The organism is Martinezella miluonensis (genome assembly GCF_900094545.1).
GTDB classification, from domain to species: Bacteria; Pseudomonadota; Alphaproteobacteria; order Rhizobiales; family Rhizobiaceae; genus Rhizobium; species Rhizobium miluonense.
Genome location: NZ_FMAH01000001.1, coordinates 391143 through 447065 on the forward strand (window position 1 = coordinate 391143; position 55923 = coordinate 447065).

Here is a 55923-nt window from a genome sequence, read left to right on the forward strand (position 1 = left end):
ACCGGAATGATGACGCGAAGGTCGACCTTGAGCTTGGCGTCCATGATCATCAGCGCCAGGCCCATGACATTGGCAGCTCCACCCATGTCCTTCTTCATCAAGAGCATCGAGGATGCCGGCTTGATGTCGAGACCGCCGGTGTCGAAGCACACGCCCTTGCCGACCAGCGTGATGCGGCGATGGCCCTTCTTGCCCCAGCGCATCTCCAGCAAGCGCGGCGCATCGGCACTGGCGCGTCCCACAGTGTGCACGAGCGGGAAGTTCTCCTTCAGGAGATCGTCGCCGATGATGACGGACATTTCCGCCTTGTAGTGTTGAGCAAGCGCCCGAAAGGCGGCTTCCAGCTGCTCCGGCCCCATGTCGTTGGTCGGCGTGTTGATGAGATCGCGGGCAAGAAAGACGCCGGCAAGCTGACGCTTGATATCGGCGGCATCGGCATCGCGCGGGATCATCAACGTCGGTGCTGGCGCCTTTTCGGACTTGTAGCGGTCAAAACGGTAGCTGCCGAGGCCAAAGCCGAGCGCGAGGCGATTGGCTGTCAGCGGCGCCGTCTCGATATGCCAATCGCCCGCCGGCAGGCTGCGTGCGAGCTTGCCCGTGAGGAAAGGCTGCTCGGAGGGATTGGCGCCAAGGCCGAACAGCGCGCCGCCGAGGTGCCCCTCGGCCGTCGGGATCAGAAGCAGGGAGCCGCTTTCCGCCTTGTAGCCTGCCTTGCGGGCCCAATCGAGCGCGATCGGATCGATGGTGCCGGTCTCGATATGCGCCGGCGTGACGGCAAAGATCGGCAGCGTCGAACCACCCTTCGAATTAAAAGGCGTCGCGCGCTCGATGAATTGATAGGGGGCCATGACCATCCTTTGACAATGACTTTGGAGAATCGAGAGTTAACCGTCTGTTAGGGTTAACAGATTATTGCTGGAGCGAACATTGCGCCGAACCTTCCCTGTTCCGATTCTAGGCCTGACGCAAGATTTAAGGATTCAGGGAATAGCGTCATGTCCGCCGGTTCAACCACATCTTTGCTCGGAACCTTCCTTTTTCGAGGCGCTTCGGCCGCACTTTTGGCGCTCGCTCTGGCGAGCTGCTCGACGACGGCAGGCAAGGACAACATCACCACCGGCTCGATCCCCAAGACATCCCGGCCGATGGACACGATGAACAGCGGCGACCTGGCGCAGGCCACCGCTACCTTCGGCAAGGCCTATGACGCCAATCCCAAAGATCGCGACGCCGGCGTCAACTATGCCAATGCGTTGCGCATGAGCGGCCGCAACGATCAGGCGCTCGCCGTCATGCAGCAGGTCGCGATCAACAATCCGAGCGACCGCGGCGTGCTGGCGGCCTATGGCAAGGCACAGGCGGCGGCAGGTCAGCTGGAACAGGCGCTCGCCACGATCGACCGCGCCCAGACCCCCGATCGTCCCGACTGGCGCCTGGTTTCCGCAGAGGGCGCCATTCTCGATCAGCTCGGCCGCTCCACCGATGCGCGTGGCAAATACCGCGACGCGCTGGTGCTGGCGCCCAACGAGCCGACGATCCTTTCCAATCTCGGCATGTCCTATGTGCTGACGGGCGATCTCAAGAATGCGGAAACCTACCTTCGCTCGGCCGCCGCCCAGCCGGCAACCGACAGCCGCGTACGGCAGAATCTGGCGCTCGTCGTCGGCCTGCAGGGCCGGTTTGCCGAAGCAGAGCAGATCGCCCGCCAGGAGCTGACCCCGCAACAGGCAAACGCCAATGTCGCCTATCTGCGCGGCATGCTGGCGCAGCGGAACTCCTGGCAGCGGCTTGCCGCCAGCAGCGACACCAAGAAAGCCGTCCAATAAAAAATTGGCGGTGCCTTCAGTTTAGCTTTGCGTATCGCGCCAAACGCTCAGCGCCAGATATGCCGCGGCAGGCCGTCAGCCACCAGCCGTACGCCGAGCGCGCCGATGACGGCACCGGCTACCCTGTCGATCCATAATTTCGAACCGACATAGAGCGCACGCGGGCGATTGGACGAGAACGCGATGGTGACCACCGTGTACCAGCCCGTCTCGACCAGGAAGACAGCCGGCGGAACCGTGAGCAGCAGCCACGGCGCCGGAGACGCCGGAAGAAGTGCGGCAAAAATACTGCCATAGAAAATGGCCGTCTTCGGATTGCTGAGCTGAGTTCCGAGCGCAAATAAGAAATTACGCCCCATGCCGCCCGCGGCCGGGGTGGCAGCGGCGTCGAGAGGAAGATCAAGCGCCGCGTTGCGCCAAATGCGGATGCCGACATAGATCAGATAGAGCCCGCCGGCGACCTTCAGCGCGAGATACAGCCATTCGACCTTCATCAGCAACGCGCTCAAACCGAAAAGCGCCAATGTCGCGAAGATGACGCTGCCCGTCCCCATACCCAACGCTGCGGCCAGACCCGCCTGGCGGGAGCGCGAGACAGCAATTCTGGAAACGAGGACGAAGCTCGGCCCGGGGCTAACGGCACCGATGAAGACTGCGGCAATGACACTGAAAAACACGGCTATGGATGACATGCGAGGCCTCCCGATCCGGCTGGATATCCGCTTGGTCGCCGAGCCTGGATGCTTCGCGCATTCCGGAAATCATCCGATAGCGTTGCCGGCGACATCGATGGGGAGCTTAATCACCCTCCCGCGCCGCGAGCAAGCCGGAACATTCAAAACTTGTCGAGAGCGCGGATGATCGCCGGCCCGAGAATGACCGCCATCAGCACCGGCAGGAAGAAGACGATCATCGGCACCGTCAACTTCGGCGGCAGCGCTGCGGCCTTCTTTTCCGCTTCGTTCATGCGTTCGTCACGGCCTTCCTGGGCCATGACGCGCAGCGCTTGCGAGAGCGGCGTTCCATAGCGCTCGGCCTGGATGAGCGCCTGCGTTACCGATTTGACGAGCTCGATCTGCGTGCGGGCCGCGAGATTGTCGAAGGCGGTGCGTCGATCCTGCAGGAAGGAAAGCTCGGCCGTGGTCAGGATCATTTCTTCCGCGAGCGCCGGGGATTGCTCCCCCATCTCCTCGGCGACACGACGCATGCCGGCTTCGATCGATATGCCCGACTCCACACAGATCAGCATCAGGTCGAGTGCATCGGGCCACGCCCGCTTGATCGACTTCTGGCGCTTGGTGACCAGATTGGAGATATAGATGTTCGGCGCATAGAAGCCGAGATAGGCCATGCCGATGACGCCGAGCAGACGGATCGGCAACGGCCTGCTGGCGAAATAGCCGAGAACGAAGACCAGCAGGATAGCAACAGCAAGGAACAGGAACGGCAGCAGAAACCGCGCCACCAGAAACATGTTCAACGCATTTTCAGAGCGTAGGCCAGCGGCACGCAGACGATTGACGGTATTGGCGTCGACAAGCGCGTTGCGCAGGTTGAAACGCTCAACGATCTGCCTGACATTGTGATTGTTCTGATTGCGCAATGTTGTCTTGCCGCCGTCGGCATTCAAACGCGCCCGCTCGCGGGCCCGGATCTGCTCGCGCTCCGTCGACACCGCCTTCATGCGCTTGTTGAGGTCGCCACGCTCCAGTATCGGCAAGGCGATCGTATAGAAGGTAGCAAAAACCACGATGGCCACGACAATGGCCAGAATGGTGCCGGGATCGGTCAAGTTGGCAGCCAGATCGGACATAGGCTTGGCGGCTCCCCCCGCTCAGATCTCGAAATTGATCATGTTGCGCATGATGAAAATGCCGATGGACATCCAAACGCCTGCGCACATCAGGATCAGGTGGCCGCGCGGATCGACAAAGAGGACCGTCATATATTGTGGCGACGTCAGAGAGACGAGCGTCATGACGATGAAGGGCAAAGCGCCGATGATGACGGCGGAGGCCTTTGCCTCCATCGACAATGCCTGGACTTTCGCCTTCATCTTCTTGCGATCACGCAGCACCCGCGACAGATTGCCCAGCGCTTCCGACAGGTTGCCACCGGCCTGCGCCTGGACGGCGATGACGATCGAGAAGAAATTCACTTCCTGAAGCGGCATATGGTTCAGCATGCGTGCACAGGCATCCGACATGCTGAGGCCCACCTGCTGCGCCTCAACCACCCGGCGGAATTCCGTTTTGACAGGTTCGCGCGCCTCGCTTGCCACAAGCCGCACGGAATCGTTCAACGGCAGGCCGGAGCGCAGCGAGCGCGTGATGAGATCAAGCGCGTTGGGGAATTCTTCGAGAAACTTGTTCTGCCGGCGCTTAATGAGGAAACTGACGATCCACCGCGGCAGGCCGAACATTGCGGCAAAAGGTAACCCGAGAACGGCGAGACGCGGTGCGCCGACGATGAAAAAGATCAACATCACGAAGAGGCCGAACAGCACGCTGAAGAGATAGAAGCGAGAGGGCGTCAGCGACAAGCCGGCCTGCGCCAAGCGCGCCTTCAACGACTGCTTCCTCTTCGTGCTTTCCGACTGCCGCTTTTCCAGATCCTTGAGCGTTTCCTGAACAGATTTGCGGCGCTTGGACATTTCCTGGACGCGATCGCGCGCGGCCTTGACCTTCACACGGTCGGTCTCGGCCTGCTTCACCCGGTTGACGCGGCTCTCTGCCTTCTTCTGCGACTCGATGCGCGAATAGAGCACGCCATAGCAGATCGCCGCGGCTGAGACGGCCGAGAGCAGGACAATCAAGAGTACGACTGGATCGACACCGAACATGGGAAATCCTATTGACCCTTCTGCTCCATCTCGTCGAGCGCGGCGGCAAGGCGTCTTTCTTCGTTGTAGTAGCGGGCGCGATCCCAGAAATGCGGCTTGCCGATGCCGGCGGAGAGATGCCGGCCGATAATTCGACCGTTTGCGTCCTCACCTTCGATCTCGTAGCGCATCAGATCCTGCGTGATGATCACATCGCCTTCCATGCCGATCACCTCGGTGATCTGCGTGATGCGGCGCGAGCCGTCGCGCAGACGCGCCGCCTGAATGATCACATCGACGGAGCTGGAAACGATCTCACGCACGGTCTTGGCCGGCAGGCTGAATCCGCCCATCGCGATCATCGATTCGATACGGCTCAGGCATTCGCGCGGCGTGTTGGCGTGGATCGTACCCATGGAGCCGTCGTGGCCCGTGTTCATCGCCTGCAGCAGGTCGAAGACCTCTGGACCGCGCACTTCGCCGACGATGATGCGTTCGGGGCGCATACGCAGGCAGTTCTTGACGAGATCGCGCATGGTGATCTCGCCCTCGCCTTCGATATTCGGCGGGCGTGTTTCGAGACGCACGACATGCGGCTGCTGCAATTGCAGTTCGGCGGTGTCTTCGCAGGTGATAACGCGTTCGTCGCGGTCGATGTAGTTGGTCAGGCAATTCAGAAGCGTCGTCTTGCCCGAGCCGGTGCCGCCTGAAATGACGACATTGCAGCGCACGCGGCCGATGATCTGCAGGAGCGTCGCACCTTCGGGCGTGATGGCCCCGAAGCGCACGAGCTGATCGAGCGTCAGCTTGTCCTTCTTGAACTTACGAATGGTCAGCGCCGGCCCGTCGATCGCAAGCGGCGGCGCGATGACGTTGACACGCGAGCCGTCGGGCAGGCGCGCGTCACAGATCGGGCTCGATTCGTCGACACGGCGGCCGACCTGGCTGACGATGCGCTGGCAGATGGAGAGAAGCTGCGAATTGTCCCGGAAGCGGATTTCCGATTCGACTGTCTTGCCGCCGACTTCGATGAAGGTCTGGCCGGCGCCGTTGACCATGATGTCGGCGATGTCGTCGCGGGCGAGCAGCGGCTCCAGCGGACCGTAACCGAGTACGTCGTTGCAGATGTCCTCGAGCAGTTCCTCCTGCTCGGAAATCGACATCGCGAAATTCTTGATCGTGATGATGTCGTTGACGATATCACGGATTTCCTCGCGCGCGGCTTCATTGCCGAGCTTGGAAAGCTGCGACAGGTCGATCGTGTCGATGAGCGCGGAAAAGACCTGCGATTTTGTGTCGTAATATTCCTCGGTGCGCGCCGTCCGGCGGCGACTGGGTGTCTGCATCGGCGGCGGCGTCACCTGCTGACGGGGCTGCGACTGGTCGCGAGACGGCTCGATCAATACTGCCGGTGCGGCAGGCGTGCTGGCTGCGGCAGGCGCACGCGCCGGCTGAGGCGCCACGCTGCCGCTTTTTGCAGGACCATCATTTCCACGCTTGCCAAACATGCTTTCAATCCAATTCTACTGCTGCAGTTACTTCCGTTTCAGGAGGCCAAGCAGACCGCCCTTTCTCGCCTTCTTCAAAGCGACGCGCCCCGTGACGATGTGTGATATCTGCGAGAAGACCTCGGCGACCGGCGACTTCGGATCGGTTTCCGAGATCATCTGGCCGCTGTTGGCAGCATTGCCGAAGAGATTGATGTCGAACGGAATGATGGCGATCGGCTCAAGCTCCAGCGGCGCGCAGAATTCCGACGGGTTGATCTCCGGGCGCTTCGGCATGCCCACCTGGTTGAGGACGAGATGCGGCGCCTTGTCATTGGGCCGCAGCTTGCGCAGCGCGTCGATCAGGTTCTTGGCATTTCGCAGGTTGGCGAGATCGGGTGCTGCACAAATGACGACCTCGTCGACAGCCCCAAGCACCGAGCGCGTCCATTCCGTCCAGAGATGCGGTACGTCGAGCACGGCCACCGGCGCGCTGCGCTGAAGAACATCGAGCACCGGCAGGAATGCATGCGCATCGAAATCATAGGCGCGATCCAGCATGGAGGGCGCCGCCAGCAGCGAGAGATGCTGCGAGCATTTGGTCAGCAATCGATCGAGAAAAACCTCGTCCAGGCGCTCCGGCGCATAGACGGCTTCGGCAATCCCCTGTGCGGGATCCTGATCGAAATCGATATTGGCGGTGCCATAGGGCAGATCGAGATCGGCCAGAATGGTTTCGGTGGAGAACAGGTTCGATATGCCGAAGGCGCAATTATGGGCGATGGTGGACGCGCCCACCCCGCCCTTCGCACCGATGAAGGCAATGCTGCGGCCGAGCGGCTCGGCATCGGGATCGATGAAAATCCCCGCTATCGCCGTCATAAGGTCGGCCATATCCGTGGGCTGAACTACATATTCGGAGATGCCGTTGCGGATGAGCTCGCGGTAGAGGCCGATATCGTTGTGATAGCCGACGATGATCACCTTGGTGCTCGGATCGCAGACTGCGGCGAGCGGCGCAAGTTCCGTCAGCAGATTGCGCGGATTGGCGCGTGTTTCGAGGATGATCAGGTTCGGTGTGGGCGTCGAAGCAAACATGTTTGCAGCCGCCGCCGTGCTGCCGCTGGTGATGCGCAGGCTGACCTTGGACATGCGCCGATCGTTGGCGCATTGGTCCATTACGCGCTGCAACTGATCGCTTTCGCAGAAGGCGTGCACCGAAATGCGCGGCAGCGGCCGCAGGTTCTCGAGGTTGCCGGGGTGCGGGGCGTCCCCGGTGTCTTCGGCAGTCGATTCGATTTCGTAATCGATGGCGTTCATGATTTCATCCTGTTCCGCCGGCGGGCAATTCCTGTGGTCATTGGCCGGAGCTGCCTGACCCGCCGAAGCCGCCGATCGTAGCCGTGCTCGTCGGGACCGAGCCCTTGCGATAGTTGTCGATCACCTTGCTGCGCTGATCGGTATCGATCGGTGATGCGGCACGAGGCGAAATCAAGTCCGTCGGATTGGCGACCTGTGCCGCCAGATTGTGCTGCGTTGCACAGCCAAAATTATAGTAGTTCTGATTGTCGAAGGCATTGTCGGTGAGATCGTCCGGCCATTGGCCGCAAGTGTTGGTAAGTGCCGTCGTGGCGGTGAAGCGCAGACGGATCGGAGCGGCGTCGCCGGGATCGCCCGCAGGGTAATAGCTTTCGACGATGCGGGCCGACGATATGCCATTCCCCACCAGTTCCTTTCGGATTTGCTGACGCAGGACGGATGCCGCCTGCGAATTTACCGATCCCCGTGGCAGCAGGATTTCGACGGTGCCACTCGCACGGCCGCGATAATCCTGCACAAAGCCTCGGATGGTATCGCGCATTCCCGTGGTCAGCCGGCGGTCGCTGGCAGCGACCGGTATGTCGAGATTATGCGCCTTCTCCGTCAATACGATCGGATGACGCTGACGATAATCGTCATTGATGGCGCTGGTCGTCATGCGGTCGCGCGAATCGGCGCAACCGCTGATAGTGGCGGCGGTGAGAAACAGGACCGGTGCGATCAGGGCCAACCTGGGGAAACAGGCATTGCCGGCACGAGGCGTATTGCGTTCGAGGCTGGCCATTTCCTTATCCCTCGTCAGTCCGGTTGAAAGGGTGCGCTTCATGGTCGGTGTCCCCTCACTTGTAGATGAAGCCGACGGTGCCGTGGAAATCGGCGTCGGCGACCGGCGGCCCGTCCTTGCGGCCGTAGATCTTGTTGACACGATTCATGAAGAAGCCGCTGATATCGTTGCTCGGCGAAAAATTGTCGTCGGGCCGGGCAAGCTTATTGCGGGCGACCGGACGCACCAGATAGGGCGTTGCGATGATGACAAGCTCGGTTTCGTCGCGCTGGAAGCTCTTCTGGCGGAACAGCGCGCCAAGGATTGGAATCTTCGAGGCGCCCGGCGTACCGTTGGTGGTCTGCTGGATGGTATCGCTCAAGAGACCGGCCAAAGCGATCGAGCCGCCGGACGGCAACTCCACCGACGTATCAGCGGCACGCTGGTTGTAGGTTGCCGTTCCGGCGTTAGCCGTGCCAACCGGATTGGAAACCTGGGTCTGCACATGCAGAGCGATTCGTCCGGCAGATAGCACGACAGGCGTGAAGGCCAAACTGATGCCATAGGTGAAGGGTGTGACCGTGACACTCCCGTCCTTGTTCGTGACGGCGTATAGCGTCTGACCGCCCGAATTGAAGGTCGCGGCCTGGCCGGAGATCGCCGTCAGCGTTGGCTCAGCCAGCGTACGGACGGCGCCAGCCTGCTCAAGAGCATTGAGATAGGTATTGATATTGTACTTGCCGATGGCTGTTTTGAACAAGCTGGCAAGACCGCCGCCGCCGGTTGAAGCAGTCGCGTCCGCGCCAGGACTGCCGAGCTGGGCAACCAACTGCCCACCGGAGGAGTTGCGGACGAGATTGTCGAAGCCGATCTGCTTCAGCACGCTGCGCTTGATTTCGGCGACGGTCACCTTGAGCGTCACCTGATCCTCACCTTCGATCTGCAGCATGTTGACGATCTGCGAGGTCTGGCGTCCTTCGGCGAAGAGTGCGACCGCGTTGTTGTCGCCGGAGCCTGAGGCCGTTGCAAAGCGTGTCGTCGCTTCGCCGCCCTTGAGGAAAGCCTGTGCAAGCTGCTCTGCGCGCGTCGCATCCTGCGGCGTACGCACCGTTCCGGTCATGACGATGTTGTCGGAAACGATCTCGACGTTGATGTCGGAGTCCGGAATGAAGCGTTTGAGATTGGCCTGCAGGCCGGCAATATCGCGCTCGATCTGCAGGTCGAGGCTGACGATTTCCCTGCCGTCGGCACCGAAAATGAAGATGTTGGTCTGGCCTACGGTCTTGCCGAACAGGTAGATGCGGCGCGAGGTGCGCGTCACCGCGTCTGCCATTTTGGGGTCGGAAACGAGGATGTCATGGGCATCGGCCGGCAAATCGACTACCAGCGCCTTGTTGAGACCAAGCTTCAAAGTGCGTTTCGTGCCGAGACCCGCGATGGTGACGATGCTGTCGGAGCCACCGGCAAGAGCCCTTTGGGTTTGCAGAAAAGACGGAGCATCCGCCAAAGGCAGGCCCGCAAAGGCAACGGAGAAGGAAAGCGTTGCAGCGAGGGAGAGGCTGGCCTTCTTGCTTGTCTTGAACATCATCCCGCCCCTTCTCATTGTGGTTTCGGCCCCGTTGGGCCATCGGTCACGATCGCTCCCGACTTGATGACTTGCACGAGGCCGCCGCCATTATCGCCGGCCAGCAGATAATCGGCTGCCGTCGTATCGGGTTGCTGCGCGTCGGCAACGGAGCGCAACGCCAGCGTCAATCGGTCAGCCATCTGATGCGCGACGGCCAGGACCTTCGCCTGGTCCGGCGTCAGCTCCAGCGTTGCGGTTGCGCCGACCGCGGCCTTGCTTCCATCCTGCTTTTCTTCGATCTGCTGATCGACCGCCAAGACCCGTACGTTGCTGAGGACCGTCTCGGTGATGAGCTGCTGTTGGGAGCTTTTGCGGACCATAATGACGTCAACACGGTCGTTTGGGAGAATGAAGCCGCCGGCGCCGGTCGCGACGGAGATCTCGGTGGCGACAGCGCGCTTACCGGACGGCAACAGCGAGGAAAGGATACGACTGCTGGAATCGGCGACCTTTTCCTCGCGAATCGGTTCGCCCTCGAACATCGGCAAGCGGACGACCGCGCCCTTCAGGTCCTTCACGGCATCGGGACGGTCACTCTGGGTGATGAGACCTTTGACCACACCGCTTTCCGGCCAGGCCAGCCAATGGATCGATTTTTCGTCCAAACGCGATCCGACGGGCAGATTGGCGCCGGCAACGAGCACATTGATCGTCGCTTCCTTTTCCACCACCGCTGCAATCTGCTGCGGCACGATATCGCGCTTGCCGGCGAGACGCATCGCCAGCAGGCCGGCCATACCGGCTGCGACGGCTGCCACCGCGAGTATCATTATGCGAGCGGGTTTCATGGACATTCCTTGGCGAACAGAATTCTTCGCCCCGCAGAATGACCGGCAATTGGTGTAATTATGGTTAATGGTACGTTACATTTATTGTTACTTAACCATGATTACTTGGGCAATATTAGATAGTATTCACGTAAAAATACGTTGCTTTCGCAGATTTCAACCTAGATCGCCCGTTGCGTGGCCGCGATAACGAGAGACGAGCCTGGGAATGCAAGAATTCCCCCGATGGCGATAGCAATGCCGTAAGGGATCTTCTTCGCCGTGATCAATGAATTCGGCAGGGGAAGGCCGATGGCCATGATGGTGCTGGACTGTGACCGGAGCAATACGATCAGAAATGTGACGGCGCCGCCGATAAACGCGACGTAGATCAGGAACACTACAAGAGATGAATCGAAGCCGAACCAAAGCGCGGCTGCCGCCAGTAGTTTCGCGTCGCCACCGCCCATGACATTCAGCGCGAATAGTGCGAAGCAGACAAAAAACACGGCGCTTGCACCGGCCAAGTGCATGCCAATTTCTGTAAAGGACAGCCCGAAAATCGGCGCCAAGACAAGAAACGATACCGCGAGCGCCAGAGATACGCGATTAGGAATCGTCATCGTCAGCAGATCGGAGATCGCCGCAATCGACATGCAGAGCGGAAATATGAGCAACGCTGCTGCTTCGAGCATGCTTTCCCTCTTCCAAACATAAATATCGGAAACCGCTCACCAATGAGCGGTTTCCGGAAAATATTATGCCCTCGAGGCAAATACTTTACTTGGTACCAATGCCGTTGCCGGAATGGTTCATCTGGGTGGCAATGTTGGTGAACGTGTTGTTCAATGCACCACCCAGGGTAGTTGCGCCAGTGATGATGGCGACCGAGATCAGAGCTGCGATCAGGCCGTATTCGATTGCGGTCGCACCCGATTCATCCTTCAGGAAGCGCGAAAAAAGCTTGGACATGAATTTACTCCACACAATTTGTTGACAGCACGTCCGCCAACTGTTGCCGTTGATCGGATGAGCTGCACGGTAGCTGTTCGCCGTTTCCATCGCTTTAAGGAATTGGGTTAATCACCTGTAAATACAGAAGCAAAAAAAGAATAGTTAATGTCGAATGCGTGTCTTCCTGCGCATTTTTAAAGAAAATCTTCAATGAAATAGAAATTATTAGATGTGTGAATATTAGCGTTGCATGTAATTTGTCTTAAACCAAAGCATATCTGCAGCAAAAAGGTGAAGGCAGAAGCCACATATGGGACATTTGCACCATATCCGCACCACCTGAGGTGGCCTTAATCCTTCATTCACCATTCTTTCTCATTCTGTCCGACAATTCTTTTCGCCATACGCATTCCAAGAGGCCAAGCCATGCCCATCGGCGGCAAAACCGCATTCCTCGCCGGCATCCTCGCCATGGCCGGCCTGACACCGCAGCTTTGCCATGCTGCCGGAGAAAATCTGCTGCGCGTTTATATGGATCACGCGCGCGTATTGAAGCTTGATCGCCCCGTCAGCAAGGTCATCGTCGGCAACGCCCAGGTCGCCGATGCGACCGTCGCGGATCCGAAGACCATCGTGCTGACCGGCCGCGCTTTCGGAACGACAAACATCATCCTGCTCGACGCTGACGGCAACGCCATCGTCGACGAACAGATTCTTGTTTCGATCGATGAAGGCAACACGGTTCGCGTGTTTCGCCAGACGGATCGGGCAGTATTGTCATGCACGCCCAATTGCGAGCAGCATGCGCAGCAGAACAATACTACGGCAACCACAACAACCGGCCCGTAGTTTTATTTATTATCGCAAATATTCTAAAGTACTACACAAGAATTGCCTTGACGCTGATAATCACACCTTCCCTTAAATATGAAGAGGGAAGAGAAACGGATTATCAAGAAAGCGTCTTTAGTTTCATCCGCGTGTAAATCGCTGCGGATGTTCAATGATACCGAACGACGATCTTTTCGCGAACAAAGACCCGGCGCAACGGCGTCTCCGGGGAAATTTGCGTGAATTCGTAAGGTCGCGGGACGGGGCGGCGGCAATCGAATTCGCTTTGCTCGCCATTCCCTATTTCCTGATCATCTTCGCGGTCATCGAGACTTTTGTCGCCTTCACGGCAGAGCAGGTCATTTCGAACGCTGTCGATACCCTGTCACGTCAGATCAGGACCGGGCAGATTAGCGGCGATTCCACCAAGTCTTCATATATGACGCAGCAACAGTTCCGGCAGGCATTCTGCAACCAGATTGCCGTGCTGATCACATGTTCTTCGACGGAAGTCGCAACGCCATCCAGCCTTTATCTCGACGTCGAGAGCTATACGAGCTTCGCCTCCATGCCGACGACCATCCCGCGCCAATCATCGACAGACCCCTATTCCGACCTCAGCACAACAGGCTTTGCCTTCGCACCAGGCGGCGCGAAGACCTTGAACATGGTGCGCGCCTATTACCGCTGGCAGATCATTACCGATCTGATGCGCCCGTATCTTTCCAACATCCACCCCTCCGACGGATCGATGCCGACGACCTATCTCATCGTCGCCACCGCCGCCTTCCAGAATGAGAACTATCCGTGAGCGGGCGGCCAGACATGATCAGGAAGGAAGCTCCGTTCCTCGGCATGTTGCGGCGTTTTGCTCGAGACCGGCGCGGCGTCGGCGCAATCGAATTCGCCATTCTTTTCCCTGTACTGCTGCTGCTCTATCTTGGTGCGTTCCAGCTTACCGTCGGCCTCAATGTCTCCAAGCGCGCCAGCCGCTCGGCCGGGTCGATCGCGGATATCATCTCGCAGCAGTCAGGCGTTAACAAATCGATGCTTGCGACCATGCCCTCGGTCGCGGGCGCCATTTTCGCACCCTATGTCACGACCGGCCTGACCTTGAAGATTACGGGAATCGCGGTCGATGCCAGCGGCAAAGCCACCGTGGCATGGTCCTGGGCGCAGGATGGGACAACCCCCTATCCATCAGGCACCGCCGTCACCGTGCCGAGCAATATGAACCAGGCAAGTACCTTTCTTGTGCGCAGCGAGCTTGCCATCCCCTATCAGCTCATGAATTTCGGGACCAACTTCCTGCCGAACGGCACCAGTCAGATTACGATCAGCCGGCAATTTTTCTACCGCCAGCGCGCCGGCACCTCGATCACCTGCAGCGACTGCTGACGATCATCGCGAAGCCGAGGCCCGGTGAGACCCTCCAAAACGGAAAATTGCCAAGTCGATGCCTCCGTTATATGGGTGACAGCCAGAGCACGCGGCCGAACCTGCCGACGCGTGCGATGATTTTTATCGGGTGATCCATGGCGCGCGCCTTTCTCTTCGTTTTGGACTCTTTTGGCGTCGGTGGCGCCCCTGACGCCACAAGCTATGGCGACGAAGGTGCCGATACGCTCGGCCATATCGCCGAATTCTGTGCCGCGGGCGCGGCCGATCGCGACGGCCTGCGCCAGGGACCCTTGGCGCTGCCGAACATGTCCGGCCTCGGCCTACTCGAGATCGCCAAGGCGGCATCGGGCAGCTATCCCGCCGGCATGCCGCAGCCGGAGAGGCTTTACGGCCTTTACGGCTGCGCCAGCGAGGTCTCCCGCGGCAAGGACACGCCATCAGGTCACTGGGAAATTGCCGGAACGCCCGTCATGTTCGATTGGGGCTACTTTCCGGCCGAGGGCGACGCCTTTCCGCCGGAGCTGGTGAACGCCATCTGCGAGGCAGCGGACCTGCCCGGCATTCTCGGCAATTGCCATGCCTCGGGAACGGATATCATTGCCAAGTTCGGAGAAGAGCATATCCGCAGCGGCAAGCCGATCTGCTACACCTCATCCGACTCGGTCTTCCAGATCGCGGCGCATGAGCGGCATTTCGGTCTCGACCGGCTGATCGCCCTCTGCACGATCGTGCGTACCCTGCTCGATCCCTACAATATCGGCCGCGTCATTGCCCGCCCCTTTGTCGGCGAGACCGTGGCGACATTCGAGCGAACCGGCAACCGCCGCGATTTCTCCGTGCTGCCGCCGGAACCGACGCTGCTCGACCGTCTGGTCAAGGCCGAGCGCACCGTGCATGCGGTGGGGAAGATCGGCGATATCTTTGCCCATCAGGGCGTTTCCAAGGTCATCAAGGCCAATGGCAACATGGCGTTGATGGATGCGACGCTGAAGGCCATGGATGAAGCTGCAGACGGCGATCTGGTTTTCACCAATTTCGTCGATTTCGACATGCTCTACGGCCATCGCCGCGACGTGCCGGGCTATGCCGCAGCGCTCGAAGCCTTCGACATGCGACTGCCGGAAGTGCATAAAAAGCTGAAAGCTGGCGATCTCGTCATACTGACGGCCGATCATGGTTGCGACCCCACCTGGCGCGGCACGGATCACACGCGCGAGCGCGTGCCGGTCATGGCTTACGGGCCGGGTATCCGCTCGCGCTCCATCGGCATTCGCCAGACCTATGCCGATATCGGCGAGACGGTCGCACGACATCTGGGTATTGCGGCCGGGCCGCACGGGAGGAGTTTCCTTTGACATCGCATTTGAAGAAAGTGGAGCTGCATTGCCATCTGGAAGGCGCGGCTCCGCCAGCATTGACACTCGCACAGGCGCACAAATACGGCGTCGACACGAACGCCTTCCTGAAGGACGGCACCTACCTCTGGAAGGATTTTGCAGAGTTCCTCGTCTGCTACGACAAGGTCTCCGAGGTCTACCGCACCGAGGAAGACTATGCGCTGCTGACGGAAACTTATCTGGAAGAACTTGCCGGCATCGGCACGATCTATAGCGAACTCATCGTCTCGCCCGACCACGGCGACCGTATCGGTCTCGGCGCCGATGCCTATATGGCGGGCGTTTCCGCCGGCATCCGCGCCGCCAAGGCAAAGACCGGCATCGAGGCGCGGCTGATCGTAACAGGCGAACGCCACTTCGGCCCCGAGCGGGTGGTGAAGGCGGCGGAATATGCCGCCAAAAGCGACAATCCGCTAATCACCGGCTTCAACATGGCCGGCGAAGAGCGCAGGGGCCGCGTCGCCGATTATGCCCGGGCTTTCGACATCGCGCGCGAGGCCGGCCTCGGCATTACCATCCATGCCGGCGAGGTCTGCGGCGCCTTTTCCGTCGCCGATGCCGTCGAGCTGGTGCGCCCGCAGCGTATCGGCCATGGCGTGCGCGCCATCGAAGATATGGATCTCGTCAAGCGCCTTGCCGATTTCGGCACGGTGCTGGAGGTCTGCCCCGGTTCCAACATCGCGCTTAACGTCTTCCCGGATTTCCAGTCGCACCCGCTACGCAAGCTGCGCGATGCCGGCGTGCGGGTCACGATCAATTCCGACGACCCGCCCTTCTTCCACACCTCGCTGAAGCGCGAATACGAGTTGGCATCGTCAGCCTTCGGCTTCCGTGACGACGAGATCGATGTGATGACGCGCACGGCGATCGAAGCGGCCTTTGTGGACGAGACGACACGGGCGGCGTTGCTCGCAAGGCTGTAAAAACAAGGTTTGGGCCGCAGATTGGGGATGAAATCTCGAAAAGCGGCCTATTTTCTTGCACCAGAGTCAATTTCCGTGAAAGAAACATCTCATATCTCGGAATTACTGGAAGGCTGAACCCATGGACGGCGTCACTGTCATCGATCACCCGCTTGTGCAACACAAGCTCACAATCATGCGCAAGAAGGAGACGTCGACAGGGAGCTTCCGCCGGCTGCTGCGCGAGATTTCGACGCTGCTCTGTTACGAAGTGACGCGCGACCTGGAATTGACGATCGAGACGATCGAAACGCCGCTGCAGTCCATGGACGCGCCAATCCTCGAGGGCAAGAAGCTGGTCTTTGCCTCGATCCTGCGTGCCGGCAACGGCCTGCTCGAAGGCATGCTCGATCTCGTGCCTTCGGCGCGCGTCTCACATATCGGCGTCTACCGCGATCACGAGACGCTGCAGCCGGTCGAATATTACTTCAAGGCGCCGGAGGATATTTCCGAGCGCCTGATCATCGTTGTCGATCCGATGCTGGCAACCGGCAATTCCTCGATCGCCGCCATCGACAAGCTGAAGGAGCGCGGCGCCCACAATATCCGCTTCCTGTGCCTGCTGGCTGCCCCGGAAGGCCTCGCCAATTTCCGTGCGGCGCATCCGGATGTGCCGGTCTTCACCGCCGCTATCGACAGCCATCTCAACGAGCTGGGCTACATCGTGCCGGGCCTCGGCGATGCCGGCGACCGCATGTACGGCACGAAGTAAATTACATTACTATACTCAGGTTAAAGCCCGGCAGTATTCAACTGCCGGGCTTTTTATTGATTGCTTTAGCGGCATTTCAGCAAACTTGGCTTAGATATGGCAATGCCCGCAGGAGGGGCCTTGCCAATGCTCGTTCGCGTTGTTGTTTTTGCAGGCATTATTGCAGCGGCAGCCACGCAGGTGCCGATGTTCTTGAACAGCGATATCGTGAACAGGCCGAAGCCTGCGCCCGTAGAAGCCGTATCGCTCCCGCCGCAGAAAGCTGAACCGCCCAGTCTATATGGCAGCGTATCGCTGCGCGCCGACGCCGGTGGCCACTATCAGGGCGACTTCGCGATCAATGGCCGGTCGGTGCATGGGATGATCGATACCGGTGCGACCTATGTCGCCATCAATGAAAGCACGGCGCGCAGCATCGGGTTCAGCAGCGTCGATCTGGATTATCGGTACCCGATCCAGACAGCGAACGGCACGTCCAAGGCCGCACTTGTCAGATTGGATCGCCTTGAGATCGGCGGAATCCGGATCCGCGACATAGATGCGATCGTCGCCAAAGACAGCGCATTGTCGACCACGCTGATCGGCATGAGCTTCCTGAAGAAGCTGAACTCCTATGCTGTTCAAAACGGCACGATGCGCCTGACGCAATAGCGGCCCGTCAGATCCTCGTGACGATGACAGGCGGCAGATCGGGCGCGGTTTCAACGATGCGATAGTTAGCCGACAAATTGGCCGCCGCCCGTTCCCCGCTCGCCTCGTCGGCTGCGTGAACGACAGCGATACGGTCGCCCTTGCTGACCTTAGTGCCGAGCGGCAGGATGTCGCTGAAGCCGACGCGGTGATCGATCTTATCCTGTGGACGGCGGCGCCCACCGCCGAGATCGATCACGCTCACGCCGATCGCACGCGCATCGCAGGCGCCGAGCCAGCCATCTGCGGCCGCGAGAACCGGCGTCTGCACCGGCGCACTCACCAGATAGCGATCGGGGTTTTCGAGCAGATCCACCGGGCCACCGAGACCATATACCATGCGGCCGAAGACCTCCGCCGCTTTGCCGGACGCCAATGCCTCGCGCGCCCTGCCCTCGGCCTCTGCCGTGCTCGCGGCAATGCCAGCCTGAACCAGCATTTCGGATGCAAAGGCGAGGATGATCGTCTCAAGCCTCGTGCCTGCCTTGTTCCCCTTCAGGAAATCCAGGCAATTGCGAAGCTCGACCACATTGCCGGCCGCATCGGCCAGGGGCTGGTTCATATCGGTGATGAGGGCGGAAGTCTTGACCCCCGCGCCGTTCGCCACCTCCACAAGCGAGCGCGCCAGCGTCTCGGCTTCTTCAAGCGAGGTCATGAAGGCGCCGCTGCCGATCTTGACGTCGAGCACCAGCGTTTCCAGCCCGGCCGCCAGCTTCTTCGACAGGATAGACGCAGTGATCAACGGCACGGAATCGACGGTCGCGGTGACGTCACGCACTGCATAGAGCTTGCCGTCGGCGGGCGCCAGAGCGCCGGTCTGGCCGATGATGGCGCAGCCCACCTCATCGACCACCTTGCGGAAACGGGCTGCATCCGGCGTGATGCCATAGCCGGGAATGGATTCCAGCTTGTCGAGCGTGCCGCCGGTGTGACCGAGGCCGCGGCCCGAGATCATCGGCACGGCGAGACCGCAGGCGGCGCCGATGGGGGCGAGCATCAGCGAGACGTTGTCGCCGACGCCGCCGGTCGAATGCTTGTCGGCAACTGGCCTGCCGATGCCTTGCCAGGACAGAGTGTCGCCGGAGCGGGCCATGGCGAGCGTCAGGGCCACGGTCTCGTCGCGCGTCATGCCGCGAAACCACACGGCCATGGCGAAGGCACCGATCTGGCTTTCGGCCAGTTCGCCGCGCCCCAAGGCGCCGATGAAGCCATCGATATCGGCGGCCGAAAGGATCGCGCCGTTACGCTTCTGCCGGATGATTTCCTGCGGGATCATGGATCAATAGCCTGAAGCCGCCGCCTTGGATTCGCCGCCGGCCAGCACGTTCAGAATATCGTCGAGCAGGCTCGACGCGCCGAAGCGGAAGGTCGACGGCATCGCCCAATCGGGCGCCATGATGGTCTCGGCAAGGCTGAGGTACAAAGCCGCGTCGGCGACGGAGCCGATGCCGCCAGCCGGCTTGAAACCGACCTTACGGCCGCTGGCGCGGATTGCCCGCAGCATGATGTCGGCAGCTTCGAGCGTCGCGTTAACAGCAACCTTGCCGGTGGAGGTCTTGATGAAATCGGAGCCCGCCTCGATCGCGAGTTCGGACGCACGCCGGATCAGCGCTGCGTCCTTGAGTTCGCCGGTCTCGAGAATGGTCTTCAGGAGGACCGGCCCCGTGCACTCGGCCCGCAAGGCGGCGACCATATCGGTGACGGCTTGCTCATTGCCGGCCAGAAATGCGCGATAGGGAATGACCAGATCGATCTCGTCGGCGCCATCGGCGATGGCTTCACGGGCTTCGGCTGATACGTCGGCCACTTCCATGTCGCCGGCCGGAAAGTTCACCACTGTCGCGATCTTAACGGCATGATCGGTTCCGAGAATGCTGCGCGCCTGGGCGACGAAGCGCGGCCAAATGCAGATGGCGGCGGCATTGCCATAGGGCGATTGCGCGCGGGCGCACAGCGCCTCGATCTGAGCAGGCGTGCAGTCGTCCTTGAGATTGGTCAGGTCGAGAAGGGAAAGCGCAACGGCCGCCGTTTCTCTCAGGGAATGGCTTGTCATTGTGAATCTCCTTCGTCCGCAATCATCTCTTTCAGAATGGCGGCGAGACGTGTGCCACCGACCGGAGCCATGTCTTTCGTCTCGTCATGCGAGAGTTCGCCACCGGTCATGCCAGCACCATAGTTAGTGATGACGGAGGCGGCGGCAACCCTCAGTCCGAAAAGACGTGCCAGAATGACTTCCGGCACGGTCGACATGCCGACGGCATCGGCGCCGAGGACACGCGCCATGCGGATCTCCGCCGGCGTTTCGAAGCTCGGTCCGGAAAACCACATATAGACGCCGTGCGACAGCTTGATCTCGGCCTTTTCCGCGGCTTTGCGCATGCGCATGATCAGGTCGATGTCATAGGCGCTGGTCATGCCGACGAAGCGCTTGTCGCTCTCCTCGCCGATCAGCGGGTTCATGCCGGAATAGTTGATGTGGTCGGTGATCTGCATCACCGATCCCGGCGGCATCTCCTCGCGCAGCGATCCGGCCGAGTTCGTCAGGATCAACGTATCGACGCCGAGGGCCTTCAGCGTCTCGATCGGCGTGCGCATGGCATTGGCATCGCCCTTTTCGTAGTAGTGCACACGGCCCGACATCATGATGACCGGGACGTCGCCGAGTTTGCCCGCAACCAGCGTGCCGGCATGGCCGGACACGGCACTGACGGGGAAGCCGGGCAGATCGGCATAGGGGATGCGCAGGGCATCCACGACCTGATCGACCAGCGAGCCGAGGCCGGAGCCGAGGATGATGCCGTAGCGCGGCTTCAGATCGGCGAGCTTTTCCTTGAGGATATCGACGGCTTCGCTCATCCGAGTATCTCGGTTTCGAAGCTGAAGGGGAGCATCTCTTCCATGGTCATGGTCTTCTTCACGCCGGTTTCGTCGCAAAGATAGATCCGTGTCTCCTTGCTGGCAAATTCGGCGATCTTCTGCCGGCAGCCGCCGCATGGCGGGCAGAGCGGCAGCTTTTCGGCGATGACGGCCATCTCGACGATCTTCTTGGCGCCGGCCATGATCATATGGCTGATCGCTGTGGGTTCGGCGCACCAGCCCTGCGGAAAGGACAGGTTCTCGATGTTGGCGCCGGCATAGATCTTGCCGTCCTCGGCGCGGATGGCCGCGCCGACGGGAAATTTCGAATAGGGGGCATGAGCGAAGGCCATCGCTCCGCGAGCGGCTTCGAACAGATCATGCGACATGGATTTAGCGCTCCTTCGTATAGGGTACGCCACCGGCCTTCGGAGGTTTGGCGACGCCGATAAAGCCTGCAAGCAGGATGCAGGTTAGGATATAGGGCAGCGCCTGGAAAATCTGTACCGGCACCTCGCCGATGCCCGGAACCGCCTTGCCCTGCATGAAATTTGCGAAGGCATCGAGGAAGCCGAACAGGAGGCAGGTGAACATGACCGGCACCGGCTTCCACTTTGCGAAGATCAACGCGGCCAGAGCGATATAGCCCTTGCCCGCCGACATATTGTTGATGAAGGCGGCCGACTGGGCGATCGAGAGATAGGTGCCGGAGAAGCCGCAGAGAATGCCGGCGACGATCAGCGACCGATAGCGCAGCCATTCGACCGAGATGCCGGCGGTATCGACGGCGCCGGGGTTTTCACCGACAGCGCGCAGCCGCAGACCGAAACGGGTGCGATAGAGAATCCACCAAGAAATCGGTACCGCTATGAAGGCAAGGTACGTCAGGACATTGTTGCCGGAGATGACATTGGCGTAGAGCGGCCCGATGATGGGGACGCTACGGATCGCATCGGCACCCGGCAGGGTGATGGCAGAAAAACGCGCGGTGCCAGGCAGCGTCGGCGTGCGGCCGCCCTGCCCGAACCAGGCCTGACCCAAAACGATGGTCAAACCAGCGGTCAGGAAGTTGATGGCAACGCCCGAGACGATCTGGTTACCGCGATTGGTAATCGACGCGAAGCCATGCAGCAGACCAAGCATGACAGAGACGACGATCCCGGCGCCAAGCCCGGCCCAGGCCGAGCCGCTAATCGAAGCGACGCAGGCTGCGGCGAAGGCCGAGGCCAGCATCTTGCCTTCGAGACCGATGTCGAAAATACCGGCACGCTCGGAAAACAAGCCCGCCAGCGCGGTAAAGATCAGCGGAATCGACAGGCGGATCGTCGAGCCAAGTATGCTGATGAGGAGCTCATAATATTCCATCGTCCGATCCTCACGTCCTGGCGAATGACTGGTAGATGCGCCCAAGCGCGGGTCGGAACATGTATTCCAGCGCCCCGGCAAACAGGATCACAAGGCCCTGGATCACCACGATCATATCGCGAGTGATGTTCGGCATATCGAAGGAGAGCGCATCACCACCCTGATAAAGGATGCCAAACAGGATCGCCGCCAGGATGATGCCGAAGGGATGATTGCGGCCCATCAGCGACACGGCGATGCCGACGAAACCTGCGCCAAGCACGAATTCGACCTGCAGGCGCGCGGAGGCGCCCATGACCGGATTGAGCGACATCATGCCTGCGAGACCGCCTGAGATCAGCATGGCGATGACGACCGTGCGGGCATAGGGAATGCCGGCATAGACTGCAGCCGTCGGGCTGAGGCCGAGGGTGCGCATTTCATAGCCGAGCTTGGTGCGCCAGACGAGCACCCAAACGAGGAAGCACATGACCAGCGCGATCAGGAAAGACACGTTGAGCGGCGCCGCACCTATGGTCGAGCCGAAAATGCTCATCAGCCAATCGAGCTTGGGCAGCTGACCACCCGCCAGGAAGGTGCGGGTTTCAGGCGCCATCTTGCCCGGCACGATCAGCACATGCACCAGCAGGAAGTTCATCATCGCCGATGCGATGAAGTTGAACATGATTGTGGTGATGACGACGTGGCTGCCGCGCTTGGCCTGCAGCCATGCCGGGATGAGGGCCCAGAGCGCACCGAAAATCGCAGCTCCTATGACCGCGAAGGGCATCGTCACGTACCAGGGCACGTATCTGTCCAGCGCCAGCGCCACCAACGCACAGCCCAGACCGCCGACATAGGCCTGACCTTCCGAGCCGATGTTGAACAGACCGGCATGGATGGCGACGGCGACCGAAAGGCCGGTGAAGATGAAGCTCGTGGCATAATAGAGGGTAAAGCCGATGCCCTCGCCGCTGCCGAGAGCGCCCTGCAGCAGCAGGACGAGCGCATCGAGCGGGCTTTCGCCGATGAACCAGACGACGAGGCCGGAGATCAGGAAGGCAACGATCAGATTGAGGATGGGGATCAGACCGTAGTTGATCCAATTGGGGAGCGGTACGGAAGCCGTGCTCATAAACGCCTCACGCGGCAATGCCGGCCATCATCAGGCCGAGTGTTTGTTCACCGGCCTCAGCCGACTTTTCACCGACGATGTGGCCGGCGAACATGACGAGGATACGATCCGAAAGCGCACGAATCTCATCCAGCTCCACCGACACCAGCAGGATGGCCTTGCCGGCGTCGCGCATCTCGATGATGCGGCGATGGATGAATTCGATGGCACCGATATCGACGCCGCGCGTCGGCTGACCGATCAGCAGAGCCTGCGGATCACGCTCGATTTCGCGGGCGACGACGATCTTCTGCTGGTTGCCGCCGGAGAAATTGGCTGTTTTCAACCGCGCATTCGGCGGGCGGATATCGTATTTCTCGATCTTCTCGATGGCATCCTTGCGCATGGCATCGAGATCGAGCATGCCGCCGCGCCCGTATTTGCGGTCGCGGTGATAGCCGAGCATGGAATTCTCATATTCCTCGAACTTGAGGACGAGGCCCATATGGTGGCGATCTTCCGGAATGTGGGCAAGGCCGAGTTCGCGGAGCGCCGCCGGATCGGCATTGCCGATCGGCTTGCCATGCAGAAGGATTTCGCCGGACGCCGGCTTGCGGATGCCGGCGATGGCCTCAAGCAGCTCGGACTGGCCGTTGCCGGCAACGCCGGCAATGCCGACGATTTCGCCGGCGCGGACATCGAAGGAGACGTTGTCGACCATGGTAACGCCACGGCCGTCCTTGACGGTGAGGTTGCGCACCGAGAGCAGGACTTCGCCCGGATTGGGAGCGCCCTTTTCCACGCGCAGCAGCACGCGGCGGCCGACCATCAGTTCAGCCAGTTCCTCGACAGTGGTTTCCGCCGTCTTGCGGGTGGCAACCATCTCGCCGCGGCGCATGACCGATACCGTATCGGTGATCGCCATGATTTCGCGCAGCTTATGGGTGATGAGGATGATCGTCTTGCCCTGGTCGCGCAGCACGCGGAGAATGCGGAAGAGATTGTCGGCTTCGGCCGGCGTCAGAACGCCGGTGGGCTCGTCGAGAATGAGGATCTCGGCGCCGCGATACATCGCCTTCAGAATTTCGACGCGCTGCTGCTGACCGACGGGAAGCTCTTCGATCAACGCGTCCGGATCGACTTCCAAGCCGTAATCCTTCTCCAACCGAGTGAGCTCGGCGCGCGTGGCAGTAACGCCCTTGGCGAGAAGCGCGCCGCCTTCGGCGCCCAGCATCACATTTTCAAGGACGGTGAAATTGTCGACCAGCATGAAGTGCTGGTGCACCATGCCGATACCGGCTGATATCGCCGTCTGGCTGTCACGGATGGCGATGGGGTTGCCATTGATGCGGATCTCGCCGCTGTCGGCATGATAGAAGCCGTAAATGATCGACATCAGGGTCGATTTCCCGGCACCGTTTTCGCCGATGATCCCGTGAATCGAGCCTTTGGCGACGGTCAGGTTGATATCTTTATTGGCGTGGACAGCACCGAACTTCTTGTCGATGCCCACGAGCTCAATGGCAGGGATTTGGCTCACTATGAGAGGCTCCAGAAACCGGATTCCGGATAAGAAAAGGGCGTATGACGGTTTGCTTCGTCATACGCCCTTGTTTCATTATCAGCTCTTCGGGCAGGCGTTGTCGGCCGTATAGTCGTGGACCTTGACGGTGCCAGCGACGATATCAGCCTTTGCCTTGTCGACCGCAGCCTTGATTTCCGGTGTCACGAGCGGCTTGTTGTTGTCATCCATGGCGACGCCGACGCCCTCTTCCTTCAGGCCGAGTTCCTGGGTGCCGGGCGTGAACTTGCCGTTCTTGGCATCGGTGAAGGCATTGTAGACGGCGAGGTCGACGCGCTTGACGACCGAGGTCAGAACGGAACCCGGATGCAGGTAGTTCTGGTTACTATCGACGCCGATCGACAGCTTCTTGTTGTCGGCAGCCGTCTGCAGCACGCCGAGACCGGTAGCACCGGCAGCCGCGTAAACGACGTCGGCACCCTGGTCGATCTGGTTCTTGGTGAGCTCGCCGCCGCGAACCGGGTCGTTCCAGGCAGCGCCGGTCGTGCCGGTCATGTTCTGGAGGACTTCGATCTTCGGATTGGCGGCGCGCGCACCCAGCTCGTAGCCACACTCGAACTTGCGGATCAGCGGGATGTCCATGCCGCCGACGAAGCCGACCTTGCCGGTCTTCGATGCGAGGGCAGCCATGACGCCGGCGAGATAGGAGCCTTCATTTTCCTTGAACTTGACGGAGCGAACGTTCGGCAGATCGAGGCTGTCGTCGATCAGCACGAATTCGGTCTTCGGATATTCAGCGGCAACCTTCTGGAGAGCCGAGGTCCAGGCGAACGAGACGGCGATGACCGGATTGAAGCCCTTGCTGGCGAAGTTGCGCAGCGCCTGCTCGCCCTGGGTGTCGCCCGTCGGCTCGAAGTCGCGGTAAGCGACGCCGGTTTCCTTCTTGAACTTTTCAGCGCCGTTATAGGCTGCTTCATTGAAGGACTTGTCGAACTTGCCACCGGTTCCGTAAACGATTGCCGGCTTGATGTCGGCCGCAAGCGCCGTCGCCGACATGGCAGCCAAGGCAAAAAGGGTCAGAAGGGATTTTTTCATGTGTCGCAGCCCTGTTGTTGCTATCTTGTTGGGTCCTCCCGCAAGCCCGTTGACCGGGCATGTCTGCGGAACCGCTGACCTCCCCCGAGGCCAAGCTGGCGTGCATCCTTGCATGGCTGCACGAAAAATTCACGAGAAATTTTTCAGTTGGTAAAGATTTGTGGGAACTGGTGAAAACCTGCTCAAATGACCCATTTTTTAAACAATTTCGGCCTCAAATTGCAATTTAATCGGCCAATTGGACGGTCATTCGATAGTCTGCAACCGGTGATCAGACCCCTGGTATCGCTCCTGCAAACCCATCGCCATGCAGCTTTATGGGGGGCAGAATTCCCCGAATGACGCAGGACAAAAGGGCTGGTCACAGACCTGTCAGGCGCCTAGCCGACCTGCAAGCTGAGGCCGCTTGTAGGCAATCATCCACAGCAGCAGCGAGATGATCAGGAACACGGCAAAGGCCGGCTGAAACAGCAGCCACTGCATTGCCATGTCATAAAAGCGCGGATGAACATAATAGGAGATCGCCGAGCGAACCGTCGCCAGCGATGACGGGCTGACATCATTCCAGGCATCGCCCATCGGGGTCAGCACCACAGCCGAAGCAGCGACGGACTGGATGGAATCGATGGTTCCGGCAATGACCGCAACCACCAGCGCAACGAGGCTGGCAAAACGCAACAGGAAACGCATGACTCCCTCCGCATACTCATTACAGCCGGCCCAAAAGAGCCGATCCGTCTAACGCCGCCTCATCCATACCCTTAGATATGTTGGGCGCGAAATAAGCGCAATGGGGATGAGAAACAGAGTTTTTTGTCCAGAAGTCAAAAAACTGTCAGATTCGGGTTGATCCTAGAAAATTCATCGGTATATATCGCGCCGTTCCCACAATAGCTCCTTTATCGGACGCGAAAGTGCAGATGGACAGGTGGCCGAGTGGTTTAAGGCGCACGCCTGGAACGCGTGTGTGCGTGAAAGCGTACCGTGGGTTCGAATCCCACCTTGTCCGCCATTTATGCCCTGCCCCGATCACTGCTCTCTTCGAATTCCAATAGCTATGGGCTGTCCCCTCGCTCATTTGCGAGGAAATACCTGCGCACGACCTGAAGCTGTCAAAGACCCGGCCGACGAAGCCGGCCAGGCCTGGAACTAAGCGCTTCAATAAACTCCAATCCGACGGCAGATCAGATCTTCACGGCCAGCATCACGACGAGGAAACCCGAAGCTCGGCGAGATCGTCGAGCAGCTTCGGGCCGGTCGGTTCCCAGCCAAGCTTCTGGCGCGTCTTGGCGCTGGAGGCCGGCATGTCGCGCGTGGCGAACATGGAGAGCCAACCGAAGTATTCCTGAGCCTCTTCCTTGCCGACGGATTTAACCGGCAGGTTCAGGCGGCGGCCGATGACTTCGGCGATATCGCGCATCGGCACGCCTTCCTCGGCAATCGCATGATATCTGGCATTCGGCTCGGCGCGTTCGACGACAAGGCGATAAAGACGTGCGACATCGGAAAAATGCGCAGCCGGCCAGCGATTGAGCCCATCGCCGATATAGGCGCAAACGCCCTTTTGCCTGAATATCTCGATCAAGGGGGTGATAAGCCCCTGGCTGACCGGATCATGCACCTGCGGCAGCCGCACGACCGAGACGTTGACGCCGATCTCACTGGCCAGGATCGCCGCCTCCTCGGAGGCCGCACGCGGATGCGTGTCGGAGCCGACGATGGGATTGTCTTCCCTGGCGGGCTCGCCTGGAACCGTGTTGGCGATGGGCGTGCCTGATGTGACGACCAGCGGGCGGGCCGAGCCGGCGAGAGCCGAGGCGAGCGTTGCGATGACGCGGCGATCGTCCTCGCAATTTTCAACGAATCGCGAGAAGTCGTGGTTGAAGGCAAGATGAATGACGCCGTCGGATTGGGAGGCGCCGCTTTTCAGGATTCCGATATCTTCGATCGTTCCACGAAGGACCTCGGCGCCAGCGGCGGCAAGCGCCACCGCCTTCTCCTTCGAGCGGCAAAGGCCGAGCACCTGATGGCCGGCCGCGATCAATTCCCTCACGACATTCGAGCCGATGTTTCCGGTCGCGCCAGTCACAAAAATACGCATAGGCATAGTCTCCTTATTTCGTCGGAGACAAATCTGTGCCCATCGGTTATTCTGGTAAAGTAGTGACCTTATCCTAGTAAAAGAACTAACAGGATGACCGATCTTCTCGAAACGGAGAACTTGCTCGGGACCTATCTGAGGGACCGGCGTGCCAAACTCGACCCATCCGTCCTCGGCTTTGCCTCGGAACGGCGCCGGACGCCCGGACTGCGACGCGAGGAAGTGGCGCAGCGCGCCAATATCAGCCCGACATGGTACACATGGCTGGAACAGGGGCGCGGCGGCGCACCCTCCGCCGACGTGCTCGACCGGATCGCGCGCGCACTCATGCTGACGGAGGTGGAACGCGAACATCTATTCCTGCTCGGCCTCGGCCGCCCGCCCGAAGCCCGCTACCGCAGGAATGATGGCGTGACGCCGCGGCTGCAGCGCGTGCTCGATGCCCTGGAGCCTTGCCCTGCCCTCATCAGGACCGCCACCTGGGACGTCATCGCGTGGAACCGGGCGGCCCCCGTGATGCTGACAGACTACGGATCGCTGCCGCCGGAAGAGCGCAATATCCTGCGCTACATCTTCCTCGATCCGCGCGCCCGCGCCATGCAATATGACTGGGAAAGCGTGGCTCGTTTCGCCTTGGGTGCATTCCGTGTCGACGCGGCCCGCGCTGGCGCGGCAACCGAAGTAGAGCCTTTCGTGGCGGAACTTTGCCGCGTCAGCCCAGAATTCAGGGCCATGTGGCGCGATAACGACGTTCCCGGCACCCATACTGAAGCCATCAAGCATATACGCCATCCGGTTCTCGGCCCGCTCGCATTCGAATATTCGGCTTTTTCGGTCGACGGCCGCACGGATCTCAGCATGGTCGTCTACAATCCGGCAACATCAGATGATGCCGAGCGGATCAAATCATTGCTCCCGACTTTACCCTCGGATGGCGCCGCTTCCGACGAGCCCCGCACGCCATGAGAAACCGATGATCGTCGAACCCTTGTCGGACGAAGTTATCAAGGAGAGTGTCGACGAGGTTTTCCTGCGGCTGCTCAGGTGGCGGACCTCTTCATATGCGATCAGCGTGACGACGGAAAATTATGCAACGAAGGGCAACGACAACCGCCCCTACATCGTGGCCCGCAAGAGATAGGAGGACAGGCCGGCGTCGCATCTTGATCATCTTTCGATTGACGCTGGCGATGAGTCCGACCTAAATTCCGCTCGTCGAAAATGGCTGGCTTGGTCTCGGTAGGCCCAAGCCCATCTCCACAAACGGAGTGACTCTATTCCACGCCCAGCGTGAGATTCCCCGACAGTCCCGGCGCCTCGAGCGCGTTCTGGGTCTGCCCGGCGGCCATCCGACGATGCTCCTTCGGCAGACCGTATTCGAAGGAGCCATTTCATGTTCATCATCGATAAATCCCAGCCGATCCTCGTTTACCTCGCCGGCGGCGTGCAGGGCGGTGCCGTCGTCCGCGCCGCGCTTCGACACGGCTTCAAGGTCAGGGCGCTTGTCCGTAACCCGAAACGCGTTCCGGCACTGGCGGCGCTCGGCATCGAGCTTGCGGAAAGCGACCTCCGCGATCCGGCATCGCCCATGCCGTGCTGCAGCTCCCGATCGGCTCGCAAGAGGATATGCGTATCCAAGCCGAGAATGCAGTCTCGGCGTCCCCCACCTACGGTCTGAAATCCGTTGTCCTGAAACTCGCCAGCGCCAGCCGTCCGGCACCTTGCGAAGAAGCGAGCTTCGTCGCCAACGCGATGATCGAGGAGGTGGCCCGCCGGTCGGGCCTGCCGTTCACAATTGTCCGGCCCACCATGTATCTTGACAATCTTCTGAAGCCTTCGGCGCGAACGGAAATCGTTCAGCAGCGGGTATTCGCGCCGCCGATTGCCGAATCCCAACGCATTGCATGGACATCGACCGATGACTGCGCCCGCGCGGCAGTAACCCTGCTGGAACGCGGCATCGATGCCGGCGATCACCGTATCGCAGGACCGGAAAGCGTAGGCGGTGGCGAGCTCGCGGCGCGGATTGGCGCGGGCCACGGGGCAGCCGGTGCAGCTTGACATCCGGGCGCAGGACGGCCGGCCCATCGGCCCGGACGAAACGGTTATCGTAAGAATACCGGAAGGAAAATAGGAGGACGCAAACACCCTCCTGAGCCGGCCTTAAAACACCAGCGACCGATGAAGCTGCGCGCCGGCCCAGGCGCCGTCGCCCACAGCCAGCGACACCGAATGCGGTATGCGCGAGACATCGCCACAAGCGAAAGCGCCGGGAACGGTGCTTTCCTTCATGGTGTCTGTCTGGATCTGCGTGCCGAAAGGCGTTTCCTCGAGCGTGCAGCCGAGCCGCTCGGCAATCGGGCTCGAGGGCGCATTGCGCGATGCAGTGAAGAGCCCGGCAAATTGCAGCAGGCGACCATCGGCCAGACGCACGTCGGCCTTCCCCTCCAGCCTTGCGATCGGCGTTTCCTCGATCGTTACGCCACGAGCGGCGAGATCGGCGCGCTGCGCCTCATCCGGGACGAATGCGCCATTGAGAAAGAGCGTCACATCACCCCATTCCGGCAGGAGCTGCGCCTGATGCAGCGACATCGGCCCTGTGGCGATGCAGCCGATGCGGCCCTGATCGAGCTCGTAGCCGTGGCAATAGGGGCAGTGGAAGACGTTTCTACCCCAGCGTTCGCCGAGACCCTCGATGGCCGGCAGCATATCGGATACGCCGGTCGCAAAGAGAAGCCGGCGGCCATCATGACGCGCACCATCGGCAGTCGTGACGACAAAGGCATCCTTTTCGCCCTCCGCTCGCTCGGCATTGCCCTCGACCCAGGTCAGTGTCGGATAGACTAGGAGTTGCTCGCGCGCCTTGCCGGCAATCTCCGCAGGATCGACACTATCCTGCCCGAGAAAGCCGTGGGACTCCGTGGCGAAGCGATTGCGGCGCTTGCCGGCGTCGATGACCAGCACCTTGCGGCGGGCACGGAGAAGCTGGAGGGCGGCCGCCATTCCGGCGTAGCTGCCCCCGATGACGATAACGTCGTGGCTCATGATATGGTCCTTCTTTCACGCCACTCTGCATGGCGCCGCGCGAAGTCGACGGCGAGATCGGCGAGGGTGACGGTTTCAAAACGCTTGAGCAGCAGTGCTTCAGCCTCGGCGAAAGCGTCGTCGAGCACGGAATTGACCGCCTGTTCGACGAGGCATTCGGGCGTTTCATTGCGATTGCCGATGGCAAAAACCGCAGGTTCGCCGAGCGCCTCATGCAACTGGCGCAGGGTCACCGCGCCGAGATCGGCGGCAATCGTCCAGCCGCCGGTATGCCCCTTGGCGGAACTGACGATGCCGACCTCACGCAGAAGCCCCATGGTGCGTCGCACAACGACCGGATTGGTGTTCATGCACTGCGCCAAAGTCTCGGATGTGACGGGACCATCCTGCTCGGCCATATGGAGCAAGGCGTGCAAGACGGAGGAAAGGCGGCTGTCTCTTTTCATGTAACTTCAATTATTACAATTCGAAGCGGCAATCAAGGGGCTTCGCGGACGAGAGAAGCCGCCGAGCTAGATGCGCACTTTGAAACGGACGTCGCGCGCCGAGGCACAAATGCGCACCTCATCACCGAGCGACCATTCCGCGGCTCTGGCCGCCATCACCGCCGGAACGCCCTGCGACCCCGGCCCGGCAGGGACGTCATAGGTGGCATGGGCATCGTGCGGCAGCAGCACACCGTAGCCGCGCTCCAGCACTGCCCGTGCCGTCGCGGCAACGCACATTTCCGAGAGCACACCGCAGATGGCAAGATCACGCACGCCGGAGGCTTTAAGAATGCCGTCAAGATCGGTGCCTTCGAAGCCATCATCCTCGGCCTTTCTGACCACCCTCTCGCCGGGACGAGGCGGAAAATGCAGCTCCCATCCAGGCTGAAACGGCTCGTCCACGGCGCCAGGTTGGCCATCGTTCTGCAGGAATATCACCGGCGCACCGGCGCTGCGGGCTTGAGCCAGCAGCACGGCGATCATCGATAGCAGCTCACCATGACCAGGCACGGCTTCCGTCCCCTGCACGAAAGCGCTCTGGACATCGACGACAAGCAGCCCATCCACCGGGAGATGATGATCGCCGATCTCGTACTGCTCCTTTTTCATGGTCGCTCGATCCGGCATTTGAAGAAAACTTCACATCATATGGAGGCGCACCCGACGAACTGACAAGGTCGATCTCAACTACAAAAATGCCCTGAAGATCATTTCAGCGCCAAGCATAAGAAGGCACACCAGAAACCATCGGCGGAAGGTTGTCGGGCTGACGCGATTGCGGATGATTTGCCCTGCCCACATGCCGGCGAGCGCCGGGATGATAGCAAGGGCCGACATTGCCAGATTGTCCATGCGAAAGGCGCCGTGCCATGCAAGCGCGCCGGCCAGCGCCACCGTCGAAACCGTGAAGGAAAGGCCGAGGGCCTGAACCAAGTCATCCTTCTCGAGGCCGAGCGCCTGAAGATAGGGAACTGCGGGCACGACGAAGACACCCGTGGCTCCGGTCAGAAGGCCGGTCGCCAGGCCAATGGCGGGCGACATCAACGGCTCCAGTTTCGCAGGCACACGAAGCTGGCGGGCGAGCAGCGCATGGGCGGCATAGAGGACGAGTGCGGCGCCCAAGGCACCTGTCGTCAGCAGCGAGTTGCCGCTGGCAAGGAAGGATGAGCCGGCGAAAGTGCCGGCCACGACCAAGGCGGTCAGCAGCCAGAACCGGCGCGCAAGCCTGCCGAAACTCGGACCAGCCAGCAGCTGCCAGGCATTCGTCACGAAGGACGGCGCGATCAGCAGGCCTGCCGCCGCGAGCGGCGAGATCAATGCGCCGAGCACGCCCATCGCCACAGTCGGCAGCCCCATGCCGGTCACGCCCTTGACGATGCCGGCGGCGAAGAAAGTCGCGAAGATCGCGGCAACAAGCCATATCGAATGATCCATCATGCCCCTTCCCTAGCAAGTCCGGACAAGGAGACAATGCGGATGATGCGAAGGCAGGCTTCGGCTATGCCGAAGCCTGGATATGCTGTAGTTTTCGGTCATGCGTTTCGATCTGACTGACCTTCGCCTCTTCCTTGCCGTCGTCGACGCCGGCAGCATTACCCATGGAGCAGCCGACGTCGGACTTTCGCTGCCGGCCGCCAGCGAGCGGCTGCGCGACATGGAGGCCAATGGCGGCGTGCAGCTTCTGGAGCGCGGGCGGCGCGGCATCAGTCCTACGGCGGCCGGGGAAGCGCTGGCGCATCATGCGCGCGTGATCCAACGGCAATTGGCGCAGATGCACGGCGAACTCGGCGAGCACGCCAGCGGTCTGCGGGCGACGATCCGGCTTGTCGCCAATACCGCCTCCATCACCGAGTTCCTGCCCAAGCGCCTTGCCACTTGGATGGCCGGGCATCCGCAGATCGATATCGAGCTCAAGGAACGCCAGAGCATCGAAATCGCAAGAGCCGTTTCGGGGGGATTGGCGGACATCGGCATCCTCTCGGACGCCGTCGATACGTCGGGCCTGATATTGCAACCCTTCGCCATCGACCGGCTCGTGGTGGTCCTGCCTCGCGATCATGCACTTGCGGCAGCGAAACGGATCGCTTTTGCCGATATCCTGCATGAGCATTTCATCGGACTTGCAGGCGGGGCACTACAGGACCACATCGACGCGCAGGCCGCCAGGCTCGGCACAAGGCTGAAGATGCGTGTACGGCTGCGGACCCTCGAGGCCATCTGCGAGATGGCCGCCTGCGGCATCGGTCTCGGAATCGTACCGGTATCAGCCGCGCGGCGCTGCAGCCGCTCGATGGGGATAGCCGCCTTGCGCCTTACCGACAGCTGGGCGACGCGCAAGCTTTCGGTCTGCATACGTTCACTGGAAGATCTGCCGCCGCAGGCCCGCGATCTTTTCGAGCATCTGGCGGCGACGAAACCGTAAGCTGTGTTGGAAAAACCATCGCGGATCGAATAGGTTCGCTCGCATTGCTGTCTGGAGAAGGCGGCCTGTTGGGAGGTCAGCATGGAACTTCGGGATGATAATCTCGATCGATTCGAGGCAGAAGGGGCAGCACCCTTGCCGGACACGGAAACACGCGGCCATGTCGATCACGACGGCGCCCGCATATGGTATGCATCCTACGGCAGCGGCACTCCGGTGATCCTCCTTCATGGCGGGCTCGGAAACAGCGGCAACTGGGGCTATCAGGTGCCGGCACTGATCGAAGCCGGCCATCGTGCCATCGTCATCGACAGCCGCGGTCACGGCCGCAGCACGCGCAACGAGCGGCCCTATACCTACGAGCTGATGGCCTCCGACGTTTTGGCCGTCATGGACAGGCTGAAGATCGGGAAAGCAGCCGTTGCCGGATGGAGCGACGGTGCCTGCGTCGGCATGATCCTTGGACGAACCCATCCGGAGCGGATTTCCGGAGTGTTCTTCTTCGCCTGCAACATGGACCCCAGCGGCACGAAGGAATTCGTGGCAACGCCGATCATCGAACGCTGTTTTTCCCGGCACACGAAGGATTATGCCGCCCTATCGGCCGCGCCTGATGAGTTCGATGCCTTCGTCGAGGCCGTCGGCCTGATGCAGCGGACGGAGCCGAATTACACCATCGCCGATCTCGCCGACATCCACGTGCCCGTCGTCATCGTGCACAGCGAGCATGACGAGTTCATCAAGCGCGAACATGCCGATTATCTCGTGCGGCACATTCCGGGCGCGGAAATGATCCTTCTGCCCGGCGTCAGTCACTTCGCACCCTTGCAGCGACCGGCTCAGTTCAACGCCGCCCTGCTCGCGTTCCTCGCTCGGATTCCGGCCTGACATTAGATTCAGTTGCGCACGTCCGATTGTTGGAATAAATGATGACCATCATCTTATTCGAACTCCCGAGACCGAATCGCCACTGACAGGCCCTTCCGCCCCGGGGAGCAATTTTGGCTCCAGGCAGGAGAATTTCATGACAGTTAATTTATTTTCGCCGCTTGCTATCGGCCCCTATGAGCTGGCGCATCGCGTCGTCATGGCGCCGCTGACGCGCATGCGCGCAAGCCAGCCGGGCAATGTCCCCACCGCGCTGAATGCCGAATATTATGGACAGCGCGCGACCAAGGGCGGCCTGATCATTTCCGAGGGCTCGCAGGTTTCTCTCGTCGGGCAAGGCATGCCGGCAACACCCGGCATCCACACGCCCGAGCAGATCGCCGGCTGGCAGGCGGTGACGGATGCGGTCCATGGCAAGGGCGGCAAGATCTTCCTGCAGCTCTGGCATGTCGGCCGCATTTCCCATTCCTCGCATCAGCCCGATGGGGCTGCCCCCATCGCTCCTTCGGCAATCGCCGCCAAGGGACAGGCTGTTACGGCTTCCTTCGAACACGCGCCTTTCGAGACGCCGCAGGCGATCGACATCGATCTGATACCGTTGCTGATCGACATCTACGCACAGGCGGCCGCCAACGCCAAGCAAGCCGGCTTCGACGGGGTCGAGATCCACGGCGCCAATGGCTACCTGATCGAACAATTTCTGCAGGCACGGACGAACCAGCGGGCCGACCAATATGGCGGCTCGATCGAGAACCGTACGCGGCTTCTGCTCGAGGTGGTTGAAGCCGTTTCCAAGGTCTGGGGTTCGCAGCGCGTCGGCGTCCGCCTCTCGCCTTTCGGTATTGCCAATGACAGCGGCGAGGACGATCCGCTGCGTCTCTACGGCCATGTCATTCGCGAACTGGACCGGCTGCATCTTGCCTATCTGCACCTGATCGAGCCGCGTGCGAGCGGCGCAGGTCAAGCCGAAGTCGACCACAAGAACGTGCCCTCAGCTGCGGAACTGTTCAGACCCGCATGGTCGGGCAAGCTGATCGTGGCTGGAAACTTCCGGCCGGACACTGCCGAGGCAGCGCTCGCCGCCGGCCACGCCGATGCGATCGCCTTTGGCCGCCTGTTCATCGCCAATCCCGATCTGCCGGAGCGCATTCGGCGCGGCGCCCCCCTCAACCCCTACCATCGCCCGACCTTCTATGGCGGTGGAGCCGAGGGCTATACCGACTATCCATCATTAGATGATGCCATGGAGGCAGCAGAATGAGCACACCAAACGCCGTCATCGTCGGAGTGGGAGCGGAACAAGGGCTGGGCGCTGCGCTCTGTCGACTTCTCGCCGGCAAGGGCTATCATGTCGTCATTGCCGGGCGGACACCGGCGAAGATCGACAAAGTCGCCGCGACCATCAATGCATCCGGCGGCAGCGCCGAGGCTATCGAAACGGACGCGACGGACGAAGCCGCCGTCGTGCGGCTGTTCGAGCATGCCTTTACGCCACGGAATGGCATCGCCGCGCCTGATTTCGTCGTCTTCAATGCCGGCATCAACCGTCCGATCGGCTTTCGCGATCTGACTGCCGCCCAGTTCGAGGAGTTCTGGCGCATCTGCTGCTTCGGCGGCTTCCTCGTCGGGCGCGAGGCGGCGCGTCACCTGGCACCGCTCGGCCGCGGTACGGTGATCTTCACCGGCGCCTCCGCCAGCTTGCGCGGCAAGGCGGGCTTTGCCCAATTCGCAGCCGCCAAGGCGGGCCTTCGAATGATCAGCCAGAGCATGGCGCGAGAGTTCGGTCCGCTCGGCCTGCATGTCGCCCACACCATCATCGATGGCGGCATCGACGGTGAGCGGCTGCGCTCGCGACGGCCGGATGTGGATGCCGATGGGCTTCTGAACATCGATGCCATTGCCGAGAGCTACTGGCATATCCATCGCCAGCATCCATCGGCTTGGACTCAAGAGCTCGATCTGCGGCCCTACAAGGAAAACTTCTAAAGCCGTCGCAGGGCATTGGAGCGCATCATAGTGTTGCTCTAGCAATTCCGCGACAGGGCCTTGGCGATCGCGAGGAACTTCGGATCTTCAAGCCCGGTGCGGCTCCGCATGTCGGTTTCGCTCTCCGTGTCGGGCGTCTTACTCGGAATCGTGAAGGACCAAGCCGACGGGCGATTTCGACGGCGGCAAAAAAGTCCCGCCAGTCGGGCAAGAATATCTTGCCCGCCAGCGCCGCCCTTGTCTTCAGGTGTTGGCGGATCGACAGCGTTCGGATTGGCGGGATCGCCCCAGCGATCATAGTAGAGATCCTTGAAGAGATGATTGGTCAGCATCGGTTTGTCTTTCGATTTGAATCGATTCAATATCGATACGCATTACCTTATTGAATCGGTTCAATCCTATGCTTTAAAAATCTGACGTCAAGCGGAATTGAACCGATACAATTTCATTGCTAGGATGCGCCAGAAACTAGGGAGATTGCGTTGGCCAAGGGCACCGTCAGGCTCGCGGACGTCGCCAAGGCGGCGGGCGTATCGCAGGGAACCGCCTCCAATGTCTTCAGCCGGCCCGACGTGGTGCGCGAGGAAGTGCGCGAACACGTGCTGGAAACGGCCAAACGGCTCGGCTATGCCGGGCCGAGCCTGACGGGACGGCTGCTGCGGGCCGGAAAGGTCAATGCCATCGGCGTCGCGGCCGTGGAGCCGCTTGCCTATTTCTTCGATGATCCCTGGGCACGAGCGCTCTTGGCCGCCGTTTCCCAAGTCTGCGATGCCAGTGGCACCGGTCTTGCGCTGGTCTCAGCCAAGGACCGGCAGACGCTGGACTGGAACATCAAGAGTGCGCTGGTGGACGGTTTCATCCTGCTCTGTGTCGAAGGCGGCGAAAAGCTGGTTCAGCTGACACGCGAACGGCAATTGCCCTTCATCGCCCTGGCCCTGAACGACGACGATCCGTCGATCGCTTCTATCAGCGTCGACAATCTGGGAGGTGCCGCTGTCGCAGCCCGGCATCTGGCAGAGCTGGGTCACAAGCGTTTTGGCGTGCTTGCGACCGAACTCTCGGACGACCATGTCGGGCCGGTCGGCGTCGCCGAGATCGAGCGGGCGATCTATTCGACCTCGCGCGATCGTGCGCTCGGTTACTGGCAAGCGCTGGAAGCATTCGGCATTCGGCGCGAGAACGTGCCGATCTATGAGACGACCAACGACAAGCCAAGCGTCGAAGCCGGGCTGGACTTCCTGTTTTCCGCGCCTGAGCCGCCGACGGCGATCCTCGCCATGTCCGACAATATCGCATTGCTGGCGATCAACTGGCTGCGAGCACGAGGCCTTTCGGTTCCGCAAGATGTCTCCGTCATCGGTTTCGACGGCGTGCCGGAAGGCGGCATGGTGGAGCCCGGCCTGACGACGATGGCACAGCCCTTTGCAGAAATCGCGCAACGTGCGGTAAAGGCGGTTCTTGAGGATGCAGTGCCGGTGGAGCGTGAGATGATCGACGTCACGCTGGTGGTGCGCGGGAGCACCGCGGTGCCGAAAGACAACAGGTGACCGGCGCGACCCTGCTTGTTAACCGGCCTGTTGTCCGCCATCGATGTCAGCCGCACGCATCTGGACAAGCTGCCGGGCCGCGGCGGCGGCTGCATCCTTGTCGCTTGCCACCTGCACGGTCGGGACCGCGAACTGGATGCTGTTCTCGTCGAAGGCCTGCTTGATCAGAGCCAGTGCGCTGCGGCGGATGACGGAGAGTTCGTTGGGCTTGGCAGTGATCGCCAGCCTGATCTCGATCGCGAAATCGCCGAACTGCTCGACGCCCTTCATCTTCAGCGTCTGGATGATGCTCGGCTTCAGATCCGCATCTTCCAGCAGGCGCTGGCCGATATCCTTGATGATCCGCTTCAGCTTCACCAGATCGGTGTCATAGGTGACCTTGACGATGATCTTATCGATGGCCCAGTCGCGGTTCATGTTGTTGACCGCGCCGAGCGAGCCGAAGGGGATCGTCGCCAGCGGGCCGCGCTGGTGGCGTAGTTTTACCGAGCGCAGGCTGAAGGATTCTACCACTCCCTTGTGGCTGCCGCTCTCGATGTATTCGCCGATGCGGAAGGCGTCGTCCCACAGATAGAAGATACCGCTGATGACATCCTTGACGATGGTCTGTGCACCGAAGCCGACAGCGACACCGACAACGCCGGCGCCGGCGATCAACGGTCCGATCTGGACGCCGAGGCCCGACAGAACCATCATGATCGCGATGATGCCGATGACGACGGCAAGAATGTTGCGGAAGATCGGCAGCAGCGTCTGCAGCCGAGCGCGATTGGCCCTCATCTCTTCGGAATCGCTGAGGGCGGGCAGGGATTGCATCAGCTTGCCATCGATATAGGTTTTCGCCAGGTGCCAGACGAGATCGGCGACGAGAAGGATGACGATCCCGCCCAGAATGCCGCGCGCTATGCGACCGACATTCGATTCATCGCCGCTCATCATTGCATGCGCCTCGACCCCCAGCATCCAACCCAGCCATAGGGCCGCGAGCGTGATGATCATCGCCCTCAAGCCGCGGTCGAGAAGCACGGCCGCCAACTTGCCGGCGCCGAAGATACCATCGGCCGCATCATGCAGCGCCTCAATCGCCTGCGTCGCGACCGATAGAATACGCGGCAGCAATATCGCATAGATGCCAAGCCACAGAAGGCCATCGAAACCGGCCACCCACAGGCACCAGAGCGCCGCGAAGAAAATGGTCAACAGCCAGGAAACCGTCTTCGCCCCACGATTTTCCGGCGCAACGGGTCTCGACCAGACGGCGGTCACGGCAATCAGAAAGAGGCCGATACCGAGGGTATAGCCGATGAGATCGCGCGCACCGGCGGAAAAGCCGAGCGAGATGACGGCCTGTATGACTGCCCAACCGCAAGCGAAATAAATGGCGAAGAGGGTGCAGCGCCGATACCAGTATCTCGCCACGCGCCGCCGTTCGGCAATGCGCGCAGCGCCGCCATCCTCGTCCAGAATATCGTTCGCCCGGCGCATGGCGATCAGCTCCATCACCAGTTTGCCGATGGAAATCGCCAGTCGGATGGAGACCAGCGCAATGACACAGGCAATGGCGAAGCTTTCGATCGCCGGCGGCCAGTCGAAGGCGAGAAGCGGAATGAGGGTCACCAGGCCATGGATGATGGCGGGCACGACGCCGCCCAAAAACTGGGATCGCGCGGCCTGCAGCTCGGTCTCTGCGTCGGTAGCCCTTTCTTGACGTCGCATGCGCTTGGAATTGATGAAGCGGGCAACGACAAGCTCCGCCACCTGCCCCAGGAAGAAAAGAATGACGATCTGGATGATAATGCGCAGCAGACCGACCGCCTTGCCTTCATCCTCAAGCTTTTCGGATGCCATCATGACCTGATAGGGCAACGTCATCGCCGAGCCGGACAGGATTTCAAAGTGGCGCCGCGTGTGACCAAGCAGGCCCGATAACACGGACATCTGGTCGCCGCTGGCCGGTGCGGGACTGGTGGAAGAGGTCGGCTGATTGCTCAACTGAGATGTCAGCCATTGCCGGACATCCGGTTCGTTCATCAGCTGAATGAGTTCGCGAACCTTGTCGGGCGGCGGTGCAGCCGATTGCGCGGCAGCGGTACTCTGGGCGAAAGCCGAGAGGGGGGCGGCGAATACAAAGAGACAGAAAAGCAGCGCCTCGATCGACAGCCTGCTACCCCTGACATTCTTCATGCGTACCGCCCTTCCCTCAATCGGACCAACCAGTCCGCCTTCGGCAGACTATACGCCTTTTTCCCGCGGGCAAGCAGGCACTTACCGCCTTCCCTTTCCATGCTCGCCTCGGCATTGTCGACGAGCAGCTGCCGCGCTAGGTTCTTCAGCGGTACCGTTCGATGCTTGGGGACGCGCGTGTTCAATTTCCTGAAGAAGCTCTTCGGTAAAGGCAAGCTGGCCGAGCAGAGGCTCCCGACGCCCGAGCCACCGGACGCTCCGCCGATGAAGATGCTCGATCTGAATATCCCCGACGAAGCCCTGCAGGATGAAGCGCGTTTTGCAGCCTATCTGCAGGAACGGCTGCCGTTTTTCGGCGACCTGATCAGGATCGATTACGATGCCCGAGCCGGCAGCCTGACACTGCACAGCCGCAACGGCGATGCCATGACGAAATTCCTCAGCAACGCGCTGCTGGCGCTGCGGGAAAAGCGCGGCCCGGCTCGCGCGCAAGCGTTGCTCAACTATCTCAATATGACGGAAGCCATGAATGGCGGCGAGGAACTCGCCAAGGTCCTGCCGGTTCTGAAGGCGCGCGATTTCGTCGACGTGGCGCGGCGACAGATGATCCAGGCCGTCAAGGACGAGCCCGATCCGCCGCAATTCGTCTATCTCGACGAAGCCGAGGGCCTGATCAAGCTCTTCGTGGTCAATCGCGAGACAAGCGTCAGCTATGTCATGTCCACGGCGCTGGAGGACTGGGGTATCGACACACGGGAGCTGGCGGAACTGGCCCAAGGCAATCTACAGACGTTTCTCACCAAAACCGGCCTGCACATCGCCAAGCGCAGCCGGTTCCAATATGTCGAGGTGGACGGCCAGTTCGAATCCAGCGTCGCCTTCCTGCCAAATTTCTGGGCACAGATCCAAGAACAGTCCGGCGGCGCCGCGCCGATCGCGGCGTTCCTGTCGCGCGACAAGGTGTTCTTCACCCATGAGAACGACATTGAAGGCCTGCAGCTTCTGGAACTGATCAGCGCCGATCTGAGCGACGTGCCCTACGTTATTTCGCCGGATCAATATCGCTGGGAGAATGGCAACTGGACACTGTTCAAGCGGGTGGCGAGGTTGGAAACCATCAGCCGCCACTGAGGCGTTTCGCAAAATCGCGTAAGGGCTTTAAACGAGCACGTCCTGATCGACTCGATCTTCCGCACCGAAGAACTTCAAATAGCGTTCGACTTCAGCCGGTTCCCCTGTCGCCTTCTGCGGATTGTCCGAGAGCTTCACGGCCGGACGACCATTGGCCTCGATGACCTTGCAGACGATGGAGATGGGGTTGAGACCCTTGAGTTCCGTCGGCGCGCAGCCGGCGAAATCATTGGTCAGGTTGGTGCCCCAGCCGAAGCTCATACGCACACGCCCCTCGAAATGCTTGTAGGTATCGATGATCGCTTCGACATCGAGGCCGTCGGAGAAGATCAGCAGCTTCTGGCGCGGATCGCGGCCCATCTTCTTCCACCAGTCGATGATTTTTTCGCCACCTTCGATGGGCGGCGCGCTGTCTGGACGGAAACCCGTCCAATCGGCCACCCATTCCGGCGCGTGGCGCAGGAACGAGGCCGTGCCGAAGGCGTCAGGCAGCACGACAAGCAGATTGCCGCCGTAGAGACGATTCCAGTCCCGCAGCACCTTATAGGGTGCCTTGCCGAGCTCTTCGTCGTTCCGGGCCAGCGCTGCAGCCACCATCGGCAACTCGTGCGCATTGGTGCCGACGGCTTCGAGATCGGAATCCATGGCGAGCAGCACGTTGCTCGTGCCGGTGAAAGCGTGGGGCACACCTTCCTTCAACGCCTCGACGCACCAGCGCTGCCAGAGGAAACTGTGGCGGCGGCGGGTGCCGAAATCGGAAATGCGCAGGCCGGGCAGCTCTCTCAGCCGCTCCACCTTTTCCCACATCTTCGCCTTGGCGCGGGCATAGAGCACGTCCAGCGTAAAGGGTCCGAGCGCCTTCAGCGCAGTGCGCGAACGAAGCTCGTTGATGATCGCGAGTGCAGGGATCTCCCACATCGTCGTTTCCTTCCACGAGCCGTGGAAATCGAGGATATACTGGCCGTCGCGCTTCGAAAGCTCGTATTCCGGCAGCTGGAAATTCGACAGCCATGCGAGGAATTCCGGCTCGAAGATCTGGGCGCGGCCGTAAAAGCTGTTACCCGCAAGCCAGATCATCTCCTTTTTGGAGAGACGGAGCGTACGGGCATGATCGAGCTGCTCGCGCAATTCCTTCTCGTCGATCACTTCGGACAGGCGCACGCTCTTGGTGCGATTGATGAGCGAGAACGTAGCGTCGACGTCCGGATAGAGCTTCCAGATCATCTGGAGCATCAGAAGCTTATAGAAATCCGTGTCGATCAGACTGCGGACGATCGGATCGAGCTTCCAGGTATGGTTATAGACGCGGGTGGCGATATCCGTCTTCGTCATGTCGTTCCTGCCCCGTCTCCTGCCCTGCCGACGGCCCATTTCTCGCCAGCGGGCATGCCGGCAAGCGTATGTCGCACTCTGTTATCAAAAAATGTTGAGCGAAAGTCCAGTCGCTGAAAGAAAATTGATACCAGAGTAGATGGGTCGCCCATCGCCGGCAACAACCGAGGCGAAGGGCCTCGATCACCGCCATCTGATACAGACTTAGTAACCCCGGCTGCGATCCACCAGATGCTGCAGCGGTTCGCCCCGTTCGAAGCGGGCGATCTGCTCCTCGACATGGCGCATGAGCGCCTTTTCTTCTGATACTGCGGAATCATGGGGCGTGATGATGACATTGTCCAGATCCCAGAGCGGGTCGTCCGCCGCCAGGGGTTCGACGGCGAAGACATCGAGCGAAGCGCCACCCAGAATACCCGTTCGGATCGCCGAGGCGATATCGGCTTGAACCTGGCTCTTGCCGCGTCCGGCATTGATGAAGACCGGCTTGCCCAAAGCTCCATTGCGGCGGAGCTTGGAAAAGAGCGACGCATTGTAGATGCCTGTCGTCTCCGGCGTCAGCGGCAACAAGCCGACCAGGATATCGGTACGCGCCAGAAATGCATCCAGCCCGGCGGCATCGAAAGTTTCCATGCCGTCGATCTGCTTCTTGTTGCGGGACCAGCCGATGACATCGAAGCCCATCACCTTCAGCTTGGCGACGGCATCGCAGCCGAGAACGCCGAGACCCATGACGCCGACGGTGACATCGGCGGCTTCGGGGCCATGCTGCGGCGCCCATGCGCGCTGGCGCTGGTTCCTGAAATGCCCCTGAACATCTCGCAGATGCATCAGGCACTGCATCACCACCCACTCGCTCATGCGTGTCGTGAGGCTGCGATCGACGAAGCGAACGATCGGAATGTCGGGCAGGCCGGCGATGGACATCATCGAATCGACACCGGCGCCGCCAGAGAAGATGACCTTCAGATTGGGCGCGCGCTGAAAAAGATCGGCATCCGGCTTCCACAGAAGCGCATAATCGACATGGATGAGATCCGCGCCCTTGTTGGCGGGATCGGCGAGATTGATGATGTCGCGATCGGCAAAGGCCGTCTCAAGCGCCTTGGCAACGGATGCAGGATCGAATTTCAGGTCGACAAGAATGGGGCTTTTGGCCGGCATGGCGGAAGTCTTCACTGTTTGATGGCAGCGGTTGGGACCGCTTCGATGTTGAATGCGGCGGCAAGAAGCGCTTTGGTGTAATCTTCCTGCGGCGCACGGAAAATATCGGCCGAGGCACCTTGTTCCACCACCTTGCCGAACCGCATGACGATCATTTCGTTGGCGAGCGCCTTCACCACCTTCAGGTCGTGGCTGATGAACAGGTAGGCGAGATCGTGCTTCTTCTGCAGATCGCGCAGTAGATCGACCACCTGTGCCTGCACGCTCATGTCGAGCGCCGAGGTCGGCTCGTCCAGCATAACGAAACGCGGCTTCAGCACCATGGCGCGTGCGATCGCGATGCGCTGACGCTGACCGCCGGAGAACTCATGCGGAAAACGCCAACGGGTGGACGGATCGAGGCCGACCTCCTCCAGCGCCCAGCAGACGCGCTTGTCGCGCTCATCGGCCGAAAGCGACCGCTCATGCACCTTGAGCCCTTCGGCGATGATCTCGCCGACCGACATGCGCGGGCTGAGCGACCCGTAAGGATCCTGGAAGACCACCTGCAATTGGTTACGGAGCGGCCGCATCTCGCGGAACGAATAGCCGGCTATATCCTTGCCGACGAAGCTGATGCGTCCACGGGATGAAATGAGCCGGGCGAGCGCCAAACCGAGCGTGGTCTTGCCCGAGCCGGATTCGCCGACGACGCCAAGCGTCTGGCCGGCCCTGAGTTTCAGATCGATGCCGTCGACCGCCTTCACATGATCGACGACCTTGCGCATGAAGCCGGCCTTGATCGGGAACCAGACGCGAATGTCGTTGCCTTCCATGACGACAGGCTTGCCGGCATCGCTTACCGGCGGCTCGCCGCGCGGCTCGGCGGCCAGCAAATGGCGGGTATAGTCATGCTGCGGCCGGGTGAAGACGTCTTCCACCGTGCCGGTCTCGACGATGCGGCCCCTGGTCATCACGCAGACACGGTCGGCGAACTTGCGGACGATGCCGAGATCATGGGTGATGAACAGCATCGACATGCCGTGCACACCCTTGAGTTCGCGCAGCAGCTCGAGGATCTGCGCCTGCACGGTCACGTCGAGTGCCGTCGTCGGTTCGTCGGCGATGAGGAGCTCGGGGCGGTTGGCGAGCGCCATGGCGATCATCACGCGCTGGCGCTGGCCGCCTGACAGTTCATGCGGATAGGCCTTGAGACGCTTCTCCGGTTCGCGGATGCCGACCTGGTTCAAAAGCTCCAGCGTTCGGTTGCGGGCAGCCTCGCCGGTCATGCCCTGATGCAGCGCGAGGATTTCGCTGATCTGCCGCTCAATCGAATGGAGCGGATTGAGCGAAGTCATCGGCTCCTGGAAGATCATCGTAATGTCGTTGCCGCGCACGGCGCGCAGCTCGCTATCCGATGCCTTCAACATATCCTTCCCCTTGAACAGGATTTCGCCGGAAGGGTGGCTCGCGGCCGGATAGGGCAAAAGCTTCAGGATCGAATTGGCCGAGACCGACTTGCCGGAGCCGGATTCGCCGACCAGCGCCACGACCTCGCCCCTATGGATATCGAAGGAAACACCGTCGACGGCGATCGAGGTTTGCCCGCCCTGATGAAAGGCGACCGAAAGATTGCGGACAGACAGTAGCGGAGTGGAGTTTTCGCTCATCGGAACGTCTTCCTCGGATCGAAGGCGTCGCGCACGGCTTCACCGATGAAAATCAGCAGCGACAGCATGATCGACATGGTGAAGAAGGCCGAAAGCCCCAGCCAGGGCGCCTGCAGGTTGGATTTGCCCTGGGCGATCATTTCCCCCAGCGACGGCGAGCCGGGCGGCATGCCAAAGCCCAGGAAATCGAGCGAGGTCAGCGTAGAGATCGAGCCCGACAGGATGAAAGGAACGAAGGTCAAGGTCGCGACCATCGCATTCGGCAGCAGGTGGCGATACATGATGGTGCGATTGTTGACGCCGAGTGCGCGGGCAGCGCGCACATATTCGAAATTGCGCGCCCGCAGGAATTCGGCGCGCACCACGCCGACGAGACCCACCCAGGAAAACAAGAGCAATATGCCGAGCAGGATGAAGAAGCCGGGCGGCAGGACCGAGGCGATGATCAGCAAGATATAGAGGACCGGCATGGACGACCAGATTTCGATGAAGCGCTGCATCAGCAGGTCCGTCCATCCGCCGAAATAGCCCTGTATCGCACCGGCGCAGACGCCGACGACGGCCGAGCAGATGGTGAGCGCCAAGCCGAACAGCACCGAGATACGAAAGCCGTAGATCAGGCGGGCGAGCACGTCTCGCGCCTGGTCATCGGTGCCGAGCCAGTTGAAATTGCTCCAGTTGCAGTTCGGGTCGGCAGTGCCGGCCGCATAGCCCGCGCAGCGCTTTTCCTTGCTCATTGCCCAGAAGGGCGGGGTGGGCGCCGACATTCCGGTGGGAAGGTTGGAATTGGCGGTCTGATAGGAATAGTGGATCGGCGGCCAGATCATCCAGCCGTTGGCGTTGATCTCGTCCTGGATATCCTGGGCACGATAATCCGTCTGCGCCAGGAAGCCGCCGAACTTCTCTTCCGGGTAGTCGACGAAGATCGGCGTCAGGATCTCGCCCTTGTAGGAGATGAGGATCGGCCGATCGTTGACGATAAACTCAGCGCCAAGGCTAATGACGAACAGGACAAGGAAGATCCAGAGAGACCAAAATCCCCGGCGGTTTGCCTTGAAATTCTCCCAGCGGCGCACATTGGTCGGCGAGAACAAACCCTTGCGCGGCGGCTTTACAACCGGTTGGGAAGTCGGATGGCTGGCAGCGTCCATCACACGTCCCTCCGCTCGAAGTCGATGCGCGGATCGATCCAGGTGTAGATCAGGTCGGAAACGAGGCCGACGACTAGGCCGAGCAGCGAGAAGATGAAAAGCGTCGCAAACACCACCGGATAATCACGCTGGACGACGGAGAGATAGCTCAAGCGGCCAAGGCCATCGAGCGAGAAGATATTCTCGATCAGCAGCGAGCCGGTGAAAAAGGCAGAGATGAAGGCACCGGGGAAGCCGGCAATGACGATGAGCATGGCGTTGCGGAAGACATGGCCATAGAGCACGCGCCGTTCGGAAAGACCCTTGGCGCGGGCGGTGATGACATATTGTTTCTTGATCTCTTCGATGAAGGAATTCTTGGTGAGCAGCGTCGTCGTGGCGAAGGCTGCGAGCGACAGCGAGATCAGCGGCAGCACCAGATGCCAGAGATAATCGAGGACCTTCTGCCACCAGCTGAGGTCAGCGAAATTATCCGAGACGAGGCCGCGCAGCGGGAACCAGTCGAAGAAGGAGCCGCCGGCAAACAGCACGATCAGCATGATGCCGAACAGGAAGCTCGGGACGGCATAGCCGATGATGATGATGCCGGACGTCCAGACGTCGAAGGTCGATCCATCCTGCACCGCCTTGCGGATGCCGAGCGGGATGGAAATGGTATAGGAGAAGATCAGGATCCAGACGCCGAGCGAGATCGACACCGGCAGCTTCTGGCCGATAAGGTCGATGACCGTCGTGTTGCGGAAGAAGCTCTCGCCGAAATCGAAGCGGATATAGTTCCACATCATTCGGCCGAAGCGCTCGAGCGGCGGCTTATCGAAACCGAACTGCTTGTCGAGCTTGGCGATCAGCTCGGGATCGAGCCCCTGCGCGCCGCGATATTTCGAGTTGCTGTCATCGACGGCCTGCTGAGCCAGCATGTCGGTGCCGCCGGACAGGCGGCCGCTGGCGTTATCGCCCTGCCCGGTCAGCTGCGCGATGACCTGCTCGACAGGGCCGCCCGGCGCAAACTGGACGATGGTGAAGGAAATGGCCATGATGCCGACGATGGTCGGGATCATCAGCAGCAGGCGTCGCAGAATATAGGCGCCCATCAGCCGGCTGCCCCCTCGAAGAGGAATATATCCCGCCTCGCCTCAATCCATCTGTCGATCAAATCACATTCCCTTCCGCCGGATGCGAACCGGCGCAGTTATTTCGGCTTCAAACTATCCGAATCAGCCTTGAGCATTTGGAGGCAGCGAAGCCCTTATTGCAAGAGAGGCTCACTTTCCGGCGCTTTTCGACCACCAGACCTCGGGGAAGCCGATGGAGTAATAGGGCAACTCGGCCAGATGTTCGAACTTGTCCCAATAGGCTATCCTGGTCGTCGTCCCGTAGAACATCGGCAGGACATAATGGTGGGCGAGCAGCACGCGGTCGAGAGCCTTGACCGTCGCCTCCTTCTCAGCCACGTCCTTCGCGAAGATAACCTTCTCGATGAGGGAGTCGATGGCGGGGTCGGTTATGCCCGCATAGTTGCGAGATCCCTGACGGTCGGCGGAGGCGGAGCCCCAATAGTCGGCCTGCTCGTTGCCGGGATTGAGCGTCTCACCCCAGACGACCCAGATCATGTCATAGTCGAAGCTGCGAATGCGGTTGATGTATTGCGAGGTATCGACCGTCCTGATGCTGGCATCGATGCCGATGCGCTTCAGGTTCTGGATGTAGGGCAGCACCGACCGTTCCTGCGAGGCGCTGCCAAGCAGGAGCTCCACCGTAAACGGCTGGCCGGTCTGCGCGTTCACCATCTTGTTGCCCTTGAGGACCCAGCCCGCGTCCTTGAACAGGGCGATCGCCTTGCGAAAATTGTCGCGCGCCTTCTGCGGGTCGCCGCCGACGGGATTGGCAAAGGGGGTGGTGAACACCTCGGCGGGCACCTTGTCCTTGACGCTGTTCAGAACATCGAGCTCCTGGCCTTGCGGCAGGCCGGAAGAGGCGAATTTCGTGCCGAAGAAGAAGCTGTCAACACGCGTCAATTTCCCGAAGGCGAGGGTCCGGTTCAGCTCCTCGAAATCATAGACGTAGCTCAGCGCCTCGCGGACGCGCTGATCCTTGAACCGTTCGCGCCGCATATTGGGGACGAGCGCCTGCATGATGCCGACCGAGCGCAACGAGTTGGGAAGTTCCTCGCGCTTGATGCGGCCATCCTTGGCAGCCGGAAAATCGTAGCCGGTCACCCAGTGGCTGGTGGAATTATCCTGCCAGTAATCGACGGCGCCGCCGCGAAACGCCTCGAACGCGACGTCGTTGTCGGAAAAATAGACATAGTTCATCGCGCCGAAATTATTCTGGCCGACATTGACCGGCAGGTTCTTGCCCCAATAATCGTCACGCAGCTCGTAGCGGATCGAGGCACCCGGCTGGACGGATGCAATCTTGTAAGGACCGGACCCCATGAGCGGCTCGAGCGTCGTGCGCGAGATATCGCGCGGCTTGCCGTCGGGGCCGTTCGCTTCCCACCAGTGCTTCGGCAGCACGGTAAGCTGGCCAAGGATCGAGGGCAGCTCGCGGTTACCCTTTTCATCGAAATGGAAGGTAACGTCGCGATCGCCGGTCTTTTCGGCCTTCACCACATGGGCGTAGTAGCTTGTCGCCAGCGGATTGAGTTCTTTGGTTTTCTCGAAACTGAAGATGACATCCTCGGGCGTTACGGGCGTGCCGTCTGCCCACTTCGCCTCGGCACGTAGCCGGAAGACGGCGCTCGAAACGTCATCGGGATAGGAGACGCCCTCGGCAAGCAGGCCGTAGGAGGAGTTGGTCTCGTCATCGGCCTTCTTCAACAGCGTATCGTAGATCAGCGTTGTCCCTTCGGCGGGATTGCCCTTGTAGAGCACCGGGTTGAGGGTATCGAAAGTGCCATTGCTCGACAGCTTCACCTCGCCGCCCTTTGGCGCGTCGGGGTTGACGTAATCGAAATGCTTGAAGCCGGGCTGGTATTTGAGATCGCCGAGAATGGCCGTGCCGATGCGGAATTGCGGCTCCTCGGCTTTCGAGATTACCGGCATTGCCAGCAGGCAAAAAAGAGAAGCGACCAAGCCTGCTTTCAACCGCGACAATGCCATTCATGATCTCCCGATGATTTCTGGAGAATCAGCATAAGGCAAATGAGGGCAAAAAGCAGGACGCAATAGCTCGCCTCTTCGCAAAGACGTCGAAGAACGATTTCGGAAATCAACCTGCTGCCGCGGCCTCTTCCAGTCGCTTGCGCAGCATCAGCCGCAATTCCGTGACGACACGCCGATCCTCCACGGCTTCCGGCTCGTTGCCGACAAGGACGGCGATACGTAGCAGTTCGAGCACGATGCCCGACATCAGCGCGATATCGTCCGATATAGGCGGCCGCGCCTGTCGAAGGACGTTCGCAATCAGCTCCTTCAGCTCGGTACGCGAGCGCGCCTTGCGCTCCTTCGGGATATCGCGGCGCCCGGCAAGCACTGGAAGCTCCGGATATTCCTCGATGAAGGCAGCGAGCGCATCGAAAATCGCCTCGCCGCAATCGGCGGCGGAAAGGCCGGCGCTCCGTTCCGCCACGTCTCGAAGCCTGGCCTTCAGCCGGTCCAGGCGATCGATATGCAAGGCTTCGGCGAGCAAGGGCTTGGTCGGGAAGAATTGATAGAGCGAGCCGATCGATGAATGCGCCTCGGCTGCAATCTCGGTCATCGTTGCGGCGTCGTAGCCCTTGCGCGCGAAGACCTTTGCCGCCGCCTCCAGAAGAATGACGACGCGATCATGGCCGCGCTGCCGCTTCGGCGTGCGCGTCTTCAATTCTTCACTTGATTTTTGTGAGGTCATCCTCATATTTTCCATTGTGAGGATGCCCTCATGTTTTTCTCGGAGCCCCCAGATGTCACTTTACGATTCCAAGACCACCGCTCTTGTTACCATCGACCTGCAAGGCCTCGTTCTCAACCGGCCGCTTGCGCCCTACTCCGCCCCGCAGATCATCGCCAATACGGTCGCCATCGCAAACAAGCTGAAAGCCGATGGCGGAACGACCGTGTTTGTCACGTTCGGATTTTCCGCAGACTATGCCGACGCTGTCAATCAGCCGACAGACGAAAGCTTCCCGCTTCCCCCGGGAGGTTTGCCGCCGGCCGCGCTCGAAGCTCCGGCCGAGATAGCGGCGCTGACACCGGATGTCGCTATCGTCAAGCAGCAGTGGAGCGCATTCTACGGCACGGCGCTCGACCTGCAGCTTCGCCGCCGCGGCATCAACACGTTGATCCTGACCGGTGTCGCCACCAATTTCGGCGTGGAATCGACGGCGCGCGATGCCTATGCGGCAAATTATGCCGTCATTGTCGCCGAAGATGCCGTGACGACGCTCTCGCAGGTGATGCAGGATTTCGCCTGCACGAAAGTGCTGCCGCGCCTGTCGCGCATCCGGAAGACGGCGGAAATTTTAGCCAACTGACCTGCCCGGAGCCACGATCGATCCAGGAAAAGGCGGTCGCTCGTCGGCCGCAAGTGATTGCCGCGGATTAACTTCCATCTTTTTTCAGGATAATCTCGCCGCAAATCACTTCGGCTGACGCCGACCGCCTTTCAAGGATATGCATGGCTTCACTTCTGATTCGCTCCCTTCGAACAATCGGCAAATTCTCTCTCGCGACGGTGATCGGGATGGGTCTTGTCGCCGGCGACGTGCTGGCGCAGCAGGCCACTCCTTCACCCGGGAGCGCAAAGGCGGTCTTCGGGGCGGTGACGCTGCCGACGCAGGGACCGCCGCAATCGCTGGGCTTCTATGCCAAGGGCTGCCTTGCCGGCGCGGTTGCACTGCCCACCGACGGCCCGACATGGCAGGCCATGCGCCTGTCGCGCAATCGCCGCTGGGGAAGGCCGGAGATGATCGGCCTGCTGGAGCACCTGTCGCGCGATGCGGCGAAGAATGACGGTTGGCCGGGCCTGCTCGTCGGCGATATCTCGCAGCCGCGCGGCGGTCCGATGATCAATGGCCATGCCTCGCACCAGATCGGCCTCGACGCCGACGTCTGGCTGACGCCGATGCCTCGGCACAAGATGACGGCCGAAGAGCGCGAAGCCCTGCCCTTCACGACGATGCTGGCCAAGGACAAGTTCCTGACGATCAACGACAAGGTCTGGACGCCGGCGCATGCCCGCCTGCTGATGCGCGCGGCCAGCTATCCAGAGGTCGAGCGTATCTTCGTCAACCCGGCGATCAAGAAGAAGATGTGCGAGACATGGACGGGCGACCGCGCCAATCTCGGCAAGCTGCGGCCGGAATATGGGCACGACTCGCATTTTCACATCCGCATCCGCTGCCCTGCCGGTTCTGCCGGCTGCACGGGGCAGGCGCCAGTCACCGCCGGCGACGGCTGCGACAAGGCGCTCGCCTGGTGGTTCGGGCCGGAGCCCTGGGCCAAGCCGAAGCCCAGCACGAAGCCGCCCCAAAAGCCGCGCGAGGTCATGGTTTCCGATTTGCCGAGGGCCTGCCAGGCCGTACTGGCGGCACCGCCGGTTGCTTCCGCTCGCGCCGCCACCTTCGGCGCCAAGACTGCCGATGCGACGGCGGAAACGGACGCAATGCCCGTCTCCGGCAATACGCCGCCGGGGCAGATCCCGCAGCAATGAGGCCAGAACAATCCCTGCCGGGGTAGTCTTTCAAAAGGCGCCTCGTTGGTATAGAAGGCGAATAAATCGATTGAAAGCACTGGCTGGAGCAAGATTTCATGGCTGACAGCAAATGCATCGCGCTGATCGCGCATGATCAGAAAAAGGATGCGATGGCGGAATTTGCCCGGCGCAATCAGGCAGCGCTTGCTAATTGGCATATCGTTGCAACCGGCACGACTGGCGGCCGCGTGCTCGATGCCTGCCCCGATCTCAAGGTTACCCGATTGAAAAGCGGGCCGCTTGGCGGCGACCAGCAGATCGGCGCGCTCATCGCCACCGCCGAGATCGACATGCTGGTCTTCTTCATCGATCCGCTCACCCCCATGCCGCACGATGTCGACGTGAAGGCATTGACGCGGCTTGCCGTTCTCTACGACATTCCGATGGCGCTCAACGAATCCACTGCCGAGCGGCTGATCAAAACACTGAACCATTAATCCGCCTTGCCGGCGGCAGACCACGGACCTGGCCATGCCCGAGCTCAATCACAGCGATGCCCCACAGCCTTTTCCCATCCTGATCGGCGATATCGGCGGCACCAATGCACGCTTCTCGATCCTTGCCGATGCGAATTCCGAGCAGGAGCATTTTCCCGTCGTGCAGACGGCGAATTTCGAGACGATCGACGACGCTATCAAGCTGACCCTCGAAAAGAGCAAGGTGCAGCCGCGCTCGGCGATCCTCGCCATGGCCGGTCCGGTGCAGGGCGATGAAATTCCGCTGACCAATTGCGACTGGGTGATCCGTCCGAAGACGATGATCGCCAATCTCGGCATCGAAGATGTGCTTATCATCAACGACTTCGAGGCACAGGCGCTGGCGATCGCCGAAGTTGCCGACGACCATCGCGAAAGCATCGGCGAAACCTCGGAAAACAATGCCGCCTCGCGCGCCGTGCTTGGACCTGGCACCGGGCTTGGCGTGGCTGGTCTGATCCATACCCAGCACCAGTGGATACCGGTGCCGGGCGAAGGCGGCCATATCGATCTTGGACCGCGCAGCGAGCGCGACCTGCAGATCTGGCCGTATCTGGAAGCCATCGAGGGCCGGATCTCGGCCGAGCAAGTCATTTGCGGCCGCGGTCTGCAGAACCTCTATCACGCCATCTGCAAGGCAGACGGTATCGAGCCGAGCCTCAAGGAACCGGCCGACATCACCACCCACGCGCTTGCCGGCACCAATAAGCAGGCCGAAGAGACGCTGACGCTTTTCGTCACCTATCTCGGCCGCGTCGCCGGCGATATCGCCATGATCTTCATGGCGCGCGGCGGCGTCTATCTTTCGGGCGGCATCTCGCAGAAAATCCTGCCGGCACTGCAAAAGCCGGAATTCCGCGCTGCCTTCGAAGACAAGGCGCCGCATACAGAAATGATGAAGACCATTCCAACGCATGTGGTGACGCATCCGCTGGCCGCCTTGTCCGGCCTTGCCAGCTACGCCCGCAAACCGGCAAGCTTTGGTCTTGCAACAGAGGGCCGCCGCTGGCGGCGCTGACCCGACCGGAATGGCAGGCAGCCCTTCGAGGAAAGGCTGCCGACCGGTTCGCCGAATGGCGGTCTTGGGATTGGTTTTTCAAGGCCGTTCAGAACAAGAAGGGAAAGCCCGGCGTCTTTGAGAACGGACCTCCCTCGCCTATAATGAACTTGGCTCCAGGCATGGCTCTTAACCAGCGCGGCAAGCCATCTCTAGCCAAAGCCGCCCTAACTCTTTATAGAGCCGCGAAAGCATATGCCATGCGCGGCTCGCTTGGTTTGAGACAGGAAGCCGATTTTTGAAATCGCCCGATACCCAAAAAAACAACGTCGACAGCGAAGCCATTACCGGCATGCTGAAGCGCATCATCGCCGAGAACGGCCGTGATCATGTATGGGGCTACGCTATCGCGATCATTTGCCTGATCCTGGTGGCACTATCGACGGCTTACATCGCCTATATTATGAAGTGGGTCATCGACAAAGCCTTCGTCGATCGCAATCTCATCGATGCCTGGCTGATTTGCGGGAGCATCTTTGCTGTTTTCGTGGCGCGCGGTTTCGCCGGGTATTTTCAGTCGGTCATTCTCAGCAAGATCGGCAACAACATCATCGCTCGTTATCAGCGACGGATCTACAGTCACCTGATGACTTTGTCGGTCGGCTTCTTCAGCGAAGCCCGTTCCGCGCAGCTTGCGGCCCAGATCAGCCAGAACGTCTCGGGCATCCGCGACGTCATGAACCTGACGATCACCTCGACGGCGCGCGACCTGCTGACCTTCGTATCCCTGGTCGGCGTCATGATCTTCCAGGATCCGGTGCTGAGCATCGCCTTCGTCGTCATCGCGCCGCCGCTTTTCCTCGCGCTTCGTTATATTTCCAAGCGCCTGCGCTCAGCGACGCGCGAAGCGATCGTCTTGAACAGCCATGTGCTTGGCGCGATGCAGGAGACCATCCAGGGCATTTCCATCGTCAAAGCTTTCACGATGGAAAACGAGCTGGAGAGCAAGATCAACAAACTCATCACCGCGGCCGAGCACCGGCAGAACCGTATCGCCCGCCTGTCGGAGCGCAACGGTCCGCTGATGGAAAGCGTGGCGGGCTTTGTGATCGCCAGCCTCTTTGCCTATGCCGCCTATCGATCGATCAACGACAGCGTCTCGCCGGGCGTGTTCTTCTCCTTCGCCACTTCGCTGCTGCTTGCCTATGATCCGGCACGCCGTCTCGCCAAGCTGCAGGTGCAGCTGGAGCGTGCCGTCGTCAATGCGCGGATGATTTACGAGCTGCTCGACATGGAGCCGCGCCAGCGCGATCTGCCCGATGCCAAGCCGCTCGTTGTCACGCAGGCCCGCATCGAATTCCGCGGCGTCGGCTTCGCCTATGGCAGCGACGCCGTACTGGACGATGTGAGCTTCGTTGCGGAAGGCGGACAGACGACGGCGCTCGTCGGCCCTTCCGGCGCCGGCAAGTCCACCGTCATCAATCTCATTCCGCGTTTCCACGACCCGAAAGAAGGCAGCATCTTCATCGACGGGCAGGACATCCGCCAGATCACCAAGCAGTCGCTGCGCCAGCATCTCGCTTATGTCTCGCAGCAGCCCTATCTCTTCGAAGGCACGATCCGCGACAATATCCGTTATGGCCGGCCGGACGCGACCAATGCAGAGATCGAGGAAGCGGCGCGGCATGCCTATGCCCATGATTTCATCATGGCGCAGCCGCAGGGCTACGATACACCGGTCGGCGAAAACGGCGTGACGCTTTCCGGCGGCCAGCGGCAACGCCTGTCGATCGCCCGCGCGCTGGTGCGCAACGCGCCGATCCTCCTGCTCGACGAAGCGACCTCGGCGCTCGACACGGAATCGGAAGCAGCCGTGCAGAAGGCGCTGGACGAAGCCATGAGCGGCCGCACGGTCGTTGTCATCGCCCACCGGCTGTCGACGGTCGTCCGGGCCGAGAAGATTGTCGTCATGCAGAACGGACGCGTGGTCGAGGAGGGCAACCACGAGACGCTTGCGGAGGCCGACAATGGCCTCTACGCTCGCCTTAACAACCTTCAGCGGCCGGTCGCTTCCGGCAATTCCCGCAAATAAAACGATAGAGACGATATGAGCGACGATGCGATGAAGCTGGTGGTGGTGGGCGCGGCGGGCCGCATGGGACAGGCTCTCATCCGCCTCATCCATGCCACGGACGGCGTA

The 55923-nt window shown here is 60.8% G+C and carries 58 protein-coding genes and 1 tRNA gene (2 of these 59 running past the window's edge); 25 read left to right on the top strand and 34 right to left on the bottom strand.

Annotated elements, in window-relative coordinates:
- Positions 1-848 carry the 5' portion of a leucyl aminopeptidase family protein gene (locus GA0061102_RS01945; protein ID WP_092843494.1) on the bottom strand. 544 nt of this gene lie to the left of the window's left edge, so 848 of the gene's 1392 nt are visible here — the first part of the coding sequence; its start codon is at positions 846-848; the stop codon falls past the left edge of the window.
- Positions 849-995: 147 nt separating this feature from the next.
- On the opposite strand from GA0061102_RS01945, the gene GA0061102_RS01950 reads away from it, so the two are divergent.
- Positions 996-1826 (top strand): tetratricopeptide repeat protein, encoded by an 831-nt coding sequence (locus GA0061102_RS01950; protein ID WP_092843496.1) that lies wholly within the window; start codon positions 996-998, stop codon positions 1824-1826.
- 47 nt (positions 1827-1873) lie between these two features.
- On the opposite strand, the gene GA0061102_RS01955 is transcribed toward GA0061102_RS01950, so the two are convergent.
- The 10 genes from GA0061102_RS01955 to GA0061102_RS02000 all read right to left on the bottom strand — a co-directional run bounded on the left by GA0061102_RS01955 (position 1874) and on the right by GA0061102_RS02000 (position 11583).
- On the bottom strand, positions 1874-2518 hold the full coding sequence (locus GA0061102_RS01955) for a LysE family translocator (RefSeq protein WP_092843498.1): 645 nt from the start codon (positions 2516-2518) through the stop codon (positions 1874-1876).
- Between the two features lie 143 nt (positions 2519-2661).
- The gene (locus GA0061102_RS01960) at positions 2662-3639 is read right to left on the bottom strand and encodes a type II secretion system F family protein (RefSeq protein WP_092843500.1); all 978 of its coding nucleotides are present in this window, start codon (positions 3637-3639) and stop codon (positions 2662-2664) included.
- A 21-nt stretch (positions 3640-3660) separates the two neighbouring features.
- A complete protein-coding gene (locus GA0061102_RS01965; RefSeq protein ID WP_092843502.1) occupies positions 3661-4668 on the bottom strand; it encodes a type II secretion system F family protein in 1008 nt (335 codons plus the stop codon).
- Positions 4669-4676: 8 nt separating this feature from the next.
- A complete protein-coding gene (locus tag GA0061102_RS01970; RefSeq protein ID WP_092843504.1) occupies positions 4677-6155 on the bottom strand; it encodes a TadA family conjugal transfer-associated ATPase in 1479 nt (492 codons plus the stop codon).
- A gap of 27 nt (positions 6156-6182) precedes the next feature.
- Positions 6183-7454, bottom strand: coding sequence for a CpaE/TadZ family protein (locus tag GA0061102_RS01975; RefSeq protein WP_092843506.1), 1272 nt, complete (start codon positions 7452-7454; stop codon positions 6183-6185).
- 37 nt (positions 7455-7491) lie between these two features.
- A complete protein-coding gene (locus GA0061102_RS01980; protein ID WP_245297894.1) occupies positions 7492-8280 on the bottom strand; it encodes a CpaD family pilus assembly protein in 789 nt (262 codons plus the stop codon).
- A 13-nt stretch (positions 8281-8293) separates the two neighbouring features.
- On the bottom strand, positions 8294-9802 hold the full coding sequence (locus GA0061102_RS01985) for a type II and III secretion system protein family protein (RefSeq protein ID WP_092843698.1): 1509 nt from the start codon (positions 9800-9802) through the stop codon (positions 8294-8296).
- 14 nt (positions 9803-9816) lie between these two features.
- Positions 9817-10632: a Flp pilus assembly protein CpaB gene (gene cpaB, locus GA0061102_RS01990; protein ID WP_092843510.1), complete on the bottom strand. Its 816-nt coding sequence runs from the start codon at positions 10630-10632 to the stop codon at positions 9817-9819.
- Between the two features lie 161 nt (positions 10633-10793).
- Positions 10794-11306, bottom strand: a complete 513-nt coding sequence (locus tag GA0061102_RS01995) for an A24 family peptidase (protein WP_092843512.1) — start codon at positions 11304-11306, stop codon at positions 10794-10796.
- Positions 11307-11391: 85 nt separating this feature from the next.
- A complete protein-coding gene (locus GA0061102_RS02000; RefSeq protein ID WP_092843514.1) occupies positions 11392-11583 on the bottom strand; it encodes a Flp family type IVb pilin in 192 nt (63 codons plus the stop codon).
- Between the two features lie 408 nt (positions 11584-11991).
- On the opposite strand from GA0061102_RS02000, the gene GA0061102_RS02005 reads away from it, so the two are divergent.
- From GA0061102_RS02005 to GA0061102_RS02035, 7 genes are all read left to right on the top strand, one after another.
- Positions 11992-12414, top strand: a complete 423-nt coding sequence (locus tag GA0061102_RS02005) for a pilus assembly protein N-terminal domain-containing protein (RefSeq protein WP_092843516.1) — start codon at positions 11992-11994, stop codon at positions 12412-12414.
- Positions 12415-12568: 154 nt separating this feature from the next.
- Entirely contained in the window at positions 12569-13207 is a 639-nt protein-coding gene (locus GA0061102_RS02010) for a TadE/TadG family type IV pilus assembly protein (protein ID WP_092843520.1), read from the top strand.
- Positions 13208-13221: 14 nt separating this feature from the next.
- A complete protein-coding gene (locus GA0061102_RS02015; protein WP_092843522.1) occupies positions 13222-13794 on the top strand; it encodes a TadE/TadG family type IV pilus assembly protein in 573 nt (190 codons plus the stop codon).
- Between the two features lie 137 nt (positions 13795-13931).
- Positions 13932-15152, top strand: a complete 1221-nt coding sequence (locus tag GA0061102_RS02020) for a phosphopentomutase (RefSeq protein WP_092843524.1) — start codon at positions 13932-13934, stop codon at positions 15150-15152.
- Entirely contained in the window at positions 15149-16117 is a 969-nt protein-coding gene (locus tag GA0061102_RS02025; protein ID WP_092843526.1) for an adenosine deaminase, read from the top strand. Before GA0061102_RS02020 ends, GA0061102_RS02025 begins: the two co-directional genes overlap by 4 nt.
- Positions 16118-16238: 121 nt before the next feature.
- Complete coding sequence (gene upp / locus GA0061102_RS02030; RefSeq protein WP_092843528.1) at positions 16239-16868, top strand: uracil phosphoribosyltransferase; 630 nt, start codon at positions 16239-16241, stop codon at positions 16866-16868.
- Between the two features lie 126 nt (positions 16869-16994).
- A complete protein-coding gene (locus tag GA0061102_RS02035; protein WP_092843530.1) occupies positions 16995-17519 on the top strand; it encodes a TIGR02281 family clan AA aspartic protease in 525 nt (174 codons plus the stop codon).
- A gap of 7 nt (positions 17520-17526) precedes the next feature.
- Here GA0061102_RS02035 and deoA read toward each other — a convergent pair whose 3' ends face one another.
- From deoA to GA0061102_RS02080, 9 genes are all read right to left on the bottom strand, one after another.
- On the bottom strand, positions 17527-18834 hold the full coding sequence (deoA, locus tag GA0061102_RS02040; RefSeq protein WP_092843533.1) for a thymidine phosphorylase: 1308 nt from the start codon (positions 18832-18834) through the stop codon (positions 17527-17529).
- Between the two features lie 3 nt (positions 18835-18837).
- Complete coding sequence (gene deoC / locus GA0061102_RS02045) at positions 18838-19611, bottom strand: deoxyribose-phosphate aldolase (protein WP_092843535.1); 774 nt, start codon at positions 19609-19611, stop codon at positions 18838-18840.
- The gene (locus tag GA0061102_RS02050) at positions 19608-20414 is read right to left on the bottom strand and encodes a purine-nucleoside phosphorylase (protein WP_092843537.1); all 807 of its coding nucleotides are present in this window, start codon (positions 20412-20414) and stop codon (positions 19608-19610) included. Before GA0061102_RS02050 ends, deoC begins: the two co-directional genes overlap by 4 nt.
- Complete coding sequence (locus GA0061102_RS02055) at positions 20411-20803, bottom strand: cytidine deaminase (RefSeq protein WP_092843539.1); 393 nt, start codon at positions 20801-20803, stop codon at positions 20411-20413. Before GA0061102_RS02055 ends, GA0061102_RS02050 begins: the two co-directional genes overlap by 4 nt.
- Before the next feature lie 4 nt (positions 20804-20807).
- A complete protein-coding gene (locus tag GA0061102_RS02060; RefSeq protein WP_092843541.1) occupies positions 20808-21779 on the bottom strand; it encodes an ABC transporter permease in 972 nt (323 codons plus the stop codon).
- A gap of 10 nt (positions 21780-21789) precedes the next feature.
- Entirely contained in the window at positions 21790-22893 is a 1104-nt protein-coding gene (locus tag GA0061102_RS02065; protein WP_092843543.1) for an ABC transporter permease, read from the bottom strand.
- A 7-nt stretch (positions 22894-22900) separates the two neighbouring features.
- On the bottom strand, positions 22901-24412 hold the full coding sequence (locus tag GA0061102_RS02070; RefSeq protein WP_092843545.1) for an ABC transporter ATP-binding protein: 1512 nt from the start codon (positions 24410-24412) through the stop codon (positions 22901-22903).
- Positions 24413-24493: 81 nt separating this feature from the next.
- Positions 24494-25489: a BMP family lipoprotein gene (locus GA0061102_RS02075; RefSeq protein WP_092843547.1), complete on the bottom strand. Its 996-nt coding sequence runs from the start codon at positions 25487-25489 to the stop codon at positions 24494-24496.
- 372 nt (positions 25490-25861) lie between these two features.
- Entirely contained in the window at positions 25862-26179 is a 318-nt protein-coding gene (locus GA0061102_RS02080) for a hypothetical protein (protein WP_092843549.1), read from the bottom strand.
- Positions 26180-26411: 232 nt separating this feature from the next.
- Here GA0061102_RS02080 and GA0061102_RS02085 point away from each other — a divergent pair.
- Positions 26412-26501 (top strand) — tRNA-Ser (locus GA0061102_RS02085).
- 192 nt (positions 26502-26693) lie between these two features.
- On the opposite strand, the gene GA0061102_RS02090 is transcribed toward GA0061102_RS02085, so the two are convergent.
- Positions 26694-27590 carry an SDR family oxidoreductase gene (locus tag GA0061102_RS02090; protein WP_092843551.1) on the bottom strand — a complete coding sequence of 299 codons (897 nt, stop codon included), beginning with the start codon at positions 27588-27590 and terminating at the stop codon, positions 26694-26696.
- A 93-nt stretch (positions 27591-27683) separates the two neighbouring features.
- Between GA0061102_RS02090 and GA0061102_RS02095 the strand changes: the two genes are divergently transcribed.
- The 4 genes from GA0061102_RS02095 to GA0061102_RS33370 all read left to right on the top strand — a co-directional run bounded on the left by GA0061102_RS02095 (position 27684) and on the right by GA0061102_RS33370 (position 29651).
- Complete coding sequence (locus GA0061102_RS02095; protein ID WP_092843553.1) at positions 27684-28556, top strand: helix-turn-helix transcriptional regulator; 873 nt, start codon at positions 27684-27686, stop codon at positions 28554-28556.
- Between the two features lie 7 nt (positions 28557-28563).
- Positions 28564-28731: a hypothetical protein gene (locus GA0061102_RS32870; RefSeq protein ID WP_159432134.1), complete on the top strand. Its 168-nt coding sequence runs from the start codon at positions 28564-28566 to the stop codon at positions 28729-28731.
- Positions 28732-28983: 252 nt separating this feature from the next.
- Entirely contained in the window at positions 28984-29268 is a 285-nt protein-coding gene (locus tag GA0061102_RS33365; RefSeq protein ID WP_245297895.1) for an NmrA family NAD(P)-binding protein, read from the top strand.
- Positions 29217-29651 (top strand): Rossmann-fold NAD(P)-binding domain-containing protein, encoded by a 435-nt coding sequence (locus GA0061102_RS33370; protein ID WP_245297896.1) that lies wholly within the window; start codon positions 29217-29219, stop codon positions 29649-29651. The genes GA0061102_RS33365 and GA0061102_RS33370 overlap by 52 nt, the downstream gene beginning before the upstream one ends.
- Before the next feature lie 102 nt (positions 29652-29753).
- Here GA0061102_RS33370 and GA0061102_RS02110 read toward each other — a convergent pair whose 3' ends face one another.
- The 4 genes from GA0061102_RS02110 to GA0061102_RS02125 form a co-directional block, all read right to left on the bottom strand.
- On the bottom strand, positions 29754-30635 hold the full coding sequence (locus GA0061102_RS02110; protein ID WP_092843555.1) for an NAD(P)/FAD-dependent oxidoreductase: 882 nt from the start codon (positions 30633-30635) through the stop codon (positions 29754-29756).
- Positions 30632-31081: an RrF2 family transcriptional regulator gene (locus tag GA0061102_RS02115; RefSeq protein WP_037155386.1), complete on the bottom strand. Its 450-nt coding sequence runs from the start codon at positions 31079-31081 to the stop codon at positions 30632-30634. The genes GA0061102_RS02110 and GA0061102_RS02115 overlap by 4 nt, the downstream gene beginning before the upstream one ends.
- Before the next feature lie 66 nt (positions 31082-31147).
- Entirely contained in the window at positions 31148-31732 is a 585-nt protein-coding gene (locus tag GA0061102_RS02120) for an isochorismatase family protein (protein WP_092843700.1), read from the bottom strand.
- A 78-nt stretch (positions 31733-31810) separates the two neighbouring features.
- Positions 31811-32560 (bottom strand): sulfite exporter TauE/SafE family protein, encoded by a 750-nt coding sequence (locus GA0061102_RS02125; protein ID WP_092843557.1) that lies wholly within the window; start codon positions 32558-32560, stop codon positions 31811-31813.
- 97 nt (positions 32561-32657) lie between these two features.
- On the opposite strand from GA0061102_RS02125, the gene GA0061102_RS02130 reads away from it, so the two are divergent.
- The 4 genes from GA0061102_RS02130 (at position 32658) to GA0061102_RS02145 (ending at position 36419) form a co-directional block, all read left to right on the top strand.
- Positions 32658-33545 carry a LysR family transcriptional regulator gene (locus GA0061102_RS02130; RefSeq protein WP_092843559.1) on the top strand — a complete coding sequence of 296 codons (888 nt, stop codon included), beginning with the start codon at positions 32658-32660 and terminating at the stop codon, positions 33543-33545.
- A gap of 81 nt (positions 33546-33626) precedes the next feature.
- Complete coding sequence (locus tag GA0061102_RS02135) at positions 33627-34433, top strand: alpha/beta fold hydrolase (protein WP_092843561.1); 807 nt, start codon at positions 33627-33629, stop codon at positions 34431-34433.
- A 136-nt stretch (positions 34434-34569) separates the two neighbouring features.
- Positions 34570-35694, top strand: coding sequence for an alkene reductase (locus GA0061102_RS02140; RefSeq protein WP_092843563.1), 1125 nt, complete (start codon positions 34570-34572; stop codon positions 35692-35694).
- Complete coding sequence (locus GA0061102_RS02145) at positions 35691-36419, top strand: SDR family NAD(P)-dependent oxidoreductase (RefSeq protein WP_092843565.1); 729 nt, start codon at positions 35691-35693, stop codon at positions 36417-36419. Before GA0061102_RS02140 ends, GA0061102_RS02145 begins: the two co-directional genes overlap by 4 nt.
- Before the next feature lie 38 nt (positions 36420-36457).
- On the opposite strand, the gene GA0061102_RS02150 is transcribed toward GA0061102_RS02145, so the two are convergent.
- Positions 36458-36751: a hypothetical protein gene (locus GA0061102_RS02150; RefSeq protein ID WP_092843567.1), complete on the bottom strand. Its 294-nt coding sequence runs from the start codon at positions 36749-36751 to the stop codon at positions 36458-36460.
- Positions 36752-36901: 150 nt separating this feature from the next.
- Here GA0061102_RS02150 and GA0061102_RS02155 point away from each other — a divergent pair, with 150 nt between their 5' ends.
- On the top strand, positions 36902-37966 hold the full coding sequence (locus GA0061102_RS02155; RefSeq protein ID WP_092843569.1) for a LacI family DNA-binding transcriptional regulator: 1065 nt from the start codon (positions 36902-36904) through the stop codon (positions 37964-37966).
- Positions 37967-37984: 18 nt separating this feature from the next.
- On the opposite strand, the gene GA0061102_RS02160 is transcribed toward GA0061102_RS02155, so the two are convergent.
- Positions 37985-40150, bottom strand: a complete 2166-nt coding sequence (locus tag GA0061102_RS02160) for a mechanosensitive ion channel family protein (protein WP_092843571.1) — start codon at positions 40148-40150, stop codon at positions 37985-37987.
- Positions 40151-40327: 177 nt separating this feature from the next.
- Here GA0061102_RS02160 and GA0061102_RS02165 point away from each other — a divergent pair, with 177 nt between their 5' ends.
- Positions 40328-41281 (top strand): DUF1444 domain-containing protein, encoded by a 954-nt coding sequence (locus tag GA0061102_RS02165; protein ID WP_092843702.1) that lies wholly within the window; start codon positions 40328-40330, stop codon positions 41279-41281.
- A 27-nt stretch (positions 41282-41308) separates the two neighbouring features.
- Here GA0061102_RS02165 and pncB read toward each other — a convergent pair whose 3' ends face one another.
- The 7 genes from pncB to GA0061102_RS02200 all read right to left on the bottom strand — a co-directional run bounded on the left by pncB (position 41309) and on the right by GA0061102_RS02200 (position 50423).
- Positions 41309-42613, bottom strand: coding sequence for a nicotinate phosphoribosyltransferase (gene pncB / locus GA0061102_RS02170; protein ID WP_092843573.1), 1305 nt, complete (start codon positions 42611-42613; stop codon positions 41309-41311).
- Between the two features lie 204 nt (positions 42614-42817).
- On the bottom strand, positions 42818-43777 hold the full coding sequence (locus tag GA0061102_RS02175) for a 2-hydroxyacid dehydrogenase (RefSeq protein WP_092843575.1): 960 nt from the start codon (positions 43775-43777) through the stop codon (positions 42818-42820).
- Between the two features lie 11 nt (positions 43778-43788).
- A complete protein-coding gene (locus tag GA0061102_RS02180; protein ID WP_092843577.1) occupies positions 43789-45426 on the bottom strand; it encodes an ABC transporter ATP-binding protein in 1638 nt (545 codons plus the stop codon).
- Positions 45423-46577, bottom strand: a complete 1155-nt coding sequence (locus tag GA0061102_RS02185; RefSeq protein WP_092843579.1) for an ABC transporter permease — start codon at positions 46575-46577, stop codon at positions 45423-45425. The genes GA0061102_RS02180 and GA0061102_RS02185 overlap by 4 nt, the downstream gene beginning before the upstream one ends.
- The gene (locus tag GA0061102_RS02190; RefSeq protein ID WP_092843581.1) at positions 46577-47668 is read right to left on the bottom strand and encodes a microcin C ABC transporter permease YejB; all 1092 of its coding nucleotides are present in this window, start codon (positions 47666-47668) and stop codon (positions 46577-46579) included. Before GA0061102_RS02190 ends, GA0061102_RS02185 begins: the two co-directional genes overlap by 1 nt.
- 171 nt (positions 47669-47839) lie before the next feature.
- Positions 47840-49678, bottom strand: coding sequence for an extracellular solute-binding protein (locus GA0061102_RS02195; RefSeq protein WP_092843583.1), 1839 nt, complete (start codon positions 49676-49678; stop codon positions 47840-47842).
- 109 nt (positions 49679-49787) lie between these two features.
- A complete protein-coding gene (locus GA0061102_RS02200) occupies positions 49788-50423 on the bottom strand; it encodes a TetR/AcrR family transcriptional regulator (RefSeq protein WP_208858595.1) in 636 nt (211 codons plus the stop codon).
- 37 nt (positions 50424-50460) lie between these two features.
- Here GA0061102_RS02200 and GA0061102_RS02205 point away from each other — a divergent pair, with 37 nt between their 5' ends.
- The 6 genes from GA0061102_RS02205 to dapB form a co-directional block, all read left to right on the top strand.
- Positions 50461-51030, top strand: a complete 570-nt coding sequence (locus GA0061102_RS02205) for an isochorismatase family protein (protein WP_092843587.1) — start codon at positions 50461-50463, stop codon at positions 51028-51030.
- Between the two features lie 143 nt (positions 51031-51173).
- The gene (gene mepA, locus GA0061102_RS02210; RefSeq protein WP_092843589.1) at positions 51174-52208 is read left to right on the top strand and encodes a penicillin-insensitive murein endopeptidase; all 1035 of its coding nucleotides are present in this window, start codon (positions 51174-51176) and stop codon (positions 52206-52208) included.
- A gap of 98 nt (positions 52209-52306) precedes the next feature.
- Complete coding sequence (locus GA0061102_RS02215; protein WP_092843591.1) at positions 52307-52687, top strand: methylglyoxal synthase; 381 nt, start codon at positions 52307-52309, stop codon at positions 52685-52687.
- 34 nt (positions 52688-52721) lie between these two features.
- The gene (locus GA0061102_RS02220; RefSeq protein WP_092843592.1) at positions 52722-53744 is read left to right on the top strand and encodes a glucokinase; all 1023 of its coding nucleotides are present in this window, start codon (positions 52722-52724) and stop codon (positions 53742-53744) included.
- 331 nt (positions 53745-54075) lie between these two features.
- Entirely contained in the window at positions 54076-55815 is a 1740-nt protein-coding gene (locus GA0061102_RS02225) for an ABC transporter ATP-binding protein (protein ID WP_425348507.1), read from the top strand.
- 15 nt (positions 55816-55830) lie between these two features.
- A protein-coding gene (gene dapB / locus GA0061102_RS02230) for a 4-hydroxy-tetrahydrodipicolinate reductase (RefSeq protein ID WP_092843596.1) crosses the window boundary here: on the top strand, positions 55831-55923 show its 5' end (the start). The gene runs 732 nt beyond the window's last position; 93 of the gene's 825 nt are visible here — the first part of the coding sequence; its start codon is at positions 55831-55833; the stop codon falls past the right edge of the window.

What these genes read in the sequence shown, in the direction of transcription:
- GA0061102_RS02145 (WP_092843565.1), top strand. Translation starts at nt 35,691, where the DNA reads ATGAGCACACCAAACGCCGTCATCGTCGGAGTGGGAGCGGAACAAGGG.
- GA0061102_RS02090 (WP_092843551.1), bottom strand. Translation starts at nt 27,590, where the DNA reads ATGCGTATTTTTGTGACTGGCGCGACCGGAAACATCGGCTCGAATGTC.
- GA0061102_RS02125 (WP_092843557.1), bottom strand. Translation starts at nt 32,560, where the DNA reads ATGATGGATCATTCGATATGGCTTGTTGCCGCGATCTTCGCGACTTTC.
- GA0061102_RS02095 (WP_092843553.1), top strand. Translation starts at nt 27,684, where the DNA reads ATGACCGATCTTCTCGAAACGGAGAACTTGCTCGGGACCTATCTGAGG.
- deoC (WP_092843535.1), bottom strand. Translation starts at nt 19,611, where the DNA reads ATGACAAGCCATTCCCTGAGAGAAACGGCGGCCGTTGCGCTTTCCCTT.
- GA0061102_RS01980 (WP_245297894.1), bottom strand. Translation starts at nt 8,280, where the DNA reads ATGAAGCGCACCCTTTCAACCGGACTGACGAGGGATAAGGAAATGGCC.
- GA0061102_RS02080 (WP_092843549.1), bottom strand. Translation starts at nt 26,179, where the DNA reads ATGCGTTTCCTGTTGCGTTTTGCCAGCCTCGTTGCGCTGGTGGTTGCG.
- GA0061102_RS02190 (WP_092843581.1), bottom strand. Translation starts at nt 47,668, where the DNA reads ATGGGCGCCTATATTCTGCGACGCCTGCTGCTGATGATCCCGACCATC.
- GA0061102_RS02005 (WP_092843516.1), top strand. Translation starts at nt 11,992, where the DNA reads ATGCCCATCGGCGGCAAAACCGCATTCCTCGCCGGCATCCTCGCCATG.
- GA0061102_RS02075 (WP_092843547.1), bottom strand. Translation starts at nt 25,489, where the DNA reads ATGAAAAAATCCCTTCTGACCCTTTTTGCCTTGGCTGCCATGTCGGCG.
- pncB (WP_092843573.1), bottom strand. Translation starts at nt 42,613, where the DNA reads ATGACGAAGACGGATATCGCCACCCGCGTCTATAACCATACCTGGAAG.
- GA0061102_RS02115 (WP_037155386.1), bottom strand. Translation starts at nt 31,081, where the DNA reads ATGAAAAGAGACAGCCGCCTTTCCTCCGTCTTGCACGCCTTGCTCCAT.
- GA0061102_RS02065 (WP_092843543.1), bottom strand. Translation starts at nt 22,893, where the DNA reads ATGAGCACGGCTTCCGTACCGCTCCCCAATTGGATCAACTACGGTCTG.
- GA0061102_RS01995 (WP_092843512.1), bottom strand. Translation starts at nt 11,306, where the DNA reads ATGCTCGAAGCAGCAGCGTTGCTCATATTTCCGCTCTGCATGTCGATT.
- GA0061102_RS01970 (WP_092843504.1), bottom strand. Translation starts at nt 6,155, where the DNA reads ATGTTTGGCAAGCGTGGAAATGATGGTCCTGCAAAAAGCGGCAGCGTG.
- GA0061102_RS02110 (WP_092843555.1), bottom strand. Translation starts at nt 30,635, where the DNA reads ATGAGCCACGACGTTATCGTCATCGGGGGCAGCTACGCCGGAATGGCG.
- mepA (WP_092843589.1), top strand. Translation starts at nt 51,174, where the DNA reads ATGGCTTCACTTCTGATTCGCTCCCTTCGAACAATCGGCAAATTCTCT.
- GA0061102_RS02010 (WP_092843520.1), top strand. Translation starts at nt 12,569, where the DNA reads ATGATACCGAACGACGATCTTTTCGCGAACAAAGACCCGGCGCAACGG.
- GA0061102_RS02205 (WP_092843587.1), top strand. Translation starts at nt 50,461, where the DNA reads ATGTCACTTTACGATTCCAAGACCACCGCTCTTGTTACCATCGACCTG.
- GA0061102_RS02020 (WP_092843524.1), top strand. Translation starts at nt 13,932, where the DNA reads ATGGCGCGCGCCTTTCTCTTCGTTTTGGACTCTTTTGGCGTCGGTGGC.
- GA0061102_RS02135 (WP_092843561.1), top strand. Translation starts at nt 33,627, where the DNA reads ATGGAACTTCGGGATGATAATCTCGATCGATTCGAGGCAGAAGGGGCA.
- GA0061102_RS02050 (WP_092843537.1), bottom strand. Translation starts at nt 20,414, where the DNA reads ATGAGCGAAGCCGTCGATATCCTCAAGGAAAAGCTCGCCGATCTGAAG.
- GA0061102_RS33365 (WP_245297895.1), top strand. Translation starts at nt 28,984, where the DNA reads ATGTTCATCATCGATAAATCCCAGCCGATCCTCGTTTACCTCGCCGGC.
- GA0061102_RS01975 (WP_092843506.1), bottom strand. Translation starts at nt 7,454, where the DNA reads ATGAACGCCATCGATTACGAAATCGAATCGACTGCCGAAGACACCGGG.
- upp (WP_092843528.1), top strand. Translation starts at nt 16,239, where the DNA reads ATGGACGGCGTCACTGTCATCGATCACCCGCTTGTGCAACACAAGCTC.
- GA0061102_RS02160 (WP_092843571.1), bottom strand. Translation starts at nt 40,150, where the DNA reads ATGAAGAATGTCAGGGGTAGCAGGCTGTCGATCGAGGCGCTGCTTTTC.
- GA0061102_RS01965 (WP_092843502.1), bottom strand. Translation starts at nt 4,668, where the DNA reads ATGTTCGGTGTCGATCCAGTCGTACTCTTGATTGTCCTGCTCTCGGCC.
- GA0061102_RS02185 (WP_092843579.1), bottom strand. Translation starts at nt 46,577, where the DNA reads ATGGACGCTGCCAGCCATCCGACTTCCCAACCGGTTGTAAAGCCGCCG.
- GA0061102_RS02035 (WP_092843530.1), top strand. Translation starts at nt 16,995, where the DNA reads ATGCTCGTTCGCGTTGTTGTTTTTGCAGGCATTATTGCAGCGGCAGCC.
- GA0061102_RS02140 (WP_092843563.1), top strand. Translation starts at nt 34,570, where the DNA reads ATGACAGTTAATTTATTTTCGCCGCTTGCTATCGGCCCCTATGAGCTG.
- GA0061102_RS02215 (WP_092843591.1), top strand. Translation starts at nt 52,307, where the DNA reads ATGGCTGACAGCAAATGCATCGCGCTGATCGCGCATGATCAGAAAAAG.
- GA0061102_RS01950 (WP_092843496.1), top strand. Translation starts at nt 996, where the DNA reads ATGTCCGCCGGTTCAACCACATCTTTGCTCGGAACCTTCCTTTTTCGA.
- GA0061102_RS02220 (WP_092843592.1), top strand. Translation starts at nt 52,722, where the DNA reads ATGCCCGAGCTCAATCACAGCGATGCCCCACAGCCTTTTCCCATCCTG.
- GA0061102_RS32870 (WP_159432134.1), top strand. Translation starts at nt 28,564, where the DNA reads ATGATCGTCGAACCCTTGTCGGACGAAGTTATCAAGGAGAGTGTCGAC.
- GA0061102_RS02175 (WP_092843575.1), bottom strand. Translation starts at nt 43,777, where the DNA reads ATGCCGGCCAAAAGCCCCATTCTTGTCGACCTGAAATTCGATCCTGCA.
- GA0061102_RS01960 (WP_092843500.1), bottom strand. Translation starts at nt 3,639, where the DNA reads ATGTCCGATCTGGCTGCCAACTTGACCGATCCCGGCACCATTCTGGCC.
- GA0061102_RS01955 (WP_092843498.1), bottom strand. Translation starts at nt 2,518, where the DNA reads ATGTCATCCATAGCCGTGTTTTTCAGTGTCATTGCCGCAGTCTTCATC.
- deoA (WP_092843533.1), bottom strand. Translation starts at nt 18,834, where the DNA reads ATGATCCCGCAGGAAATCATCCGGCAGAAGCGTAACGGCGCGATCCTT.
- GA0061102_RS02015 (WP_092843522.1), top strand. Translation starts at nt 13,222, where the DNA reads ATGATCAGGAAGGAAGCTCCGTTCCTCGGCATGTTGCGGCGTTTTGCT.
- GA0061102_RS02200 (WP_208858595.1), bottom strand. Translation starts at nt 50,423, where the DNA reads ATGGAAAATATGAGGATGACCTCACAAAAATCAAGTGAAGAATTGAAG.
- cpaB (WP_092843510.1), bottom strand. Translation starts at nt 10,632, where the DNA reads ATGAAACCCGCTCGCATAATGATACTCGCGGTGGCAGCCGTCGCAGCC.
- GA0061102_RS02060 (WP_092843541.1), bottom strand. Translation starts at nt 21,779, where the DNA reads ATGGAATATTATGAGCTCCTCATCAGCATACTTGGCTCGACGATCCGC.
- GA0061102_RS02150 (WP_092843567.1), bottom strand. Translation starts at nt 36,751, where the DNA reads ATGCTGACCAATCATCTCTTCAAGGATCTCTACTATGATCGCTGGGGC.
- GA0061102_RS33370 (WP_245297896.1), top strand. Translation starts at nt 29,217, where the DNA reads ATGCGTATCCAAGCCGAGAATGCAGTCTCGGCGTCCCCCACCTACGGT.
- GA0061102_RS02225 (WP_425348507.1), top strand. Translation starts at nt 54,076, where the DNA reads ATGCTGAAGCGCATCATCGCCGAGAACGGCCGTGATCATGTATGGGGC.
- GA0061102_RS02055 (WP_092843539.1), bottom strand. Translation starts at nt 20,803, where the DNA reads ATGTCGCATGATCTGTTCGAAGCCGCTCGCGGAGCGATGGCCTTCGCT.
- GA0061102_RS02195 (WP_092843583.1), bottom strand. Translation starts at nt 49,678, where the DNA reads ATGGCATTGTCGCGGTTGAAAGCAGGCTTGGTCGCTTCTCTTTTTTGC.
- GA0061102_RS02000 (WP_092843514.1), bottom strand. Translation starts at nt 11,583, where the DNA reads ATGTCCAAGCTTTTTTCGCGCTTCCTGAAGGATGAATCGGGTGCGACC.
- GA0061102_RS02180 (WP_092843577.1), bottom strand. Translation starts at nt 45,426, where the DNA reads ATGAGCGAAAACTCCACTCCGCTACTGTCTGTCCGCAATCTTTCGGTC.
- GA0061102_RS02120 (WP_092843700.1), bottom strand. Translation starts at nt 31,732, where the DNA reads ATGAAAAAGGAGCAGTACGAGATCGGCGATCATCATCTCCCGGTGGAT.
- GA0061102_RS02130 (WP_092843559.1), top strand. Translation starts at nt 32,658, where the DNA reads ATGCGTTTCGATCTGACTGACCTTCGCCTCTTCCTTGCCGTCGTCGAC.
- GA0061102_RS01985 (WP_092843698.1), bottom strand. Translation starts at nt 9,802, where the DNA reads ATGTTCAAGACAAGCAAGAAGGCCAGCCTCTCCCTCGCTGCAACGCTT.